Below are 56,221 nucleotides of genomic sequence, written 5' to 3'. Positions count from 1 at the left end.
GGCGGGGCGGGGCACCCAGGTAGGCCCGCTTCGTCGGCACGGTGTCCAGCTCGATCGCGGTGGCACGGGTGCGGAACACCAGCCGTACGCCTGAGGGCTGGGACTCCGCCATGTGCAGTTGCGGGTCGGCGCACTGGGCGCGGGCCCGCGCGGGCAGCCGGTGCGGGAGGAGGCCGCGCTCGGTCCGCTCCAGTTCCAGCGCGCCCCGGACGAGATCGGCGGTGAGGGCGGTGGTGGTCCACTCGTTGGTCATAGGAGGTCCGTAGGCAGTAGGGGCAGGGAGTTCAGGAGGCGGGCCAGTTGCGCAGCAGGGCGTCGAGTGCGTCGAGGACGCGGTCCCAGGACTCCTGCGAACCGGGAGTGCTGTGGTCGAACCCGCCCGCCGACTCCAGGCCGACGTAGCCGCTGAACACACTGCCCAGCAGGCGTACGGCATGGGTCTGGTCGGGCTCGGCGAGGTCGTAGCCGCGCAGGATCGCCCGGGTCATCTGGGAGTGCCGGACGCCCGCGCCGGCCGCCGCGGTCTCCGGGTCCAGCCGGTACCGGGCCGCCTCGAAGCGGCCGGGGTGTGCGCGCGCGTAGTCGCGGTAGGCGTTGGCGAACGCGGTCAGGGCGTCCTTGCCGGCCCGGCCCGCGAGCGCCTCGGCGGCACGGTCGGCCAGCTCCTCCAGGGCGAGCAGCGCGATCCGGGTGCGCAGGTCGTGGGAGTTGCGCAGATGCGAGTACAGGCTCGCGGTCTTGACATCGAACCGCCGGGCCAGCGCCGACACCGTGACCTGCTCGAACCCGGCCTCGTCGGCCAGCTCCGCCCCGGCCCGGACCAGCCGCTCCGTACTCAGTCCCGCACGCACCACGAACTCCGCCTCTCGGTGAACCTGAACGATTATGCATTTGCCTAAAGGGTTTAGGCAAATGCGCGTCACGCGTAGGCGAGAACGCCGGAGGCCGCCGACCGGGGTACGGTCGGCGGCCTCCGTGAGCCGCTACGGGGTCTCTCAGACCTCCGGCGCCGGGTACGTCGGGTACTCCACGCCCGAGACGTGCTGGACGACCCGGACCACCTGGCAGGAGTAGCCGAACTCGTTGTCGTACCAGAGGTAGAGGATCGCGTTGTCGCCGTCGACCTTCAGAGCGCCGCCGTCGACGATCGAGGCGTTGCGGGAGCCGATGAAGTCGCTGGAGACCGCGTCGGGGGCCGTGGTGAAGTCGATCTGGCGCTTCAGCGGGGAGGTCAGCGACACCTCGCGCAGGTAGTCGTGGACCTCCTCGCGGGTGGTCTCGCGGCCGAGCCGCAGGTTGAGGATGGCGATCGAGACGTCCGGCACCGGGACCCGGATCGAGCTGCCGGTGATCGGCGCCTTGAGGTCCGGCAGTGCCTTCGACACGGCGGACGCGGCGCCCGTCTCGGTGATCACCATGTTGAGCGGCGCGGAGCGGCCGCGGCGCTCGGCCTTGTGGTAGTTGTCCAGCAGGTTCTGGTCGTTGGTGAACGAGTGGACCGTCTCGACGTGGCCGCGCAGCACCCCGTACTCGTCGTCCATGGCCTTCAGCGGCGGGACGATGGCGTTGGTGGTGCAGGACGCGCAGGACAGGATCTGCTCGTCGGGCTTGATGGTGTGGTGGTTGACGCCGTGCACGATGTTCGGCACGTCACCCTTGCCGGGCGCGGTCAGCACGACCTTGTCGATACCGGGCCGCAGGTGCTTCGACAGGCCCGCGCGGTCACGCCAGTTGCCGGTGTTGTCGATGAGGATGGCGTCGCGGATGCCGTACTCGGTGTAGTCCACGGACGAGGGGTCGTCGGCGTAGATCACCTTGATCTCGTTGCCGTTGGCGACGATCGTGCTGGCGTCCTCGTCGACCGTGATGGTGCCCTGGAACTGGCCGTGGATCGAGTCGCGGCGCAGCAGCGAGGCCCGCTTGACCAGGTCACCGGCGGCCTTGGCGCCACCGCCGCGGACCACGACGGCGCGCAGGCGCAGGCCGTTGCCCGAACCGGCCTTCTCGATCAGCAGCCGTGCGACCAGCCGGCCGATCCGGCCGAAGCCGTACAGCACGACGTCGCGCGGCGCGCGGCGCTCGATCTTCTCGGCGCCGGTCGCCCCGGCGACCGCCTCGGCGGTGAACTCCGCGACGCTCAGTCCCCGGTCGTCGGCCTTGTACGTCGCGGCCAGCATGCCGAGGTCGATCTGGGAGGGGCCGAGGTCGAGGGCGGTCAGCGCCTTCAGGAACGGCATCGTCTCGGTGACCGACAGCTCCGCTCCCGCGATCTGACGGGCGAAACGGTGGGTCTTGAGGATGCTGACCACCGACTTGTTCACCAGGGAGCGGCTGTGCAGCAGGACGGTCACGTCCCGCTCGCGGTGCAGCTTCCCGATGATCGGGATCATCGACTCCGCGATCTCCTCGCGGTGCTTCCAGTTCGTGAACGAGTCGTCGTTGACAGTCACAGATCTATCTTTCGAGCTAGGCGGCGCTCATATGGTAGACACACCCTACTTTGATCATCACAGCCCCCCGTCACGGGGGGTCGGCCCGGGCGCCGTTCCTGAATCAGGGTGGAAGAACGCGCGACACCCTGGCACCGCGTTGCACCGCCCGTACCCCGTGACCATGGTCGGAGCGTGATCACGTCTTCCGCACCCAGGCCCCGAGCGGCCACCGCCCCCCGCCCGGCCCGCCGCCGCGCACTGCCCCGGATCGTCCACCACCGCGCACCGCACGGCGCCCTCCTCGCCCTCGCGCTGTTCGCCGCCGTCCGCGCGGCGGGCATCGCCACCGTGATCGCCGTCAACGCGCTGACCGGCCGCCCGCTCGTGCGCGGCCTCGCCCACTCCTGGGACTCGCGCTGGTACCTCCACATCGCAGCCCACGGCTACGGCCGGCTCATCTGGATCACCCCCACCGGGGGAGTGCAGAGCGACTGGGCGTTCTTCCCGCTCTATCCGGCCCTGGTCCGGGCGGCCGACACCGTCCTGCCGCTCACCCCGGCGGCGGCGGCCATGCTCGTCTCCTGGACGGCCGCCGTCGTCGCCGCGTACGGCGTCCACCTCATCGGCCACCGCCTGTACGGCCGTGCCACCGCCACCGCCCTCGTCGCGCTGTGGGCCGCGCTGCCGCACGCGGTGGAGCTGACCATCGCCTACACCGAGTCCCTCTTCGCCGCCCTGGCCGCCTGGTCCCTGTACTGCGTGCTCAGGGACCGCTGGCTCTGGGCGGGCACCCTCGCGCTCCTGGCGGGCCTCGCCCGGCCCACCGGCTTCGCCGTGGCGGCCGCCGTCATCACGGCCGGCGCGCGACAGCTCTGGCTGCGGCGCGGGCAGGCCGCCCCTCGGGTGTGGGCGGCCTGCCTGCTCGCCCCCCTCGGCTGGCTCGGCTACGTCCTCTGGGTCGGCCGGCGCACCGGCGACCTGACGGGCGGCTACTTCGCCGTGCAGAGCGCCTGGGGCTCCCGGATCGACTTCGGCGCCGGCGCGGCCCGCTTCGTCGGCGCGCTCCTCGCCCACGGCGGCCAGGTCGTCTACCCCGTCGCCCTCGCCCTCGTCCTGATCAGCCTGGTGCTGTTCGCGCTGCTCTGCCTGGAGCGCGCCCCGCTGGTCCTGGTCACCTTCGCCGGCGTCCTGGTGCTGCTCGTGGTGTTCGGCTCCGGCTCCTTCTCCTCCAAGCCCCGCTTCCTGCTGCCGGCCTTCCCGCTGCTCATCCCGGCCGCCCGCGCCCTCACCCGCGGCTGGCGCACCCGCCCCGCCGCGGCCCTCCTGGTCGGCGGAGCCCTGGCCGCCGTCTCCGTGCTGTACGGCGCCTATGTCACGGTGCTCGTGCACTCACCCCTGTGACCCCGCGCCGGTGCGAAGGACCGGAAAGGGGGTAGGCGGTGGCTTCGAGGAAAGGACGACCATGACGACCTACGTGATCACCGTGCCCGGCACCTTCACCACGGACATCGAGGCCGGCACCCGCGCCCGGCTCGGCCGGGCCCTGCGCCCCGCCGACCCGCACGCCACCGACCTGGGCAGCGCCGAGGACCTCGACACCCTCAACGTGAACGAGGACGGCACCTTCACCCTCCACCTCACCGTCGAGGCCGACAGCAACCGGCACGCCGAGCAGGAGGCCCGCCGTCTCGCCGACGAGGCCCTGCGCACCGCCGGGCTGGACGAGAACACCGCGCCGCTCGGGCCCGCCGTGATCACCGGCATCGACTCCCAGGTGCACTGACGGTCCGAGGCGGGCCGTCCCGGACGCCGAAGGCGCCCAGATGGGTAGAATCCAGACAACGGCCCGCCAGGATCACCGCCCACCGGAAGTGAACGATGTTCCGCAAGCGCCCCACGGACGACGGCGACGAGCTGCTTGCCCGACTCGGCTCGCTCACGGCTCAGGCGCGGGAGCGCGCGGAACAGCAGCGCAGCCAGGTCGAACTGGCCATCGCCCTCCAGCGCGGCATGCTCCCGCGCGACCTCCCCAGCCGCCCCGGTCTCCACCTCGCGGTGCGCTACGCCCCCGCCAACCAGGGCCTCAACGTGGGCGGCGACTGGTACGACGCCTTCGCGATGCCGGACGGCAGGATCGGCCTCACCATCGGCGACGTCCAGGGCCACAACATCGAGGCGGCCGCCTTCATGGGCCAGGTCCGGGCCGCCCTGCGCGCGCTCGCCTCCGTCACCAGTGAGCCCGGCGAACTCCTCGCCCGCACCAACGACCTGCTGGTGACCCTCGGCAGCGATCTCTTCGCCACCTGCACCTTCCTCCGGCTGGACCCCGTCACGGGCGTCCTGGAGAGCGCCCGGGCCGGGCACATACCGTTCGTCTGGGCCACGGCCGACGGCAAGTCCGGCGTCGTCCACGACATGGGTGGCCCGCCCCTCGGCATCCAGCCCGGAATGGACTACCGCGTCACCCGGCACCGGCTCTCCACCGGCGGCGTCTTCGTCCTGCTCACCGACGGCGTGGTGGAGGGGCCCTCACTGCACGTCGAGGACGGCCTCGCCCAGGTCGTGCGCCTCGCGGGCATCGCCGCCGTCGCCGGCCTGAGGGCGCACGCGCTCGCCGCCGCCGTGATCAAGGGCGCCGACCACGTGGGCCACGACGACGACGCGGCCGTACTCGTCGTCGGGCACGACGGCCCCGAACACCCGCCCGCAATGCCCCGCGACGTTACGCCATAGGCGTCGTTCGCCTCGCCGCGCCCGGCTGTCCGGTGTGAGAGTTGCCGGGTGGTGGCATTCCCTGAAGCGCGTCGGCCCGGCGGCCATGCCGCCGTGGTCGTGGCCGTCGCGGTCTGCTACTTCGCGGCCGGGCGCCTCGGCCTGCTCTGCAAGCTCACCGTCGGCGGCGCGGTCGTCACCCCCATCTGGCCGCCGACCGGTGTGGCCGTCGCCGCCCTGCTGATCCTCGGGGTCCGCTACTGGCCCGGCGTCACGATCGGCGCCTTCCTGATCATGCTGTCGCTGGACTCGCCGCTGCTCTACGCGCTCGGCTACATGGTCGGCAACACCCTGGCTCCGGTGGTGGCGGTGGCGCTGCTGCGCCGGGCCGGGCTCCGTACCGACCTCAGGCGGCTGCGGGACGGGGTCGCCCTGGTGTTCTTCGGCGCGCTGGGCGCCATGCTGATCAGCTCGACCGTGGGCGTGGCCCTGCTCCTGGCGACCCACCGGATGCCCGCGCACACCTTCTGGACCGTGTGGCTCGCCTGGTGGGTGGGGGACGCCATGGGTGTCCTGCTGGTCACCCCGCTCCTGCTCCTGTTCAGCCACGCCCGCGGGCTGCGGCCGACACCCCGCAGGTGGGAGGCCGGAACGCTGGCCGTGGCCGCCGGCTGCGTCGTCCCGTTCGCCGTCTACAGCCACCTCAGCCTGCTGTTCCTGGTGTACCCGCTGATCATCTGGATCGCGCTCCGCTTCGAGCTGGTCGGCAGCATGCTCTGCGCGCTGGCCACCTCGGTGCTCGCCGCGCTCGTCGCCGGCGAGAATGTCGGCGCCTTCCGCGGGCTGACCCGCGTCGAGGTCATGACCAAGCTCCAGGGCTTCAACGGCACCATGGCGCTGACCGCGCTGCTGCTGTCGGCAGTGATCGCCGAGCAACGGCACACCCGGCGCTCCGTGGAGCGGGCGTGCGAGGAACTGGTCGAGGTGCTGGAACACCTCACCGCGGGGGAGGCCCCGCCACCCCGCCCGGGCACCGAGGACGCCGACCCCCTGCTCCGGCCCGGCGACGACGCGCGGCCGCCGGGCCAGTAGCCCCCGGAGCCTCTTCGGCCAGGTCCGGACGGGCCCTACGCCAGCGCGACCGACGCCGTGATCCGCTTGCCGCGGCCCAGTGGTACGACCTCGAGGGCGTCGCACAGCAGGCTCACCAGCCGCAGCCCGTGACCGCCCACCCGCTCCGGGTCGGGCGCCCGGTGCCGGGGCGGCCGGGGCGAGGAGTCCGTGACGCTGATCCGGAGCGCCGGCGGGTCCGGCACCACTTCCATGTGCAGGAAGAACGGCCCCGGCGCGTGCTTGAGCGCGTTGGTCACCAGTTCGCTGGTGACGAGCTGTGCGTCCTGCACGGCACGGACCGAGGGCGCCGGGCGGACCCGCGCGAGCAGATCGGCGACCGCGTTCCTGGCCTCCGGCAGGGACGCGGTGCCGGCGTCCCACCGGCGGCTGTAGCGCGGCAGGTCCGGCGCGGTACGCGGCATCGTGTCTGTCGTGAGGGGGAGGTCCATGCGGAATCGCCCTTCTCCCGTGGTGGCTGGTCAAGGCCCCGTCGTGCGATCTCGGAGGATCGTCCCGTCTCCACCCGGCTACCCCGAGCTCCGCCGGTCAAGGGGTATGAGTGCGGAAATGCCCCGGACGCGCGAGAACGGCCGGACCGAAACACCGGACACAAAGCAGCGGGCCCGGAAATCCACGAATGGAATTTCCGGGCCCGCGCCGGGTACGGCTGCGCACCGACTCAGTGCTTGAACACGTCCTTGGCCTTTTCCTTGGCCTCGCGTGCGTCGCCCTTCGCGCCTTCGGCCCGGCCCTCGGCCTCCATGCGCTCGTTCCCGACGGCCTTGCCCATGGTCTCCTTGACCTTGCCCTTGACCTGCTCGGCCTTGGCCTTGCCCTTCTCGTCACCAGCCATGGAATTTCACATCCCAACGTTCTCGGTGCGTGGTCGCCATCCGGATATCCCCACCGCCGAAGGCCAAACCAAGAGGGCCGGAATCCATGGACCGGATTCACCCGGACGGACCCGCCCGCGCCGCACCGGATGCCGGACGGCCGGCGCCGCGGCCAGCGATCCGACCGCGACGAGCACGTCACGGCTTCACCGGACGCTCTCGTCGAACACCGTCGTGGCGTGGACGCCCGCCGGCCACGCCCGCGAGGACCCGCACCCCCACCCGGAGAGCCGCGCCGAGCGCGCCGAAGCCGAGGAAGCGGGGCCGGGCCATCCCCGGTGGTACCCACGACGACCCCGTCGGCCCGGCGCGGGCCCTTCACGGAGCGGGCCACCGTGGTGACCTTGCCGCCGTGCCGCCGGAAGAACGCCTCCGCGGCCTCGAAGCGTTCCGGCGTCAGCAGCAGGTACCTGGCCCGGCGAGGACCGCCCGGCCGCCGGTACGCCCGACCAGGTGGCACATCGTCCCCGGGGACCGCCGCCGGGAACGCCCCGGCGGCCACGGCGACGATGACCGGCTCACCCGCTCCGGCGTGGATCCCGTCCGAGAGCAGGTCCCTCTCGCCGGCGCCGGTACCCGGAGATCCTCCGGGAGGACGGCCGCGCCGACGGGCCCGTGGCCGCAGGGACCGAGCAGCGGGGACGGCTGGCCGACGAGGGGAGCCCGCATGGCGCCACCCTGCGTCGCACCGCGCCCCCCGTGACCTGTGGGAAGGGCCGCACCCGGGACCGTGCTCAGGATCGGCCGACCGCGTCCTGGTCGCGCGCCTGCTCCGGGGCGGACGGTTCCGCGGCCGGCTCGGCGGGGGCCGTGCGGTCCCGGCGCCACTTGGCCGCCGCCAGGGCGATCTGGTCGGTGTAGCGCGCGGTCAGCGGGCCGACCACCACCAGGATCAGCACGTACGCGGTGGCCAGCGGGCCCAGCCGGGAGTCGATCCCCGAGGTGACCGCGAGACCGGCGATGACCACGGAGAACTCGCCGCGCGCCACCAGCGTGCCGCCCGCCCGCCAGCGGCCCCGGACGGAGACACCCGCGCGCCGCGCCGCCCAGTAACCGGTGGCGATCTTGGTGAGGGCGGTGACGACCGCGAGGGCCAGCGCGGGCAGCAGCACCGGCGGGATGCTCGCCGGATCGGTGTGCAGCCCGAAGAACACGAAGAACACGGCCGCGAACAGGTCCCGCAGCGGTGCCAGCAGGTTGTGCGCGCCCTCGGCGACCTCGCCGGACAGTGCGATGCCCACCAGGAAGGCGCCGACCGCCGCCGAGACCTGGAGCTGCTGGGCGAGTCCGGCCACCAGCAGGGTGAGGCCGAGGACCACGAGCAGGAGCTTCTCCGGGTCGTCGCTGGAGACGAAGCGCGAGATGACCCGGCCGAAGCGCACCGCCAGCAGAAGCACCAGACCGGCCACGCCGAGGGCGATGGCGAGCGTGATCCCGCCCGCCACGAAGCCCGTGCCGGCCAGCAGTGCGGTGACCAGCGGGAGGTAGACCGCCATCGACAGGTCCTCCAGCACCAGGATGCTGAGGATCACCGGGGTCTCCCGGTTGCCGATCCGGCCCAGGTCGCCCAGGACCTTGGCGATGACGCCGGAGGACGAGATCCAGGTGATGCCGGCCAGCACCACGGCGGCGATGGGACCCCAGCCCAGCATCAGCGCCATCACCGCGCCCGGAACCGCGTTGAGCGCGAAGTCCACCAGACCGGCCGGGTACTGCGTCTTCAGGTTGGAGACCAGGTCACCGGCGGTGTACTCCAGACCCAGCATGAGCAGCAGCAGGATCACGCCGATCTCGGCCCCGATCGCCACGAACTCCTCGCTGGCGCCCAGCGGCAGCAGCCCGCCCTCGCCGAAGGCCAGCCCGGCGAGCAGGTACAGCGGGATGGGGGAGAAGCTCAGCCGGGCGGCGAGCCGGCCGAGCAGGCCGAGGGCCAGGATGATGGCACCGAACTCGATCAGGAAGACCGCGGAGGAGTGCATCCGGATCACTCCCTGCCGAGGATCTCGGCGGCCGCGTCGGCGCCCTCGCGGGTGCCGATCACGATGAGCGTGTCACCGCCCGCGAGCCGGAAGCTCGGACCGGGGGAGGGGATGGCGTCGGCGCGGCGCAAGACGGCCACGATCGACACGCCGGTCTCGGTGCGCATCCGTGTCTCCCCGAGCAGCCGCCCGTTCCAGTGCGAGACGGAGGACAGCGAGATGCGCTCGGCCACCAGGCCCAGCTCGGTCGTGGAGAGCAGGCTGGGGCTCTGGTGCGACGGCATCAGCGTCTTGGCGACGGCCTCCGCCTCCCCGCCGCTCAACTGCAGCGACAGCGCGCACGCGTCGGGGTCGTCCTCGCGGTAGGCGCTCAGCGTCCGCGCCCCGTCCCGGTGGGCCACCACCGACAGCCGGCGGTGCTCGCGGGTGGTGAGGTCGTACCGGACACCGATCCCCGGCAACGGCGTCCTACTCGTGCGTGCGGTACCCATCGCAACCCCCCTGACGATTTTGACTGTTTCTTTGTGCAACCATTGCCTACACCTTAGCTTGACGGTGCACGGCCACACGGTAGGCGGTCTGTCAGAGGGGTCACGTCACGCTTCGCGCGGCATCAGCCGCCGAGGTTGCCCTGCCGGGCGTCGGCCCACAGGTCGACCCCGCCGTCGGTGGCGTACTTGTCGATCTCGGCCAGCTCCTCGGCGCTGAACTCCAAGTTCTCGAGCGCCGCCACGTTCTGCTCCAGCTGCTCGGTGCGCGAGGCGCCGATCACCAGCGAGGTCACCCGCTCGTCGCGCAGCGCCCAGGCCAGCGCCATCTGGGCCAGGGACTGGCCGCGCCGGGCTGCGATGTCGTTGAGGGCGCGCAGCCGGCCGCGCATGTCCTCCGTCAGCCAGGACTGGTCGAAGGACTTGCCCGCCGCCGCCCGCGAGTCCTCCGGCACACCGTCCAGGTAGCGGCCGGTCAGCAGCCCCTGGGCCAGCGCCGTGAAGCCGATGACACCGAAGCCCTCCTCCTCGGCCACGTCGAGCAGACCCTCGGTCTCGATCCAGCGGTTGAGCATGCTGTACGACGGCTGGTGGATCAGCATCGGCGTGCCCAGTTCGCGCAGGATCGCAGCGGCCTGCCGGGTGCGCTCGGCGTCGTAGGAGGAGATGCCGACGTACAGCGCCTTGCCCTGGCGGACGGCGGTGTCGAGCGCGCCCATCGTCTCCTCCAGCGGCGTGCTGGCGTCCAGCCGGTGGGAGTAGAAGATGTCCACGTAGTCCAGGCCCATACGCTTCAGCGACTGGTCCAGGGAGGCCAGCACGTACTTGCGCGAGCCGCCGCCCTGACCGTAGGGGCCCGGCCACATGTCCCAGCCCGCCTTGGTGGAGACCACCAGCTCGTCCCGGTAGGGCGCGAGGTCCTGCTTCATCAGCCGGCCGAAGTTGATCTCCGCCGAGCCGTAGGGCGGGCCGTAGTTGTTCGCCAGGTCGTGATGGGTGATTCCCAGGTCGAAGGCGCGCAGTGCGATCTCGCGCTGGGTCTCGAAGGGCCGGTCGTCACCGAAGTTGTGCCAGTAGCCCAGCGACAGCAGGGGCAGATCGAGCCCCGAGCGGCCGGTGCGCCGGTAGCGCATGGTGCCGTCGTAGCGAGCGGGGTCCGCGACATGGTTCATCGGGTGGTCTCCGGGTGATGCCGTAGGGGTGCCCCCGGGAAGCGGGGCTGATCCACCCTGCGCCCTCGGCAGCGCGAAGTCCAACCGTCGCACGTCATGGGATTGAGCTGCCTTGTTTCTTAATCACCCCGCCGCTGACCTCGGCGTTCGCCCATGTGTACGTGGCTGGTGTGACGCGTGCTGCCCAGGGCAGCAGGATGAGACGCGGGGCTGTGCCCGGTGCGGCCGGAGACAGCGCGTCCCGGTGACACCGACGGCGAAAGGAGCGGCAGTGAGCGATGCCCTGTCCGACGGAGAGCGGCCCTCAGGCATAAAGAGGAAGACCTCCCAGGCGGTGACGGACCTCCCTCATCAGGTCCGTGAGGAGCTGACCAGCAGACTGCGCCGCAATCGCGGCGCCTTCCGCAAGGACGACGTCCAGGTCGTCGAACCTCCCCTCCTCAAGCGAGCCGTCGGCGCCTCGGCGCTCGGCAACTGCATGGAGTGGTTCGACTTCGGGGTCTACAGCTACCTCGCCGCCACGCTCGGCAAGGTGTTCTTCCCTGGCGCCTCTCCAGGTGCCCAGGTGATCTCCTCCTTCGCCACCTTCGCCGCCGCCTTCGTGGTCCGCCCCCTCGGCGGCCTGGTCTTCGGACCGCTCGGCGACCGGCTCGGCCGGCAGAAGGTTCTGGCCACCACCATGATCATGATGGCCGTCGGCACCTTCGCCATCGGTGTGATCCCCGGCTACTCCACCATCGGCATCGCGGCCCCCGTCCTGCTGCTGATCGCCCGCATGGTGCAGGGCTTCTCCACCGGCGGTGAGTACGGCGGCGCGACCACCTTCGTCGCGGAGTACTCACCCGACCGGCGGCGCGGCTTCCTCTCGAGCTGGCTCGACTTCGGCACCTTCGTCGGCTACGCCCTCGGCTCCGCCCTGGTCACCGTGCTGAACCTGCTGCTGTCGGACGCCGAGATGCTCTCCTGGGGCTGGCGCATCCCGTTCCTGATCGCCGGTCCGCTCGGCGTGATCGGCCTCTACATGCGGATGAAGCTGGAGGAGTCCCCGGCGTTCCAGCAGCAGCTCGACGAACACGAGAAGAGCCTCGCCCAGGAGTCGGCGGGCAGCGAGTTCAAGGACATCATCAAGAGGCACTGGGCGGCGCTGCTCATCTGCATGGGCCTGGTGCTGCTGTACAACGTCACCAACTACATGGTCACCGGCTACCTGCCGACGTACCAGACCGAGACCCTCGGACGGTCCAGCAGTTCGGCCGATGTGCTGGTGCTCATCGGCATGGTGTGGATCGTCATCCTGATCACGTTCCTCGGCCGGCTGAGCGACCGGATCGGCAGGCGCCCGCTGTACGGCTGGGCCGCCGCCGCCATGATCGTCCTGGCGATCCCGGCCTTCCTGCTGATCAGGATGGAGGGCGCCTGGGCGCCGATCCTCGGCGTGCTGATCCTCTCCACCCTGCTGGCCTGCTTCGCCGCACCGAGCGCGGCCACGCTGCCGGCCCTCTTCCCGACGGCCGTCCGCTACGCGGCGATGGGCATCGGCTTCAACTTCTCCGTCGCCGCCTTCGGCGGTACGACCCCGCTGGTCACCGCCGCGCTGGTGAACGCCACCGGTGACGAACTGATGCCCGCGTACTACCTGATGCTGGCCGGCCTCATCGGCCTGGTCACGGTCAAGTTCCTCCCCGAGAGCGCCCAGGTCCCCCTGCGCGGCTCCCAGCCCATGGTCGGCTCCAACGAGGAACGCCGAGAGCTGATCACGACGTCGAAGGAGCTGTACGCCCTGGCGAAGGACCGCCCGGCGGCTGACCGGAGCTGATCCGCCCGGGATCCGGGGGACCCCCGTCGACCCTGTGGCGACGGGGGTCCTGGCGTGCGGGCGGCCAACTCCCACACGGCGCCATACGGCTTCACGCGCACGGTGTCCTGATTCCCGCCCACACGGCTGCTCCCCGCCTCGGCCCGAGGCGGGGAGCAGCCGTGTGTCCCTGGTGGTCAGCGGGGACGGATGTGCGTGGAGCGAGCGCACAGGTACCGTCTCGAAGGTGTGCGTCCAGGACGGCAGCGGCAAGGGCTGCGACTACGGGCGTGACACCGGTACGGGGCGAGAGGGCGCCGGCCCCACGTGCCGCCGTTGAGGTGCTGGAGAAGAAGACCGGTATCGAACTGGCCGACACGGGAACGGACTTCACCCTCGGCGGGGACAGGTGCAGCAGGTGTCGTTCACGAAGTCGTCAGGTGTTCTGTTCCACGCCGTCGGCGTTACCACCCACGAAGCGTCCTTCGTGTACCACCGCACTCCGGCGGACTCGACGCCGATACGCGACACCGTGGTCACCTGGGCGCCCCACATGTACGGCGACCTGGTGCAGTGCGGGACCGACGGGAAACCGGAACCGTCGAGCGCCGAGGCCGCGAGGCTCGTCTGCCCCGGTCCGGGCGGGCGTTCAGCCGGCTCGCCCCGCTGGATCGAGCCGTCCCGGATCGTCCTGATCAGGTGCGCGGCGCGGCTGTGAGCCTGCTGGTTCGGCTGAAGGACTTCGCCCGCTCCTGAACGGCACCCTCTAGCTCACGGGCCGGAAGCAGGCGGTGACCTCCTTGCCGCGCGGGCACGGGTAGGCGCGCCAGCTGTCGGCCAGCGCGTCCACCAGCAGCATGCCCCGGCCGCCGGTCGCCCCGGTGGTCGGCCTGCGCTGCTCCGGAAGCTTCGGCGAGGCGTCGTGCACGGTGACGTGCAGGCACTCGCTGTCCCAGGTCAGCACGAGCTGCGCGGTGGCCTGGGCGTGCACATGGGCGTTGGTGACCAGCTCGGACACGGTCAGCAGCACCGCGTCCACCGTGTCCGGGGCGCTCCGCGCCCAGCCCAGGCTCTCCAGATGGCCGCGCGTCCAGTCCCGCGCCACCTTCACCCCACTGCTGACGGGCAGCGACCGCGCCCACCCCACGGCGCGAAGGGAGGACTCGCTCAAGGAAGATTCATCCACGCTCATGACAACCGCCTTCCCCACGATCGCCCCCGCACCCGCCCAGACCACGGAACGGGCCCCGGTCGAGCGAACCTCCGCTCGTCCAGGGCCCCTCCGGTAGGTTGGATCATGCCGGGCTCGCGGGAGCCGGACGAAGGACCCTAGCGGCGCTTGCGGCGGCTCAGCAGGGTCAGCGCGACCACCGCGACCGCACCGGCGACCAGCAGCTTGCGCTTGTCGCGGACCTGCTCGGGCGCCCGCTCCTGCCAGAGCTGCTCGGCCTGGCCGGCCTTGGCCTTCACCTGGGTCGCCGCGGCGGCGGCCTTCCCCTTGACGGGGTCCGGCACCTTCTCCGCCAGCTTCTGCGCGGTCTCGGTGGTCTGCACCTTCAGCGCGGCCGCCTTCTCCTGGGCACGGGCCTTGACGTCGGCCTTGTCGGTGAGTGCTTCCACGGTCTCCCCGAGCTCATGGCGGGTCCGCTCGACCTGCTCCCGAAGCTCCTGGGGGCTCGCGGAGGAGGACTCCTCGAACGGCTGCTGTGTCATCGCTTCGCACTCTCCTTGATCTCGGCCACATCGGCCTTCACGCTGTCGATGGTCTGCTCCGGAGCGGGCGGGGCGGCCATGCCGAACTCCTTCTTGCCGGTCAGGGCGAGCACCGCGGTGACCACGCCGAGAACGCCGGTGACGATCAGGGCCGCGGCCCACACCGGAAGTGGTACGGCGAGGCCGGCGATCGCCGTGGCCACCAGCGCCTGGAGCGTCAGGAAGCCGACCAGGCCGGCGCCCCCGAAGAACCCGCCGCCCTTGCCGTAGCGCTTGCCCTTCTCCTTCATCTCCGCCTGCGCGAGGCGGAGTTCGCCACGCACCAGTTCGGTGAGCTGCTGCGAGGCGCGCTGCACCAATTCGCCGACCGGCTCCTCACGGGCCATCGCTCGTTCACGGTCGGGTTCGAACATGACCATCACCCCTCCTGCGTCTCCGGCAATCCGGGTGCCCCGGTTACGCCGCAAGACGCCTGTGAGGGCCCTGTTGCACAGGGCCCTCACACGGGCGGCACCGAGATGGACGGGACAGGCGGGGGAACGCGCTACGGCTGTGGCCAGCTGTCCGCCTCGCGGGCAAGCGGCGCGTCCGTCTCGAAGGGGGTGGCGGATCGGCTCGGGTCGAGGATCTCGTCACCGAAGAGATCCTGCAGCCAGTTGGTCTGGTACACGGTGTCGAGATACCGCTCGCCGAGGTCCGGCGCGATGGCCACCGCCGTCAGGTCACGGGTGTCGTGGCGGGCCAGCCAGTGCGCCGCGCCGCTGACCACCGTGCCGGTGGATCCGCCGAAGAGGAAGCCGCGCCGGGCCATCCGGTGGCAGGCCCGGATGGTGTCCGCCTCCTCCACCCGGATCACCTCGTCGACGTAGGACTCGTCCAGCAGCGGCGGCCGCATGCTCATCCCGAGGCCGGGGATCATACGGCGACCTGGTTCCCCGCCGAACGCGACCGAGCCCACGCTGTCCACGGCGACGATGCGCACCGGGCGGTGCCACTGCCGGAAGTACCTCGCGCACCCCATCAGCGTCCCGGCGGTACCCGTACCGACGAACAGCACGTCCAGACCCGGGAACTGACGAGCGATCTGCGGTGCGGTCGTGCGGAAGTGCGCCTGCCAGTTGCCGGGGTTGGTGTACTGGCTGAGCCACACGTACCGGTCGTCGGAGGCGCACAGCGAGCGGACGTACTCGATCCGCGTGCCGAGGAACCCGCCGTTCTCGTCCAGGTCGGCGACGATGTGCACCTTGCTGCCGAGGGACTCCATCATCAGCCGGGTCGACAGGTTGCAGCGCGAGTCGGTCACGCACAGGAACCGGTAGCCCTTGCTCGCGGCGATCATGCTGAGCGCCACGCCGAGGTTGCCGGAGGAGGACTCGACGATGACGGAGTCCGGCTTGAGGATGCCCTCCCTCTCGGCGCCCTCCACCATCTCGTTCGCGGCCTTCAGCTTGATGGAGCCGGCGAAGTTGAAACCCTCGCACTTCAGGTAGAGGGGACATCCGAGGGTCGACTCGAGGTCGACGAAGAGATGGCCTTCGTTGAAGTCATGGGGAGCGGATATGACGGGCACGATGGGCCTCCTGGTACCGGGGAAGGGCAGTGCTCTCAGCCGTACCGGCGCAGGTCGTGGAAGAAGTTGTCGATGAGACCGAGGTTTCCCGCGGCGGCCGTCTCGTCGTAGACGTACTTGCCGACGGCGAGGTCGAGGACGCCGAGCCCGAAGGGCGAGAAGACGATCGGCCGGTCGGGCGGCGGCGCGGCCCGGCCGAGCATCACGTCGTTCAGCGTGCCGTTGAGGAAGTCCCGGTTCCCTGTGCGCTGTTCGACCAGGTGCGGAGAGGTGTCCGCCTTCAGGCAGTGCTCGACGTCGTCGACGAAGTTCGCCGAGGCCAGCAGCACTTCGGGCGCGAGGTCCCGCAACGAGACGTGCAGGACCAGGGGGTTGTGGGCGAACAGCGAGGCGTCGGTGACGTGCGGCTCTCCGGCGACGGTGGCGAAGACCACCAGGTCGCTGGACCGGATCAGGTCCGCCGCGCTGTCGTGGACGGTGACCTCGGCGCCGGTCCCGCCCTGCCGCAGGTAGTCGCAGAACCCGGCGGCGCTGTCGGCGGCCAGGTCGTGCACCCCGACCGCCTCGAACTCCCAGCCGGTGCCCGCGAGGAAGGTGTGGATGTAGCGGGCGATCAGCCCGGTGCCGAAGAACCCGACACGGGTCGGGCGCGGCCGGTCGCGGCTGAACCAGTCGGCGGCCAGCGCGGCGGACGCGGCCGTCCGGGTCGCGCTGATGATGGAGCTCTCCAGGCAGGCGAACGGGTAACCCGTGGTGGGGTCGTTGAGGATCAGCACCGCCGAGGCGCGGGGGAGCCCCGACCGGACGTTGTCCGGGAAGCTGGAGATCCACTTCATCCCGTCCACGCCCACGGAGCCGCCGACCGAGGCCGGCAGCGCGATGATCCGCGAGCTGGGCCGGTCGGGGAACCGCAGGAAGTAGGACGGCGGGTTCACCGAGTCCCCGGCTCCGTGCAACCGGTAGGTCGCCTCGACCAGGTCCGTGATCTCCCGCTCGCGTCCGGTGAGCGCCTTCTGCACCTGCTCACCTGAGATCACCGCGAACGTCGGCGAGGCCGTGCCTGGGTGGGCCGGCTGTACGACGGTGGGCAACAGATCGGTCATCGCTCGCTCGCCTCCCGGTTCGTGGCACCGGCGTCCAGTCGGCGCGGGTCGGCCATCCCGACCAGCACCTGCCTGTCCCCGGTGAAGGGCTCCCTGCTGTGCGCGGTGCGGACGTTGTCGACGAGGAGCAGGTCGCCGGCCTGCCACGGCTCGCGCCGGGTGTGCTTCTCGTACGTCGCGTTGAGCAGTTCGACCACGTCCTCGCCGATCGGCGTGCCGTCCCCGTAACGGGTGTTGAACGGCAGGCCGTCCGCGCCGTAGACGTCCACCAGGTACTCGCGGACCTCCGGGGCGAGCGTCCACTCGTTGAGGAACGCGATCTGGTTGAACCAGCACGCCTCGCCCGTGACCGGATGCCGCACCACGGCCGCACGCCGCTGGGTGGTCCGCAGGGAACCGTCCGGCTGCCAGGCGACGTCGATGCCGTGCGCCCGGCAGTAGCCCTCCACCCCGGCCCGGTCGGCGGTCCCGAACGACTCCTCCAGGGACGCCCCGATCTCGTCGTTGTAGGACCGGGTCAGCAGCCAGCCCTCCCGCTCGAAGCGCGTCCGCACCTCGGCCGGCAGTTCCCCCAGCACCTCCGCCGCGTCCGCCACCGCCGTCGCCCCGCCGTCCTCGGGCGCCGTCAGGCACGCGAACAGCATCAGACCGGGAGGCTCCCGGGTGTAGCTCAGCTCGTGGTGCATGCACATCGGCTGATTGGCCGGCCAGGCCGTGGACGCGTACAGCCCGGAGCCGAAGGTCCCGCGCGGTGCGAAGGACTCCCGCTCCGTCATCAGGCCGCCGGTCAGCCGGGCGAACACGGCACCGACCTGCTCCGGGTCCCGCAGCCCCAGCCCCCGCACCAGCAGCGACCCGTGCTCGGCGACCCGGGCGCGCAGCACGTCGCGGTACTGCGCCGCCCAGCCCGGTACGTCCGGCGGCGAGTCGATACGGGTCACCGGCGGTCTGCCCGGCCGCAGCTCCACGTCGAGCGAAGCTGCCAGGGAAGAGGTCGACATGTCGGATTTCCTTTCGGTCGCCCGCCATTGGGCTGAAGGGAGGAAGGTCAGGAGGAGCCCACCGGCTCCACGGCGGCCAGTACGGCCTTCGCCGTCTCGGTGGGACGAAGGCGTGGGAAGTAGTGGCCCCCGTCTGGGATTTCGTGCAGGTCGACGCGGTCGGCCAGCAGCAGCCAGTCCCGGTGGGCGCCGGTGTACCCGGCCGTGTACGGGTCGTCGGCGGCCACCACCACCGACACCGGCGCCGAGAGCCGCACCGCCGGTGGGTTCTCCAGGACATCGGAGAAGTACCGGTGCGCGGAGAGGCAGTCGTGGCGGTAGGCGGCGCCGACGCGTTCGGCGTGCCGGGCGGTCAGTTCCGCCAGCTCGACATAACCACCTTCCTCGGCCAGCCGCGCGGCGATCTCCGCGTCACTGCGTACCGACAGCGCCTCCGCGGCGGCGTGCCGCTCGGCGGCCGTACCCAGCAGTTGCGCGCCCAGGAACAGCCGCGCCACCTCCACCCCGAGCCCCTGGAGCCGGCGCGCCGTCTCCACCGCCGCAGCGGCGCCGGACGAGTGACCCCACAGCATGACCCTGGTCAGACCGCGCGCGGTGATCTCCGCCGCGACCCGCTCCGCCACCTCCGCCACCGACCCGAACGGCTCCTGCCGTCCCGCCAGGTCGTGCCCCGGCAGTTCCACCGCGAGCACCGGCATCCCGCCGCCCGCCAGCGCGCTGGCCACCGGCTGGAAGTTGACCGCGTTGCCGCCCGCGTAGGGGAAGCAGACCAGCGCGCACTCCGGCGTCCCGTCGGAGTCCGTCAGCGGCTGGAGCAGGTCACCGTCGTGCCCGGCCGCGCCGTCCAGCAGGGCGGCCAGGTCGGCGAGGACCGGGTTGCGGGTGATGTCCTTCAGCGACACCGCGCGCTCCAGCGCGATCGTCAGCTTCACCGCCGTCAGGGAGGTGCCCCCGGAGTCGAAGAAGTGGTCCGTACGGCCGATCCGTTCCTCGGCGACGCCGAGCAACTCCGCCCAGGCGGCGGCCAGCGTACGCTCGGCCGGGGTACGCGGCTGCCGGTCCCCGGCGTCGTCGTGGCCGGCCGGCGTACTCTGCCCGGCCAGCTCGGTGAGCGCCTTGCGGTCGATCTTTCCGTTGGCCGTCAGCGGGAGGGCCTGCCGCCAGTGGAAGGCCGCGGGGACCATGTAGGGGGGCAGCCCCGCGCCCAGCGCGTCCCGCAGCTCGTCCACGGACAGCTCGCGCCCCGCGTAGAAGGCGACCAACTGCTTTCCCTGCCCGGCCCGTTCGGACACGACCACCGCGCCGTCCCGCACCCCCGGAACCCGCAGCAGCGTGTTCTCGATCTCGCCGATCTCGATGCGGAAGCCCCGGATCTTGACCTGGTTGTCCCGGCGCCCCAGAAACTCCAGCTTGCCACCCGGATGCCAGCGCCCCCAGTCACCGCCCAGGTACAACCGCTCGCCCGGCCGGTACGGGTCCTCGCGGTAGGCCTCGCGGGTGCGCTCGGGATCGTTCACGTAGCCTCGGCCCACGCACACGCCGGAGAAGGCGATGAGCCCCGGCGCGCCCAGCGGCACCAGCTCCAGCCGCTCGTCGACGACCAGGACGCGGACGTTGTTCACCGCGCGCCCCAGCAGGACACGGTCGCAGGGCCCGTCGATGATCTCGTGGTTGGTGTCGTCGGACGTCTCGGTCAGACCATAGGCGTTGACCAGCTTGACGCCCGGCTGGACGGCGAACCAGCGCTGCACCAGCTCCGGTTTGAGCGCCTCACCCGTCACCGACACGACACGCAGGTCGGGGAAGCCGCGCGGGTGCTGCTCCAGGTAGGAGACCAGGACCTCCAGATAGGAGGGCACGAGCTGGGTCACCCCCACCCGGTTCTCCACCAGCGTGTCGGCGAACCGCTCCACGTCCATGAGCACGTCCTGCTCCACCAGCAGCGTCCGCCCGCCCACCAGCAGCGCCGAGACGAGCTGCCACAGCGAGATGTCGAAGCACTGCGGAGCCGTCTGCGCCACCACCCCGCCCTCGCCGACCCCCAGGTCGTCGATCTTGGCGAAGAGATGGTTGAGCATCCCCGCGTGCTCGCACATCGCGCCCTTCGGCTCGCCCGTGGAACCGGAGGTGAAGTAGATGTAGGCCAGTTGACCGGGGTCCACCACCACACCGAGGTCGTCCTCGGCGTGCCCCTCCGCGTACGCGTCGGCGACGAGCAGCCGCTCGGCGCCGGGCACGTCGGCCAGCGCTTCGTCGAGGGTGCGCGTGCTGCCCGACTCCGTCAGCACCAGCCGGCACCCGGCACGCGACAGGGTCGCCGCGATGCGGCCGGGCGGGAAGTGCGGCTCGACCGGGAGGTAGGCGCCGCCCGCCTTGAACACGGCCAGCGTCGCGGCCAGCCAGTCGAGGTTCCGCTCGGTGACCACGGCGACCACGTCCTCGCGGCCCAGCCCGCGCGCCATCAGCGCCCGCGCCAGCCGGTTGGCCCGGCGGTTCAGCTCGCCGTACGTCCACCGCGCCCCGGCGTGCACCGCCGCCACGGCGTCCGGGTGCCGCTGTACGCGGCGCTCGAACAGTTCGTGCGCCCGTGCGTCCGGCAGCTCCCGCTCGGGACCGGCCAGCCCCGCCAACTGCTCGTGCCGTTCCCCGGCCGACAGCAGGCTTTGCCGCGTGTGCTCGGCGTCCGGGTCGGCCGCCATCAGCTCCAGCGCCCTCAGGTGGTACCCGGCGATCCGCTCGGCGCTCCGTGCGTCCAGGACATCCGTGCGGTACCGCAGGGCCAGGCGGCCCTCGGCCTCGGACCAGCGCACGTGCAGGACACGGTCGCCGGACAGGGCGATGTCCACGGGGCCGCACGTCACCTCGAACGCCGGTTCCGTGAGGTCCAGTTCCCGGCGCAGGTCCGCCACGGCGAAGCGCCGGTGCGCCAGCATCTCCGACTCCGCGTTCCGGGCCGACGTGGTGAGGGCGCGCCAGGTGCCGGGGGACACGGTGAGGCGGCACGGCAGTGGCTCGCCGCCGGGGCCGGGAGCGTAGCCGGTCACCACGTCCTGCTCGCCGGTCAGGGCGGAGAGCACCTTGGCGTGGGCCGCCAGCAGCAGTGCGCCCACGGGCACGTCGAGCCGGCGCGCCAGGTCGCCCAGGGAACCGGGCAACGGCACGTCGTGTCCGGCCGTACCGGCCACCGGCACCTCGGCCCAGCGCGGTACCGCGCTGAAGCCGCCGGCGGTCAGCACGCCGCTCCAGAACTCCCGGTCCGCCTGCACACGCGTTCCCATCGGATGCTCCCTCAGTTCACGGACGCCGTGGCGGCGCTGTCTACGGACGGTGGGGTGCTGCGGCCGGTGCCGGCGGGCTGTACCGCTGCCTCCCGCATCTCCACCGCGGGGTTGCCGCCCCAGCGCGCGTGAGCGGGGACCTCCTCGCCCTTCATGAGGAAGGAGTCTGGAGCCAGCCGCGCGCCGTCGCCCATGGTCACGCCGTAGTGCACGTGCGAGCCGACGCCCAGGGTGCAGCCCGCACCCAGCGTGCTGACGTCGGACTTGAACGTGCCGTCCTCCTGCGAGTGGCACTGGACCTTGCTGCCGGCGTTCAGAGTGCAGTCGTCGCCGATGACGGCCAGCGTGCGATCCGTCATGTAGCAGCCGTCGTCGAACACCCTGCGGCCGACGCGGACCCCCGTGAGGCGCCAGACGAGGGACTTGAAGGGGGTGCCGTTGTAGATGTTCAGATGCCGGTCCGGCACCTTCCACAGGCGCTCCTGCGCCCAGAAGGCCGGGTCGTAGATCGAGCACAGCATGGGCCGGAGCCGGCGGAAACGGGTGAGGCAGCGTTCCAGCAGCACGTAGTAGAGCGTGGACAGGACGAGCGTCAGCGCCAGATAGGTGGCGATCACCACGTGACCCAGCACGCCGTACAGCTCCACCGTGGCCAGGCCCAGCAGGGTGAGCCCGAAGACGTGCAGCCACCGGACGAGCAGCATGAAGGCCATCGAGCGCACGTTGTAGCGGTTCTTCAGGGCCAGGCTCCGGCGCAGCGCGTCACCGGACCGGAACTTGTCGAACCGGCTGTCGCGCTCCACCGATCGCGGGATCTCGAAGCACGGCGAACCGAGCAGCCCGACCCCTTCGCGGACCTCCCCGTCGAGCGGCACCATCACCTTCGTCGCCAGCAGGCAGTTCTCGCCGGTGCGGCCGCCGATCGGATAGGCGATGTTGTTGCCGAGGAAGTTGTGCGCCCCGATCGTCGTCCGCGACACCCGGAAGGAGGTGGCCGAGTAGTCCGCGTTGATCACGGAGAGCCCGTCGGCCACCATCGTGCCGCTGCCCACAGTGACCAGCAGCGGGTTCTCGTGCTGCAGCTCGGTGCCGAAGTTCGACCCGGTCTGCTCCACGTGCGAGAGGTCGTAGCCGATGCCGCGCAGGTAGTGCACGATGTACGAGCTGTCGCCGAACAGCCAGGCGAAGAACTTGACGTTCGTCATCCGCGCGGTCGCCCGGTGCACCGCGTACCGGAACCCGTAGAGCGGGAACACCCGGTCCGGCGGCACCACCAGATGCAGCAGGCGGGGCAGGGTGCACAGCAGGACGAGGCCCAGGACCACGAAGCCGGCGAACAGCGCCAGGGAGACGACCGCGGCGTCGGTGACCAGCTCGCCCAGGGGAAGCGCCGTCCTGGGATCGAGCCGCCGGCGGACCGCCGGTACCGCGTTGAACAGGATGTACAGGCCGCCCACCCCGAGCGGGATGTACAGCAGGAACAGCTGGAGCAGCGCGGCGAGTCCGAACCAGGCCCGGCGGCCCGTGCCGCACCGGGCGGGGGCGACCCGCAGGTAGTCGACGTCGGTCGGCTGCGCGGGGGAGCCGTGCCGGTGCTCGCCGGCCGGGACCGACTGGCCCCGGTGCAGCGACGAGGAGTGTCCGAGCTGGGCGCCGTCACCCATCGAGGTGTCGATGTCCAGGACGGTCTTCTCCCCGATGTACACGTCCCGGCCGATGCTGATGCCGCCCGTCTGGATGTACCCGGCGTGCGCCCGGTAGCCGAGGAAGAACGAGTCCTTGCGGATGACCGTGCCGGAGCCGATCGTCAGCAGGTCCGTGCAGACCGGCACCGAGTGGGAGAGGATCGTCACGCCCCTGCCGATCCGGGCACCCAGGGCCCGCAGATAGAACACGTACAGCGGGTTCCCGATGAAGAGGATCATCGGATTGGCGTGGAGAAGTGCCTTGACGACCCAGAAGCGCAGGTAGGCGACGCCCCAGAGCGGGAACTCGCCGTGTTTCCAGCGCCCGACGAGCACCCACTTGGCGACGACCGGAAACGCGCACAGGGCCACGAAACCGACACCGCCGAAGACGAGGGACCGCAGGTACACGTCCGCCACGCCCGAACCGGTGGCGACCCATTCGTAACCGCTCGCGGTGGCGAAACCGGCGACCAGTGAGTATCCCAGGAAGATCAGCAGTTGGGCCGCGCCGCAGAGGGTGTGGGAGAGCCCGCTCGCCCTCCGGACAGACTCGGGGGGCAGCGCCGAAACGGCGGGGGAGAGGACGCCGGCGGTAGCCGGGGCCGACTCGGTGAGAGCCTCGGCCAGGGCGTGGATGGTGGGGTGGCGGTAGATGTCCTTCATGGACGGGGAGGGAAGGTCCTCCCGCTTCCGGACCCGGGCGCAGAACTGCGCCATGACCAGTGAATTGGCGCCGAGATCCTCGAAGAAGTGCGCATCGGCCGGAACGTCGTCCAGACCCATGACGTCGGCCAGCGCATCCGCCAGCCGCGTCTCGGTCCCGCTCGGCGCCGGACCGCCGTCGGGCAGCCCCACCAGGGCTCTGTCGTCCGTTCCCTCTATATGGACGTCCGAGGACTGTTCCACCATGTGATCTCCTGCGAGAACGTTTCGATCGCTTACTCGGCCACGTGCTCTTCTCTGATCACGAACTGCTGGATCAGTTTCGGTCCGGCGCGGTGAGGCTGCCACTTCGAATCGATCACCCCAGGGACCGGAAATGCCCCGGCAGGCCCGTGTTCTCTGGGTGTCCGCACATGGCCGGCCCATTTGGGATCACCTGTTTGGCGGACCGTTTCGGCGCCGGTGCCGGTGGCGTACCTCCCACGGGTGGCGGATGCTGGACGGGCCGGACTCCGCCTGCCACCGGAGCGCATGTCCGTCGGGGACCCGCCGCCGCTTCACAGCCGCATCCCCGACTGCTCACGGGCGGTCACCGGTGTCACCAACTTCTGCCCGTCCCGCAATTTCCTCGCCGATCCCGCGGACTGAGCGTCCGGGACCGGACCGCCCGAAGAACACCGACTGAATCCGGTGGGCGGGGACAGTCGCAGGGGGAGGCGACTTTCTGGGAGGAAGCATGACGCTGGTGAAAGCGGGCGTGGTGGTGCTCGACTGTGCCGAGCCGGAGAAACTGGCCGCGTTCTACGAGGAGTTCCTGGACGGCGAACACACCGTCGCCTCCGCCAACCTGGTGCAGATCCGGGGTGCGGACGGCTTCCGCATCGCCTTCCGCCGCGATGTGAACGCCACGCCCCCGAGCTGGCCCCGCCCGGAGAACTCGCTCCAGGCGCACATCGAGTTCATCGTGGACGACCTGGACGCGGCCGAGCGGCGCATCGTCTCGCTGGGCGGCCGGCCTCTGGAGACGCGGGACGCGGTGGGCCCGGACGAGGAGCGCGGCTACGCGGACCCGTCCGGCCACTCCTTCACGGTGCGGCTCGCCCCGCCGACCGCGCCCAAGCAGGGCTGAGCCCGGACGTGGACCGGGGGTGGCGGGCATCGCATCGGCCCGCCACCCCCGTCCACGTGTGATCAGTCCCGGCCGCCCTTGTCGGCCACCGGCCACACACCCGTCGACCGCTCGATGGCCTTGGCCCCCGTACGGTCCACGGCACTGCGCACCACGGCGAAGATCGCGCCCTGCACGGCCGCCGCGAGCAGCACCTCGCCCCAGCCGCGGTCACGGTCCAGCGCGTCGGGCGCGTCCTCCTCGTGCCGTATGGCCATCCACGCCTTGCGGAAGGCCAGTCCGGCCAGCGCACCGCCGGCCCAGCTCATCACGAAGCCGACCGGCTTGTAGGTGAGCGCGAGCTTGTTCTTCGTCTTGTTCTTCGCCATGTCACGCTTCTTCCTCGTCACGCCCTCCTCATGCAGGCAGACCTCGGGGTCCCACCCGCTCGTGCGGTGCCACCGGTCCCGGCGGGGTGCCGTCGCCGAACGGCCGGCCGCCCAGCTCCTCGCGGTGGTGGGGGCTCAGCCAGCCGGTGAGATCCGGGCCGAGCGGCACGATCCCGGTCGGGTTGATGCCGGAGTGGACCTGGTAGTAGTGCCGCTTGATGTGGTCGAAGTCGACCGTGTCCCCGAACCCGGGCGTCTGGAACAGGTCCCGCGCGTAGGCCCACAGCACCGGGTTCTCCGCCAGCTTCCACAGGTTGCACTTGAAGTGCCCGTGGTAGACCGGGTCGAAGCGGACCAGCGTGGTGAACAGCCGGATGTCCGCCTCGGTGATCGTGTCCCCGACCAGATAGCGCTGCCCCGCCAGCCGCTCGGCCAGCGCCTCCAGCCGCCGGAACACGCCCGCGCACGCCTCCTCGTACTCCTGCTGACCGGAGGCGAACCCGGCTCGGTACACCCCGTTGTTGACGTCCTCGTAGACCTCCCCCATCACCTCGTCGATCTCGTCCCGCAGGTGCTCCGGGCAGAGATCCGGGGCACCCTCGCGGTGGAGGCCCGTCCACTCGGTGGCCAGGTCGAGGGTGAGCTGCTGGAAGTCGTTGGTCACCAGGCTGCCGCTGGGCACGTCCACGATGGCCGGCACGCTCACCCCGCCCGGCGCACCCGGCTCCCGCTTCTCGTACGCCTCGGCCAGGTACCGGATGCCGAGCACCGGGTCGCGTCCGCCGGGATCCAGGGTGAACCGCCAGCTCCGGTCGTCCTGAACGGGGTCGGTGACCGCCATGGGCAGCGCGCGCTCCAGCCCGAGCAGACGGCGCGAGATCACCGCCCGGCTCGCCCACGGGCACGCCCGCGAGACCACCAGACGGTACCGACCGGACTCCACCGGCCAGCCGTCCCGCCCGTCGGCGGTGATCCGGTCCGTGAAGTGGCTCCTGGACCGCTTGAACTTCTTGTGGCCGTATGCGCTGTTGCCGTCGCCACTCATGCCGTCTCCTCGCCGCGCGGCTCGTGCCGCACGCTGTCGCCTGCTGGTCCCGCCACCCGCTCCGGCGCGACGGGCCCGTTCCGTTCCGCCTCACGCGTTCCCCGTTTCCGGCCGGGGACCCGCGCCGGGGCGCTCCGCGGTCCTGGGACAGCCGCAGGAGGCCGGCGAACAGTTCGGACCGCGCCGCCGCGCCTCGGAGCCCGCTCGGCCGCGTGGTCGAAGAACGTCCATGCCGCCGAAGTGGAGGCTGGCGTGGAAGACGGCCGTGCCCTCCACGACCGGTTGGGACAGCGCGGAGAGCGTGGTCCGCACCGCGACCACGGCGGTGGCGGCCGCCTCCACCCGGCAGACGACCTCGACCAGGGTGATGGCCGTGGCGGTCGCCGGCCGGGGGGTGGTCCGGCGCTCGGCGTACCGGCCGCGGCCGACGCGGTCCGGGCCGTGGCGCTCGCGCGGACGACGACCAGCGCGGGGAGCGCCACGCGCAGCCGGTCTCCGGTCGCGCCCGAGCCGAACAGCGCGGTCATGGCCCGGGCCGTCGCGGTGAGCAGGACGGCGGCCGACCCTCCGGTCGTCCCGGGCACGCGAGCAGCAGGACGGCACGGCGGTCGATCGCCCACGAGGGGAGTCCGACATCGAACACACGTGTTTCGGTCGCGGCGGAGTCCGCGTGCGCGGGCCTGGTTCCGGGAGCCCCGGAAACACGGCGTGGGACTTCCCGCGCGGAGCCTCCGCACGGCACTGGCCGAGTCACCACGGCCGGCACGCGTGTGACGGACGGGTTCCGCTCAGCCCTTGAGGCGGTCGCGGTCGCCCATCACCACCATGGGATGGTCTGCGGGGTCGAGGGTGCCCAGGAGCGCCTTGACACCGGCCTCAGGAACGGTCACACAGGCCGACGTCCCGTCACCGTGGTCCAGGTGCAGCCAGATGCCGCCGCCCTTCTCCACGCCCTCGGGCCGGCTCCAGTCGTAGGGCGGTGTGCCCTTCAGCCGGTTGTAGTCGATGGCGATGACGTGGTCGAAGTCGTGCGCGTGCGCCTCGTCGTCCGGGTCCGCCACCGACGCCGCGTAGGCGTGGTCGTCGTACCAGTACGGCAGCTTGGAGCCTGGGCTGCGCAGGGTGCCTCCGGCGTCGGTGAGGGAGAACACGCCCACGGGACTGCGCTCGTCGTCGAGCTGATGGTCCGTCGTCCAGCCCCGGCGGCCGTTGTGCGAGGGCCAGCTCGCGGACTGCCTCCATCGGGCGCCCTGCTTCTCGTACAGCACGGCCGTGCCCTCGTCCGAGTCCCGGTCGTCGCCGTAGACGACCACCAGTTGCCGGGTGGTGTCCGGGATCTGCTTGCCCATCCGCTCCCCGACACCGGGGACGCCACCGCTGCTCGCCGGGCGGGGAGAGCCGGACACGGCCGGGTTTCCGTTGCCCGCCGCGCCGCCGGAGCGGGCTTTGGTGCCCGGATCCCCGCAGGCCGCGGTCGCCGCGAGCAGGACGCCGCAGAGGGCTGCCGCGGATATGGCATGCCGGGCACCACCGTGCCGTACGTACCGGGGACAGGACGGGGTGTCAGAGGAGTTCCGCATGATCAGAATCCTGGGGCGCCACCGCCGCGGCGCGCATCCCGGACCGGCATCCGGGCTAAGCGCTACCGTGGCTGCCCATGACAGTCACCGGGACGGACATCACGGCGGACCTGATCCGGGATCTGCTGCGCGAGCAGCATCCCGACCTGGCGGAACGCCCCCTGGAGCTCGGCGCGCTGGGATGGGACAACCAGGTGTGGCGGCTCGGCGACGACCTCGCCGTCCGCCTGCCCTGGGCCACCGAGTCGGCGGACACGTTGCTGCGCAAGGAGCACACCTGGCTGCCGCTCCTCGCCGAGGGCCTGCCCCTGCCGGTCCCCGTCCCGCAGCGCCTCGGCGAACCCTCCGCCCGCTTCCCGAGGCCCTGGCTCGTCACCACGTGGGTACCGGGTGAGCCGGCGGACCGCGCCCCGGCGACCCGCCCCGAGGAGGCCGCCGACGCCCTCGCAGCCTTCCTGACCGCCTTTCACCGCCCCGCCCCGGAAGGGGCACCGGTGGGCCGGGACAGAGGGGGCCGCCTGGCCGACTTCGCCGAATCCTTCACCGTCTCGATCAGCTGGGCCGCCGAACGGGGCCTCGTCCGGGACCCCGACGCCGTCCGCGCCGTCTGGGAGGACGCGATCGCCGCCCCCACGTGGACCGGCCCCCGCCTCTGGCTCCACGGCGACCTGCACCCCGCAAACGTCGTCACCGCCGACGGCACCTTCTCCGGTGTCATCGACTTCGGCGACCTCTTCGCCGGTGACCCCGCCTTCGACCTCGCCTGCGCCTGGATCCTCCTCCCGGACGGCGCCCAGGACCGCTTCCACTCGGGTTACCTCCCGGCCCCGGACCCCGCCACCCTCCGCCGCGCCCGCGGCTGGGCGATCCTGCGAGCCCTGGCCGGCCTCCGCATCGGCCAGGCAGGGGACGAGGGCCGCCCGGGCGGCAAGCCGACCTGGGGGCCGCCTGCTCAGGCGTCCCTGCGGCGGCTCACGGAGTCGGCCCGCTCCTGACCGGCCGGTGGCCGCAGGCCCGTGCGGGGTGTGTGGCCGGGGACGTGGACCTGGTCGGCACCTGTGCGGGCGGCGGCGAGGCGCCGAGCGGGAAACGGCCGGCCGGTTGCGAGCCGGAGACGCACCGGGTCGCGCCCGGCGAGCCCGGCATGATCCGGACGAGAGCCCCTGAAGGCCGGGACCGCGAACGCTGCTGGCCCGGCGGCTCACACGTGCGGCCGGCGGCCGTGCTCCTGACGCGGGAAGGTCTGGTCCGCGCCCGGCAGCGCCGGCTTCGGCAGCGTGGCCACCTCCTCCTTCGCCTTCTCGAGCTGCTCCGCCGTGTCGTCGGGCAGACGCGGCGGGCGCGGGCGGCCGGAACGGAAGCGGAAGGCGCTGGTGAGGTCGCCGAAGGCGGAACGGCGCCAGTCGCTGATGTTGGGCTCCTCCACCCCGGTGAAGTGCTCCAGGAACCGCAGGGACGAGGTGTGGTCGAAGGCTTCCGTGGCCACCCAACCGCCCACCGTCCAGGGCGAGATCACGATCGCCGGCACCCGGAAGCCGCCCCCGACGGGCAGCCCCTGGACGAACTCGTCCGGCGTCCCGGCGGGCGGAACCGGCGGCGGAACGTGGTCGAACAGACCGTCGTTCTCGTCGTAGTTGAGGATGAACGCGGTCTTGCGCCACACCTTGGGGTTGGAGGCGATCGCCTCGATCTTCGAGGCCACGAAGTCCGCGCCTGCCGCCGGGAGATAGTCCGGGTGCTCCGACTGGAAGCTGGTCGGCATGATCCAGGACACCGCCGGGAGACGGTCGTTGCGGGCGTCGTCCTCGAAGGTGCCCTCGGGCTGCGGACGCACCCCGCGCTCGTACAGCTCGGAGCCGGGGGCGGAGTTCCTGAACGTGGCGAACTGCTCCAGCATGTTGCAGCCGTAGTCGTCGTCCTGCTGATACACCTTCCAGCTCACCCCGGCCGCCTGGAGCCGCTCGGCGTAGGTGGTCCACCGGTACGGCTCGGGCGCCGAGTTCCTGAGGACCGGGCCGCCCTTCGTGCCGCCCGGGTCGATCGAACCGGTCATCCACATCAGCCGGTTGGGCCAGGTAGGCCCGAACACCGAGCAGAAGTAGTTGTCGCAGATGGTGAAGGTCTCGGCGAGCGCGAACTGGAACGGGATGTCCTCGCGCGTGTAATAGCCCATCACATAGGTGCCGTTGACGCCGTCGGCCGCGCGGTGGGCGGGCAGCCACTGGTCCATCCTGCCGTTGTTCCACGCCTGGTGCTGCACCGACCAGGCATGGCTGGTGGACGGGATGGCCTGGGCGCTGGAGGAGTGGGTGTCGAGGTGGAACGGCAGCAGGTAGCCCTTGGGGTTGACCGCGTCGGGCTGGTAGAACACGCTGCGCCCGTTGTCCAGCCTGAGGGCGTGCGGGTCGGCGAAGCCCCGTACCCCGGACAGGGTGCCGAAGTAGTGGTCGAACGACCGGTTCTCCTGCATCAGCAGGACCACGTGCTCGATGTCGCGCAGCGAACCGCCCCTGGGCGGCCCGGCGGCGACGGCCTTCTGGACGCTCGGCGGCAGCATGGATAACGCCGCGGCGCCACCCAGCGCGCCCGCGGCCGACCCCAGGACTCTACGGCGGGTCAACTCGGCCATGGTCGTCCCTTCTTGAGCGCGGTGGGCGCTCCGGCGGAGTGTCGGTCGGCCCGGCCGGTGAGCCGTGCCGCCGAACACTCTCCGCCCATCATGACGGGACGCGTCAGTGGACGGCGGTGAACATGTGCCCAACGCGCGGGAACGGGTTGACCCGGCCATGAACCTCAGCGCCTGGGCTTCGCAGGGGAGTCGCCGGGCGTTCAGAGAGGCGGTCCCGTGGACGGGAAGGGCCCCACCGCCGAAGCGGCCCTCCCGGTGGCCGCCCTCACCGCGTCATGCGGTGGACCGAGCGGTCCATGCGGTCCGGCCGCCGCCCCGCCGCCCCGCCGCCCCGCCGCCCCGGCGGGAGGTCGGCGGCCTCCTCGTTCCTGCAACCGGGCACCTCCGCGCCCTCCGGCCCGCTGCCGCCGGACTCGCCGGGCCTCTCGCGCGGACTCGCTCCGGCGGGAGCGTGGAGCCTCCCGCCGGAGCGAGTCCGCGTCGTGCGTCGCGTTGCCGCGGATCAGCGGGTGTAGGTGACCCGCTTCTCCTTCAGGGACGCGCAGTTGGAGCCGGAGATCTGCACGTACACGTTCTTGATCTGGCCACCCCAGTCGACGCAGTGCCCCTTGCCGTAGACGTAGGTCGGGCCGGCGTACGAGGTGAAGCTGCCGTAGTCGTCGTCGCCCTGGTCGGTGTCGGCGACGTAGAGCCACGCCGACATGTCGACCGCGGTGCCGGGGCTGTTGCGGATGGTGGTCACACAGTTCTTGCCGTTGGACGCGTTGTAGGTCAGGTAGACGGTCCCGAGCGAGCCGACGGCCGCGGAGTTGACGGTGCGGTAGCTGCTCCCGCAGACCTTCTGCGGAGTGGTGTTGGGCGCTGCGGACGCCGGCGCGGCCAACGCGGTGCCGGCGCCGAGCGAGAGCGCGGCCAGAGCACCGACAGTGAGGGCAGTACGGTTGAATCGCATATTTCCCCCTTGTGGCTTTAGGAGCTCGTTGCTCCCGACTGGTCTGACTGGCGACGCATCCGGATGGTTGTACCGGTCTTCCAGGGAAGTCCGATCGGCGGACAGCATGGCCGCTCGCGTGGGGGTTCGACCCCTGGGGGCCCCGGTGGTGGTTCGCCGTTCGGCGCCGGGTGGGGGAGCGGAGCGTCACGGTTCTCATAGGCGGCAGCTCACGTCCTACCGCAGGTCGTACGGGAAGCTCTCCACTCCGAGCGGCATCGCAGGCGACACACCGGCACATTCCGGGTGTTTCTGCGGATGGAGGTGGTGGGCGGGGTGGTTGCCGGGGTTTTGCCCGCCGCTGACCACATGTGTCGTCGCCGGGAGCGGTGGGCCGGACCGGCAACACCGGGTACGCGCTCGTTCGCCTTCCGCAGTCGCCCGGGCTGCCCACCTGATGACGCTGCCGGCTCCGTTCCCATGGTGCGCCGCACAGCGGTGCAAGCGACGCAGCAACGACGCGGGAGGCGCCGTGCCGGGTGGCGGTTGCAAGATGGCCTCATGCCCGATCACTCGCTGCCCCGGACCGAGTCGGTGTGGGACTACCCCCGTCCTCCCGCGATCCGCTCAGACAGCCGTCGCGTCCGTGTCGTGTGCGCCGGCACCGAAGTCGCCGACACGCGGCGGGCCCTGCGCGTGCTGGAGACCTCGCACCCACCCGTCTTCTACCTCCCTCCCGAGGACGTACGCACCGATCTCCTGCGCGCTTCGCGCGGAAGTACGTGGTGCGAGTGGAAGGGACGGGCGGTGTACTGGGACCTGGTCATCGGCCCCGACATCCGCAGACGCGCCGCCTGGAGCTACCCCGTTCCCACGGGCGGCTACGAACGGCTCACCGACCACCTCGCCTTCTATCCCACGCACGTCGACCTGTGCACGGTGGACGGCGAGGTCGTGCGCGCGCAGGAGGGTGACTTCTACGGTGGCTGGATCACCGCCGAGATCGAAGGCCCGTTCAAGGGCGGCCCCGGCACGGCGCGGTGGTGAGTGGCTCGGCTCGAGATCCGTGTGCCGGGATGGGCCCCCGACGTCCGTGTCAGGCAAGCGGGACGCGGATGTCGGAACGCCATGGCCAGGCCCGCCTGGCACAGCCGACGCGTTGCCGTCTGTCCGGGATCGGGCGGCCGGCCGTCTGCAGGTATTGCTGACGTGTCAGGGCCCCCGGCAAGCCTGCTGCCAAAGGCTGTTGCCCTTACCGATGGTCGTGCCGGTCCGTGAAGCGGCCTGTCACTCGTAGGCATCGACCCGGCGCCGCACTTCGCACTGCGCGATCCGGGACACGTCTCCCACGCGGCCTCCGAACACGCGGTGGGTTGCCGTGCCCTTCGCCGGCACCTGGTCGCGTGCTCGGTGGTGTGGGGTTGGTGGTGTGTGGTGTCTGGTGGGGGTGGTTTGTGTGTTGCTGGTGTGCGGGTGCGGGTGCGGGTGCGGGTGTGGGTGTGGGTGTGGGGTTTTTTGGGGGGTGTGGGGGGTGTGAGTTTTGGTGGGTGGGGGTGTTTTTCCTGTGGTGTGATGTGTCGTCAAGTATGTGTTTGACGTGCTTACTTGTGTGGTCTCTGGTGTTTTTCGCTGTGGTTGTCGCACGGTTGTGCGGTGGTAGCATTCCTCCGTCTCTGGTCTTGATCCACTTTGTTTCGAGTATGGGTGTCGTGGTGGTGCCTTCCCTTTTTTGAGGGCTGGTGGTCGGGGGTCGTGGAGCGATCGTTCCGGCCCTCTGGCCTCCGGCCTCCCGGCCTTTGGCCTTAGGTCTCTGGCCTTCGGCCTCCCGGTCTTTGGCCTCCTGGCCCCAGGCCCCAGGCCTCTGGCCTCCCGGCCTCCCGGCCTCTGGCTTTCGGCTCTCTGGCCTTCGGCCTCCAGGCCTCCCGGCCTTTGGCCTCCAGGCCCCCAGGCCTCCCGGCTTTCGGCCTCCCGGCCTCCCGGTCTCCTGGCGCCCTGGCGCCCTGGTGTCCTGGCGCCCTGGCTGTCTGGTGTCTGGTTGTGTCTGGTTTGTTGATCGGTTGGGTGGAGCCGGTCGTTGTCTGTAGCCCCGCACCGAGAAGGGTTTCCATGAGTCAGGACGTGCCGGTGTGGTGGCTGGGTGTGACCGCGGTAGCGGTTCTCGCTGTCATCGCGCTTGTCTTTCGTGTCAGAGCTTTGGCGGTGAGTAAGCGTCGTGGTGAGGCGGTGCTGTCCCGGCAGGCGGGTGATCTGCGGCGTCTGCTGGACGATTCGCGTGCGGAGATCCAGGCGTTGAAGGACGGGCAGAGCGCTGTCATCGGTGAGGCCGAGCGTGCGTCGGAGGAGAGCACCAAGGCTGTTTTGAAGGGTGCCGCCCGTTTCCTGCAGAGTCTGGCGGCGGAGCAGACGGCTCTGCTGGACGGGATCCAGCGTACGTACGGTGGGCATCCGGTGCTGTCCGATCTGCTGGAAGTGCATCACGCCAACGCGCAGATGGCCCGTAAGGCGCAGGGTATCGCCGTGATGTGCGGTGCTCCGGTGGGCCGCCGCAACAAGCCCGCCAGCGTCTACGACGTGGTGCGCAGCGCGCAGGGTCAGATCCGTAACTTCCAGCGGATCGAGATCATGCAGCAGAGTGGTCTGGCGCTGAAGGCGACCGCGGTCGCGCCCGTCGCGCTGGCCGTCGCGGAGCTTCTCGACAACGCCGCCAGTTTCTCGCAGTACGACGCGCCGATCGAGGTCACCTTCCAGCGGGTGCAGAACAACTTGTGCATCGTCATCGACGACGCCGGTGTCGGTATGAACGACGAGGACCGGCACAAGGCGACCGCGCTGCTGTCCGGGGACGCCGTCCCGCGGTTGTCGAGGCTGGGCAACCAGCCGAAGTTCGGTTTCCCCGTCATCGGGCTGATCGCGCGGCAGCACGGGTTCCGAGTGGATGTCACCGGTGTCTCCCGCTACGGCGGTGTACGCGCTGTCGTTCTGCTGCCCGAGGAGTTGTGGACCGTGGAAGAGGCGCCGCCGGCCGAGGAGAGCGAGCCGCCCATCAGTATCCGCCGTGGGGAGGGCCAGGCCCGTGCCTCCTCGCGCACCACCCACGGCCTGCCCAAGCGTGCCTCCCGTCAGGCGCCGGTCTCCGGGAGCGCGCCGTCCGCGGACGGGGCGGGCGCTTCCGGGGCCCCTGCGGCGCCCCGGAGCTTCAGGCGGTCCTCCAGCGGAAGCCTGGGCGCGCTCCAGCGCGGCACCCTGTCCGGACGTGACCTGCAGGCCCCCTCGCCCGAAGGGACTGAGGACGTATGAGCACGGATCTGTCGTGGATGCTCAAGGATATCGTTGTCAACGTCCCCAGGGCGCTGCACGCCGTTCTGCTCTCGGCCGATGGCATCCCCCGCGGAGCGACCGACGGTCTCACCGACCACAGCGCGCGTACGATCTCCGTGGCCATGGCCGGTATGCAGTCGCTGAGCCGGGCCACCGCCCATTTCGCCGGGTCCGCCGAGGACCGGCAGTGGAGCCAGACGATCATCGAGTTCGAGCAGGGCTGGGTGTTCCTGATCGGCGCCGGTCAGGGGGCCTACCTCGCCGCTGCCGCCGAGCCCGATGTGGACATGCAGCAGATCTCCTTCCGCATGCACCGGCTCGTGGCCCGGCTGGGTGACAATCTCACGTCGTTGCCCCGGGTCGGTCCCGCCGCCGCAGCCGCGGGCAGTGACGGCCGCGGTGCGCCGGCCCCGGCCGGCCGGGCGTTCGCCCTGCCCGCCCTGGACCGGGTGATCACCGAGGTGGCGGGTGCCCGGCACGCGCTTTTGCTGGGTGCCGAGGGCCTGCCCCGGGGGGCGAGTTCGGGCATCGGGCGGGACATGGCGGACACGATCTCCGCCGCCATGACGGGCATCCACGCCTACAGCCGGGCCACGGCGCAGTTCATGGGCGCCACCGGGCCCGCGCGGTGGCGGCAGACGGTCATCGAGTACCAGCACGGCTGGATCTTCCTGATCGCGGCCGGTGAGGGGGCCTTGCTGGCCGCCGCGGCCGAACACGACTGCGACATCGAGGAGTTCACCGCCCGCCTGCACGACGCGGTGCCTTCGCTGGTCCCCGACGGGGTCTTTGGAGGACAGGGAGCCGGCGATGCGTGACGAGGCGGACCACGACGTGGAGCTCACCGGCGACTTAGTCCCCCTGTTCGTGATCACCCGGGGACGGGCGCTGCCGCCGGAGCACCAGTACTCGCACACCACCCTCGTGACCGCCGGGCGGGAGGCGCACCCCACCCGTTCCCTCGGCCCGGAGGCGAGCTCCGTCTTGGACCTGGTCGCCGACGGCTACCTGTCCGTGGCGGAGGTGGCGGGCCACACCCACCTGCCCCTGGGGGTCGTGCGCATCCTCCTGGCACAGATGGAGGAGGCCGGCCTGCTCGTCGTCCGGAACGCGGTGCCCAGCGCCGAACCGCCCAACCGCGAGCTGCTGAGCGCGGTGCTCGACGGCCTGAAGACCCGATTCGGAGCGTAGCCGTGTACCTGGACCCAGATGTCTCCCACGCAGTGAAGATCCTCATAGTGGGGCACTTTGGAGTCGGCAAGACCACCTGTATCAGCAGTATCTCCGAGATCGAGCCGCTGCAGACCGAGGAGGAGATCACCGAGGCCAGCGAGGGCTTCGACGACCTCTCCCGCACCCCCGGCAAAGCGACCACCACCGTGGCGATGGACTTCGGCCGGCTGACCCTCAGCGGGAGCCTGGTCCTGTACCTCTTCGGGACACCCGGCCAGGAGCGCTTCAAGGAGATGTGGGAGGGGCTGTCCCGCGGAGCGCTCGGGGCGCTGGTCCTCGTCGACCCCGAGCGGCTCGAGGAGAGCTTCTCGATCCTGGATCTGGTCGAAAGCTTCGGGCTGACGTACACCGTCGGCGTCAACCGCTTCGAAGGGACCACCGACTATCCCCTCGACGAAGTGCGCGAGGCGCTGAACCTGGCCCCCCAGACCCCTGTCGTGCACTGCGACGTGCGCGAGCAGCAGTCCGCGGCGCAGGCCCTCATCACGCTCGTCCAGCACCTCATGAACACCCTCGGCTAGGAGCCACGGCATGAAGCACCCTCTCGACACCGCCGACATCCCGGCAGCCTGCCCCGCGCACGGCAACGTCCGGCTGTACGGAACCGAGTTCGGCTCCGACCCCGAAGCCCACTACGCGCACCTGCGTGCCCAGGGGCCCAGCGCCGCGGTCGACATCGCACCGGGCGTCGAGGTCGAACTGGTCACCGGCTACGACGCGGGCCTGCACATCCTGCAGAACCCCGCCACGTTCGTGCGGGACGCCAGGCGCTGGAACGCCCTCAACGAGGGCCGCGTCCCCGAGGACAGCCCCGCCCTGCCCATGATGAGCTACCGCCCCAACGCCCTCTTCAGCGACGGCGCCGCCCACGCCCGCCTGCGGCAGGTCGTCACCGACAGCCTGGCCACCGTCGACGAGCGGCAACTCGTGCGGCAGGCCCAGCAGTCCGCCGACTACCTGATCAGCCGGTTCAGCTCCGACGTGCGCGGCCAGGCCGAGCTGATGGCCGAGTACGCCCAGCCCCTGCCCCTGCTGGTGTTCAACGACCTCTTCGGCTGCCCGCCGGACATCGGCGACCAGGTCATCACCGGAATCAGCGGCATCTTCGAGGGGACCCCCGGCGCCGACGTCACACTCGCCGGCGCGCTCAGCGAACTCATCGCGCTCAAGCACCGCCGGCCGGGCGACGACCTGACGACACGCCTGATGCAGCACTCCGCGAACCTCACCGACGAGGAGGTGCTGCACCAGCTGGTGACCCTGCTGTCGGGAGGCACCGCTCCCCTCGCCGCCACGATCGGCACCAGCGTCGCCCTCTACCTGGGCGGCGACTGGCCCACCGACCTCCCGGTCGAGGACGCCGTCGCGCAGACGCTCTGGAACTACGCGCCGATCGCCAACTACGCCGCCCACTACCCGACTCACGACGTCGAGCTCGGCGGCAGGATCCTGCGGGCGGGCGACCCCGTGCTCATCTCCTTCGCCGCCGCCAACACCGACCCCAGGCTGTCGGAGCACCGCGAACTGCTCAGCTCCAAGGCGCACCTGGCCTTCGGCGCCGGACCGCACGCCTGCCCCGCCAAGGACCCGGCGTTCATGATCGCGGTGGCCGCGGTGGAGGCCCTGCTCAACCGGCTGCCCGACATCGACATGCGCGTCGCCTTCCGCGACCTGGCCTGGGTCCCCACTCCGTGGAGCCGCTCCCTGGTCACCGTGCCGGTGCGCTTCACCCCGCGCGCGGTGAATCCCACGCTCCCGCGGTCCGGCGCCCCGGCAGCGCACACCTCCTACGCGCCGGCGCCGGCCGCCGGCGCCACCCCCCAGCCCGGCACCCCCCAGCCCAAGCGGCAGCCCAAGGGCGGCCTCTTCAGCCGCTTCCTGGCATGGACCAGAGGCGAGTGACGCACACAACTTCCCACGGGCATGTGCTAATGGATGGTTCAACCATCCAGTGGGTACGGATGACGGCTGTGCCCGGAAAGGAGCCGCCATCATGGAACAAGTAGTCAGCCCGTCCACCGACCGCCGTGCCGCTCTCTCCCTCTTTTCCCGTCTGCGCACGGCACAGGGACAGAGCGACCCCTTCCCGCTCTACACGCAGCTGCGCTCGCACGGCGAGGTCCTCCCGGCACCGTGGGGCGGCTTCCTCCTGACGGGCTACGACATGTGCGACCGCGTGCTGCGGAGCGCGGACTGGCTGGAGCCCGATGCCCGCTGGCGGGAGAAACAGGGCGTGAGCACCCGTTGGAGCGCACCCTCGGCCCGGGAGATCAGCAGGACACTGCCCGCTCTCAACCCGCCCGACCACACCAGCGTCCGCAGAGCCGCGGGCAGCTTCGACCGCTCCACCATCCGGCGGATGGGACGGACGGTGGAGCAGATAACCGAGCGGCTCCTCACCTCGGCGCAGGAGCGTCTGCACGACGGCGAGGTGGACTTCGCCGCCGTGGTCGGCGAGGAACTGCCCGTCGCCACCATCGGCGAATGGCTCGGCCTGCCGAGCGCGGACTGGCCGCGACTGCGTGAACTGACCCATGATCAGGTCTTCACGCAGGAACTGCTGCCCACGGCCAGCCAGCTGGCATGCTCCGACGCCGCCATGGCCGAACTGCGCGACTACTTCACTGAACTGGTGCGCGAACGCCGAAAACACCTTCGCGAAGACCCCGTCTCCCAGTGGATCACCACCTGGGACGCCATGGAACCCGATCAGGACAAGGCCGACGAAGCCGTCTACTTCCTGGCCCTGTTCGTCCTGCTGGCCGCCCTGGAGACCACGGCGACACTGCTGTCCACCATGACGCTGCACCTCGTCGACCACCCCGGTCACCACACTCTGCTCGCCGAGCAACCCGAACTCGTACCCGCGTTCGTGGAGGAGTCCTTGCGGTTCGACCCCCCCTCCCATGTCATCAGCCGCGTGGCCGCGAACGACTGCACCCTGGGCGGCCTGGACATCCGAAGGGACGAGATGGTCCACCTCATGATCGGCGCCGCACACCGCGACCCCGCCAAACACCCCGACCCCGACCGCTTCGACCTCCACCGCAAGGCCGCCCACCTCGCCTTCAGCGGAGGCATCCACTACTGCCTGGGCGCCCCCCTCGCCCGCCTCGAAGCCCAGACCCTGCTGCGCCAACTCGTCCGCCGCCTGCCCCCGCTCACCCTCGTGCGCCGGCCCGCCATGGCCCCCCGGGTGGCGTTCAGGCGCCTGCTGAACCTGGACCTCGCCCTCGCATGAACCCCTGCGCACCCTGTCCGCCCGGCACCCCGCACGACGCCCTGCGCGCCGAGCAGGACGGGCCCGTCCTCCACATCCACCTCAACCCGGCCCGCCAGGAGCCGGCACTGAGCGTCGCCGCCATCGACGCCCTGCTCGCCCTGCTGGACGGCCTCCACGACCGGCCCGACATCCGCGTCATCGTCCTGTCCGCCGCGGGGGACGACTTCTGTCTGGGAGCGGACCGCAGCGAATACCAGGCGGCCCTGGCGGCAGACCCCACCGGAGCCGCTCTGCGCCGCCTGATCGACAAGGCCCAGCGCCTGTGCCACGCACTGGAGACCACCCACGCCGTCACCATCGCACGCCTGCACGGCAGCGTGATCGGCGCGGGTCTGGCCCTGGCCGCCTACTGCGACCTGCGCGCGGGCGCCGACACCTGCCGCTTCCGGATGCCCGAGGTCGGCCTCGGCCTCCCGCCCGCCTGGGGCGGCGCCATGGGCCGGCTCCTCTTCGAAGCGGGAGCCGCGCGCATACGGGAACTGATGCTCACCTGCGACGTCTTCGACGCCGCCACCGCCCACCGGCTCGGCATCCTCCACAAGGTCGTACCGCTCGACCAGCTGGACCGCGCTGTCGCCGCATGGACCAGGCCACTGCTGCGCCGCTCACCGGAGGCACTGGTGCTGACCAAACGCATGCTCGCCGGCCACGCCCGCGCCGGCCGCGCCTCGGACGCCTCCCTGCTGGACTCGCACCTCCTGACAGCCCGGCTCCTGCCCGCGGCCCGCCCCGGCACCCCTCCCACCGCGTAGCGCTCACCGGTCGCCCGGTCCGGTCCGCGAGTGGGGGAGAGAGGCGGTCCCTCACCCGTTCGCGGGCGGGCCGGCCGCCGGGACGACCATCCGGGCCACCGCTCCACGGCGTCCGCCGGCGGGCACGCAACCGCAGGTGGGAGGGTCGCTACCGGGGAGAGAGGGGGGCGCGGACACCCGGTGCCGCTCGCCCGGCGTCCGGCACCGGCGGGGCCGTGGGGGAGGCGCCCGCCCCGCGGATGGGACAGACTGGGACCCCGGCCCGATTCCGGCGGGCCGGGGCTCCACGGTGGCCGCGGGGTCGCGGACTAGTACTCGTCGTGCTGACGCTTGATCACCCGGAAGCTCGCCACCACGCCCTCGTCGATGTCGATGCCCTCGGCGCAGCCCGGGCGCACGCCGTAGCTGGAGCTGTGCGGGCCGACGGTGGCGACGGGGGCGCCGCTGTCGCAGACGGCCCCGCGGAAGACCTCGACGGCCTTGCGGCTCTCGTTGCGGATGTTCAGCGACTTCGCGCCCAGGCCGCTGACCACGGTGATGCAGTCACCGGGGCGGGAGGAGTAGGACCGCTCGTTGATCTGGATCCGGCCCTCGTCCTCGTCCCAGCCCCCCTTGTCCCTGCCTCCGTTGTCCCTGCCCTCGTTGCCCTTGCCCTCGTTGCCCTTGCCGACGTTGCCTTCGTTGCCCTTGCTGTTGCCGTTGTTGTTCTGCCCGTTGCCACCGGCCGCGGTGGCGACGGCGGCCGGGACCTCCTGGGGCGCAGAAGCGGAGGCTGCCGAGGCGTAGGTGATGCCGGTGGCGGCCATGGCCGCCACAGCCGACACCGCGGCCGTGATCACGGTCGAACTAAGCTTCATCTCACGATCTCCTGTCATGCAGAGAGGCACCGACCCCTCGGATCGGCTCGTGGATGAACTTACCCAAAACTGACATGACCGGCTTATATGAACATAAGGCGATTAGCTCCGAACAGGGTATTTTCCAGCCCCACCCGCTGCCTGACGAAGCATCAAATCGGCCTGAGAAAAGGCGGATTAACCTATGATTAGGCTTTCCGGGTGTCTTTCTGACGATTCCTCACCCCGTGGTCCGGTGTGCCGCTGCGGACTCACCGGACCCGGCCGTGCTAGGGACGGGCGACGCGGAGCCTGCCGGTGAGGCGTACGGCCCGGCAGCAGAGCCCAGAGCACCCCGCTCGCACCGGGCCCGCGACGCCGTACGTGGACGGGGGGAGCGGGGCCGGACGGAACGCCCCTGCCGCATCCGTGCGGCGGGCCGGGAGGTCTGCCGCGGGGTGACGGCCCGGCACCTGACGCGGGAGCGGACCGGGCCCCCTCGGCCGCGGCGCCCGCCCCGGCTCCGGGCGCCACCCGGTCCCCGGCCGTCACGAAATCCCGCTCGCCGGCGTCCTCACCGGCCGGCGATCTCCCGGTTCGCTATGCGGCGAGGGCCTCGTCGTCCTGGGTGATGCCGCCGCGCTCGGCCCGGTACTGCTCCAGCAGCGCGTCGGCGGCGCGCAGGGCGTCCTTGATGGTGTGGGTGCCGGTCATGACGCACAGCGTGTAGCTGGAGTCCTGCAGCATCCGGCTGGTGTCGGGGGTGGGCAGCAGGTCATGGTCGATGCGCGCGGCGGCGAAGCGCGCCATGACCGCGCGCAGGTTCTTCTCGGCCGGCAGCAACATGGCAGTTTCCTCCACAGGTAAAACGGCACGACGCGCCGATGACATCGGCAGCCGCCTCTGCTCCCGGCTGCCCCGCGGGAGCGGGCCCACACTCTTCGGCCGGGGGATCGCCGGACCAGGGGGGCGATGCGACCGGATCGCTCAGGCCGGCGGATGCGCACGGCGTCGCGTCCTCGAACGCGACGCGGGGCCTTTTCTTCGTGCTCGCGCGGCGAAGAAAAGGCCCCCCGCAACGGCGAACGGCTCCGTCCCCGGGTGAGGGAGGAGCCGTTCGGCGCGCCTGCTGTGTACGCAGCGGTCAGGCGTGGCGCCGGTTGCCCGTGATGACGCGGTAGAGGACCAGCAGGATCAGCGAGCCGACGACGGCCGCGATCCAGGTGGAGAGCTCGAAGAAACCATCGATGGAGTCGACACCGAAGATGACCTTGCCGAGGAAGCCGCCCAGCAGGCCGCCCGCTATACCGATCAGGATCGTGATGATGACCCCGCCCGGGTCCTTCCCCGGCATGATCGCCTTGGCGATGAACCCGGCGATCAGGCCGATGAGAATCCACGCGATGATGCCCATGACGTCTCCCAGTTGCTCAGATAAAGCTTTTGTCAACACGACGTATGCGCGCCGAGGCGACAGCCAAACCTTGCGGACGGCCAGAACTTTCACCGCCCCCACGCAGGGCCGCCGCCGGCACGGGGCGCGGTCACGCGCAGGTCGGGGCCGGGCAGTTGGCGGTGCGTCGTACCCGGTGGCCGCGTCGTCGCCGAAAGCGGCCTCGGGCCCGTCCGCGGCGCGGCACGCGCCCGTCCGGCCCGGCGGGGACCGGACGGGGAGCGCCGGCGGGGGCGGAGCGCCGGTGGTGGGCGGCGGGGGGGTCAGAGGGTGAGTACGATCTTTCCGCGGGTGTGGCCGCTCTGGCTCAGGCGCCATGCCTGGGCGGCGTCGGCCAGGGGGAGGACGTGCTGGACGGGCACGAGGAGTTTGCCCGCGTCCGCGAGGCCGGCCAGGTCGGCCAGGTCGGCTGCGTGCGGACGGACCCATACGTGGTGGCCGCCCTTCGCCTCCACCTCGCCCTCGGTGATGGACGCGACCCGCTCGCGCCTCTTGAGCAGCTGCTGTGACACGTCGACCGCGCCGTGGCCCACGAAGTCCAGGGCCGCGTCCACGCCGTCGGGCGCCAGTCGCCGTACCCGGTCGGTGAGCCCTTCCCCGTAGGTGACGGGTTCCGCGCCGAGTTCGCGCAGGAAGCCGTGGTTGGCCTCGCTCGCGGTGCCGATCACCCGGGCACCGAGGGCGAGGGCGATCTGCACGCCGAACGAGCCGACTCCGCCTGCCGCGGCGTGGACCAGCACCGTCTCGCCCCTGACGAGGCCGACGCGTTTGATGCTCTGGTAGGCGGTGAGGCCTGCGAGGGGCACGCCGGCGGCCTGCTCCCAGGTGAGCGAGGCGGGCTTCTTCGCCAGCGTACGGACGGGAGCGGACACGAGTTCGGCGTATGCGCCGTTCTGCGCCCAGTCCTTGCGTATGTACCCGAAGACCTCGTCTCCCACGGCGAACTCCGTGGCGTCCAGGCCGACCTGTTCCACGACGCCGGAGACGTCCCAGCCGGGGATCAGCGGGAAGCGGACTTCCATGATCGGATCCAGGTGTCCGGCGGCCAGTTTCCAGTCGACGGGATTGACCCCGGCCGCCTTCACCCGGATCAGGACCTCGCCGGGAGCCACCTTGGGGTCGGGTGTCTCGACCAGCCGCAGGTCATCGGCCGAGCCGTATTCCTGGAGCGTGATTGCTTTCATGGTGTGTGAAGTTCCTTTCCGGCTGGTTGCCGTGTTCTTGAACGGCGGGCGCATGCCCGGATGCCCGGAGGGCTGTCCCGTGGTCCCCGGCGGGCGCGTGACGACGGCTACGGCGCCTCGCCGCGTTGCCGGACCGCCCGCACACGCCCGCTGCGAGGACGGCCCTGACGCCTTGCGGCGCACCGCGTCCGGTGCCGCGCGCCGATCCACCGGGGATGACGGGGCAGCGCTCAGCGGACCGTTGTGACGACGACGTCCCGGGAGGCGAGCCGCGGGACGATGCGTTCCAGCGCGATCCGCCGGAAGTGCTCACTGTCGCGATGCGCCTGGAGTGCCTGGGGGTGGGCGTAGCGCTCCAGCAGCACCATGTCGCCGTTCTCGGGCCGCAGGACCTGGTATCCCAGGCAGCCCGGTTCGTCCAGGGAGGCCCGCACGAGTTCGGGCAGGGCGGCTTCGATGTGCTCGTGGCTGCCGTCGGCCGGGGTCCAGCGGGCGACCACGACGATCTCGCCGGGCCGGGCGCCGGCCAGCGGCCACGGGTGGTGAGCCGATTCTGGCATGAGGGGTCCTCTCGATGGGTACGGGTCCGAACCTCGGGGCGCAGGACGGTCAGCTGCCGCCAAGGCTGTCGAGTACCCCCGCCAGGGCCTGGCCGACGCCGGTGGCCGAGGCGGGGTTCTGGCCGGTGACGAGGCGGCCGTCGACGACGACATGGGCCTGGAAGTCGTCGGCGCCGCTGTGCTTGGCACCGCGCTCCTCGAGCGCGCTCTGCAGGGCGAAGGGCACGACGTCGCTGAGGCCGACGGCGTCTTCCTCGGAATTGGTGAAGGCGGCGACGTTCCTGCCGTCGACGAGGTGGGCGCCGTCGGCGAGGGTGACGTCCAGCAGTCCGGCCGGTCCGTGACAGACGGCGGCGACGGCCCCTCCGGCCTCCCAGATGTCGCCGGCGATGCCGGCGAGCCGGGCGTTGCCGGGGAAGTCCCACATGGTTCCGTGGCCGCCGACGTAGAGGATCGCGTCGTAGCCGGCCGGGTCGATGTCCTGCGGGCGTCGCGTGCCGGCGAGCTGGGCGGCCATGCGGGGATCGTCGAGGAAGGCCTGCTGGACGGGGTCGGAGAGGTCCTGGCCGTCCACCGGCGGCCTGCCGCCCCGGACCGACATCAGGTCGACCCGGTAGCCGGCGTCGGTGAGCACCCGCCAGGGGTGCGCGGCCTCGGGAAGGTAGAAGCCGGTTCGGCGACCGGTGTCTGCGAGTGCTTCGTGGCTGGTCAGAGCGAAAAGGACGGCGCGCGTACGCGGCATGGCGCTACTCCTGGGAATGGTCCGGGAAAGGGGGGCGGCTGGACGGATCGACCGGTGAGGGCTCCTCGGCGGGCCCTGCCGCCGTGTCCGGCATCCCCGACAGTAGGATCGCCACCCATCGATATCCAATGGGGCGGACGGCACCTGGGTATCGGGATTCCTATGACCGGATGCGCCGGTGACCGCCGGTGGCGCTGACGGCTCTGTGGCCCGGGCCGTGCCGACCCCCGTGGCCGGACGGCCGGTGACTGAGATAGAGAGGATGCCGTGGACCTCTCCCTGCTCCGTACCTTCGTCGCCGCTTACCGGTCGGGCTCCCTGACCGCCGCGGCCCGCCAGCTCGGACTCTCCCAGCCGACGGTCACGGCCCAGGTCCGTGCCCTGGAGGAGCAGCTCGGTCTCCAGCTCTTTCGCCGCCTGCCCCGCGGGATCGCGCCGACCTCCGTCGCGGACGAGCTCGCGGCCGAGACCGCGCCCCATGTCGACGCCCTCAACGCGATCGCCGAACGCGGCCTGTCCCGGCACGCGGCCTTCTCCCGGCCGCTGCACCTGGGCGGGCCGGCGGAACTCACCGGCGCGCGCGTACTTCCCGCACTGGCACCTCTGGTCGAGGACGGACTGCGGCTGCGGATCACGCTGGGCCTGGCCGAGGACCTGCTCGCGGGGCTTTCACAAGGCCGCTTCGACCTGGTGATCTCCACCGTCCGCCCGCGCGGGCGCAACATCGCCGCAGTCCCCCTCACCGACGAGGAGTTCGTCCTGGTCGCCGCCCCCTCCTGGGCCGGGCGCGTCGGCACCGCGCGACTCGCCACGGAAGGAGCCGCCCGCCTGCGGGGTGTTCCACTGATCAGCTACGCCGAGGACATGCCGCTGATCCGCCGCTACTGGCGGACCGTCTTCCAAGCCCGTCCCGCCGGCCATCCCGCGGTGGTCGTCCCGGACCTGCGGGCCGTCCTCGCCGCTGCCGTGGCCGGGGCGGGCGTGACCGTACTGCCGACGTACCTGTGCGCGGCCGAACTCGCCTCCGGCCACCTCGTCAAGCTGCTGGACGTGGAGGTCCCGCCCCTGAACACCCTGTTCGTCGCGGTTCGCCCGGGAACGGAGGAGAACCCGGGAGTGGGAACGGTCCGCAGCCGTCTGCTCATGCAGGCCCGCCTGTGGTGAGAGCCGAGCGCCCTCCGCGATCACCTTCAGTCCCAAGGGCCCTCCCACCTCACGCACGCAAAGCGCCAGCTCAGAGCGGAATGGTCGGCGCAGGGCCGCCGTGGTCGCCGCCGCTGCGCCCGGGCGGTGCACGGCCCGCACCACGGCGACGGCCCCCGACCGGTGGGGTCGGGGGCCGTCGCGGCAGTGCGTGCGGGGTGCGCCGGATCAGTACGCGGAGTTGACGTTGTCGATGGAGCCGTAGCGGTCGGCGGCGTAGTTGGCGGCCGCGGTGATGTTGGCGACGGGGTCGGTCACGCTGTGGGCGGTGCCGGCCACGTGGTAGGCCTTGAACGTGGGGTCGATCACCTGCAGAAGGCCCTTGGAGGGGGTGCCCTTCTGCGCGTTGACGTCCCAGTTGTTCTGCGCGTCGGGGTCACCGCCGGACTCGCGCATGATGTTGCGCTTCAGGCCGTCGTAGCTGCCCGGGATGTGCTTGGCCTTCATGATGGCCAGCGACTGCCTGATCCAGCCGTCCAGGCTGCCGGAAGCCTTCGTGCCCGTGGTGGCGTGCGACACGGCGGCGGTGTGGGTGACGTGCGCGTCGGCGGCGGACGCCGAGGCCGGCATCAGGGCCACACCGGCCACCGCGGCACCCGCGGTGGTCAGACCGGCAAGGGCCAGGGTGCGCAGACGGGCAGGACGGCGGGAGGCGAAGATCTTGTTCAAGAGGGGGTCTCTCCAAAGGACGTCGTTGAGGCGCCGGCCCGGAACACGGTCACGGCGTCTGTAAGGCGTCGGGGCGAGGCCCCGGTACCGCCGGGCAGAGAACGAACCGGCACCAGGCGATCACCCGGTCCGGCCCACTGCTCTGGCAACGGGAAAAATTCTTAAACGCGGACGAAACGCCACGCAAGCATGTGACCTACTACCTCGATACGCACGAAACACCCGAACGACCCGATCCGACGCGTGTGGTGCCGCTCGACGAATGACCCCGCCTCCTACGCGCGATAGGACGTGACCTGCTTCCTATGGGCACCGTCACGCCCCACCCGCCGACCGAACCGGCCCCGGTCACCACGAGCGACCAGCCGGCCACCCCCGAAGCACCACGGAACACGATCAGGAGCACCCCACACAGCGTGCGCGCACCGGACCGGCGGGACTGTGCCCGGCAGAGCCGCAGCCACGAGAACCCGGGCATCCACGAAGCCGGCGAACCCGGACCGGAACACGACGCCGTCACGGAAGCCACCGCCGGTACCGCCGGCGTCTCCCGGCGCAACGACATGAACGAATCACCCGACACCATCAAGTGGAGCAGCAACCACCACCGCCGCCCGGAAAAGCGGCACCCCGCCGCGCCCCCGGATCGCCCGCACACGACCCCCGCCAGGACCGCCCAGACGACAGCTCGCCGTACCGGAACTTCACCTCCAGCCGCTCCCCGACGCAGGCGGCCGTCGACAGGCCGTGCCTGCGCAACAGCCCGACCAGCCGCACACGCACCTGGACGCGCCAAAGCACACAGCCCCCGGCATCCAGAACAACCGAGTCCTCTTCACCCTCCGCACCGTCCGGCCCCTTCACCGCGTCCGCCACACTCCGCAAAGAACTCTTCGCCAAGAACTCTTCACGATCCAGAGGGCGGGAGAACCCCTCACACCCCCCGCCCACGACGAGGACGCCGCGTCACATCCGGGCACCGAAGTCCTGCGTCCACCACGGGCCGCCGGACCCCTCGTGGACCCCCACCCCCAGGTTCCTGAACGAGCAGTTCAGAATGTTGGCCCGGTGGCCCGGGCTGTTCATCCATGCCGCCATCACCGACTCCGCAGTCCGCTGCCCCTGGGCGATGTTCTCCCCGTAGGCCGACCAGCGGTAGCCGGCGGCGGTGATGCGCGCATCCGGACCGGCCCCGTCAGGATTGGTGTGATCGAAGAAGCGGCGGGTGCCCATGTCCTCGGAGTGGCCCTGCGCGGCCGCGTCCAGCAGCCGGTCCTCCGAGACCGGACCGCAGCCGGCCTTCGCACGCTCGTCGTTCACCAGGGCGATGACCCGCGCCACCGTGCCCGACGGAGCGGACCGCGCAAGCGGCGTACGGGACGCCGGGCGCGCCGGACGCAGTGGAGCCTTCACAGCCGCCGAGACCGTCGGCCTGATCGCACGGGGGCTGCGCGAGGGGCTTGAACTCGCAGAAGCGGATCGTGACGGGGACGCCGAGACAGAGGACGACGCGGACACGGACGCCGCCCCACCCGTGACCGCAGGGGTCGCCAGCAGCCCCGCCGTGGTGCGCGCAGCCGTGTCCGTCTCCCGCCCGGAGCCGGTACCGACCTCGGCGCGCCACAACCCGCCTCCGGCCACACAAACCACACAGACCGCACAGACCGCACCACCCGCCACGCGCCGTCGTGAGCGCCTGCGCCGCCGCACCGACGCGGCGACACGACCACCCGCAGCTCCATCCCGTTGTGCCGGGGCACGATGCCGGGCCACCCCGCGGGAGCCCTCCCCGAGCCCCGCGGCTTCCAGCGAGGACAGCGCTGCCGTGGGCGCGAGTGCCGTGACGGACGAACGCAGCGCGGCCAGCAACCCCGCCGACACCGGGACGAGCGCCAGCCCGGCCAGCAGCCCCTCCGCCGGCATCAGACCGCTCCACAGGCCCGCGCAGCGCAGACAGTCGCGGGCATGCCGGGCTATTCGCTTGCGCCACAGCGCCGAGGGCCGCCCGTCCCAGCTTTCCAACACCGCCCCCAACTCCGCGCAAGGCGGCCGCGCGTCCAACGCCCTCACCACCACCCGGGCCGACTCCAACCGCGCCTTCATCCGCTGCACCCGCACCGCCGTATGCTGCGGCGACAACTCCAGCGCCGTCGCCACCTCGGCGCGAGTCAGTTCGCCCGCGCACTCCAACCACCACAGCGACAGCAGCCCCCGGTCGTCCGGCTCCAGCCAGCGGGTCCCCCGCGCGGTCTCCTGCCGCTGCCCGGACAACTGCAGCCGCACCAGAGTCAGATCCACGAAGTCGGCGCCCGGATCGACGAGTTCGGGAGCCTCCTCCACAGACACCGGCGCCCCCTGAACGTCCTGCCAGTAGCTCCGGACACGGTTCATGGCGATCGCCACCAGCCAGGAGCGGAAGATGAGGGGATCACGCAGACCGCCGAGACCGTCCAGGGCACGCAACATGGTGTCCTGCACCACGTCGTCCACGTCCACAGAACCGTTCAGCGCCCGGCCCACGATGTTGTAGACCAGCGGCAGATAGGCGCTGACCAGGGCGTCCTGCGCATCCGGATCACCACGCCGGGCTGCTTCCACCAGTGCCACTGGTCGGATCGTCTGCTGTGCACTCATCACAAAATCCCTGTCCTTGACGGGTGTCGGCTCGGCCTGACACCTGGGAGACCGCAGGGACTCTCGGGCATAACAGTTCTTGCGACATCAGTTCCACACACCGCGAACACCAGCCCCACACCGTACCCGGACCCCAGCGCACGACCGACGAGCAACCGGCGCCCGCTGACACCCCCCCGAACGCCCGCCGGAACACGCACCGACACCGCAACTGGATGACGAGACGGCCCCGGCCATCAGGTGACTACGCTGCACGCACGCCGGAACGAGGCGGATCACGGGAGCCCCCCAGCACCCGACATACGGCGCACCGACAAAATGACAGGAGCGAGAACACCGGCCCCCGCCGCGGACACGATGGACCCGAGCAGGCACCGGACGGCCGAACCTGAGCAGCATCCGGTCAACGAGGTCCCGCAGCCGCCACGCCGCCTACCCGCGCGAGACCCGGCGGCCACAGAGAAGGACCCCCGCCCGCTGCACCCCTGCCTGCCCCCCCGGAAAGCGGACAACCGACGGCCACGCACACCGGACCAGCGCACGAGGCCATCAAGAACGCCGAACACGCGAAACGGCCGGCGGCCATCCCCCTGAGAGCGATCACCGGCAATCCGGGTGCCACCCCGGCCGCGCCGGAGCACGTCGCCGCACACTTCACCGCGGACGACGACCGCTACGCCGACCTGGCCGAGGCACTCCACGGATTTGTGCACACCGGCACGGCCACACCGACCGCACGGCGCACACCGCACCTCACCGGCGCCCGCGATCTACGGCTTTCCACCCACCGGGACCACCGGACCGTCCTCAGCGACCAGGAACTCCGCACCGCCGTCACCGCGCTGCCCGCCCCTCCCCGACCCGCGATGACGTCCGCCCGGCCGCCGGGCGGACACCACCCCAGATCCCCGCACCGCTGAAACAGCGGTCGCCCGGCCAGAGCCGAACCGCCGCCGGGATGCCGGCCACCCCCCAAAGACCGCCGCACCGCCTCATGCGCGCCGAAGCCGCTCGCAGTGAGACAAGCCCCGAATGCCCACAGGGCTCGCGCACGGTGGACCGGCTATCGATCCACCACGTCCAAGGCCACGCGATCCGGCACCTCGTCCTCGCGGTCCAGAAGGGCTGCACAGGCCGCGTCCGCACTGTCGAATATCCCGCAGGTCATGCCGACCCCGGTCAGATCGAGCACCCGCCGCACCACCTGGCTGGGCGCGGCCAAGGACACGGATCCGTCGACGCTCCGTATCTCGTTGACGGTCCGTATGATCACACGCAGCCCGGAGGAGTCCATGAACGGCACATCCGCCAGATCCAGCACCAGATGACGTCGTCCGTGCACCACCTGGCTGGCCAAGTGATGCTGGAGGGGAAGGCCGGTGTCGGCGTCGAGCTGTCCAGAGACAGTGATGATCGCAGCATCGGAGCTGATCACGGACACCTCGACACCCAGACCTACTGGTTCACTCACAAGTTCTCCTCAGACGAGGTCTACACGGCCGCAGCCCGGCTACCCCGTTTCACGACGTTCACCCGAACACGAAGCGACACAGTCCACCGGCCGGAACGCGCACACGATGACCGGAGACCTCCCCGAGGCCGACGACACGGACGCCGGTGACGCGACATCCCGACCCGCACTGCCTCAAGCCGGGCCGGACGGAGCACGCAACGACCCTCCTGCCGGCATCGAAGGCCCCCCGCAGCAGTTCACCAACGCCTTCACCCGCACCGGCGACGCCAACGCCAACGCCAACGCCCGGTACCGCGTCCCGCAGCACACGCACACCCACCAACCCCCCGACGCCGTCCACGGACCGGGACAGACCTCGCACGACTGCGGCCTGAAGGAACACAAGGCCGGGACCTGCGACACCACCCCCCACCAGCCCCCCACAACCGGTCACAGGCACCCCAGCCCGAAGCCCATCCGGGAAGAACCACAGAGGCCGCCCAAACACACCGCCCACTCCGGTACCGCCCGCCCACTCCCATGCCGGATTGCCCTGGAGCACGCTCCAGCCAGCACACTGATCGCCACACCACGCACACGGCACAGAACGGTGGCCATACATGACGAACACGAATCGGGCGGAACACCCCCTGCCATACGACACCTACCGGGAGGCGATCGAGCGGGAGACCCGACGACTCGCCGACGCGCTACGAGATGCCGACCCGGCCACTGCCGTACCGTCCTGCCCGCACTGGACACTCACCGACCTCACCCTGCACGTCGGAGCACTGCAGCGCTGGTTCTGCACCCTGCTGTCCCAGCGGGTACAGGAAGCTCCCCGCAGCCGAGACGTCCAGTTGGGACTGCCCGAGGACGCACGGAACTACGCCGACTGGCTGAAAGCAGGCGTACCCGGAGTTGCGGCAGTCCTGCGCGACACCGACCCCGCCGCGACGATGTGGACCTGGGGCGCCGATCCCCACGCGCGGTTCTGGGCCCGACGGATGCTGTTCGAAACCCTGGTGCATCGGGTGGACGCGGAGCGCACCGTCGGCCGCGACTTCGACGTCGACCCCACGCTGGCCGCGGACGGCATCGACGAGTTCCTGGTCAATCTGCCGTACGCGGGTCTCTTCGCTCCTGGAGTGACCGAATTGCGCGGCGACGGCGACATCCTCGTGTTCGGATGCACGGACGTCGGCGGCGCGACCGGCGAGGAATGGCGGGTCAGACTCGAACCGGACGGCTTCCAGCTACTGTCCGACCCCGCAGACAGCGCCCAGACGCCCTCCGCGACAGTCCGCACAACAGCCGCCGACCTCCTGTTGCTGCTGTACGGCCGCCGGTCCCGCCGGGAGCCGGTCTTCGACATGTCAGGAGACACAGCACTCCTGGACCGCTGGTTCACGCACACGGCGTTCTGACGAAGCAACTCGCACGCCCTTGACGGCCATGGCCATCAAGGGCCGACACCGTGCAACCCCCCGGACCCGGCGCCCTGGAGCACCGCCAGTGGACGCGGAGACCACGCGACTCAGGAACCCGCCTCCTCACCGGCCGCCGCTCGGCGACGGCGTCGGCTCACCAGCGTGCATCCCACCATCACCAGACCGATGGCGATGAGCCTGCCGGCCCCGCGATAGCCGGACGCAGGCTCCCACGGAGCGCCGGGCAGCCCGAGAAAGACCCATGCTGCCGCGACGCCCCCGAAAACGATCAGCGCGACAGCCCCCCACGTTCCCAGGCCCGCCCACCACGGTCTCACGACGTGGTGGGGCTCGCCGGTCCGCTCAACAACCTTGCCGTCCATGGTCCGATACTCCTGCGCGTGAGGGGGCGGTCGCACAGGAAGACGTGGACCCGACCCGGAAGGTTCACCGCCACCCACCTCGCCGACCTGCCCGATCAGAGATCAAGAAGATCGACCCCGCGATCGGCCGCGGGACAAGCACACCCACCCTCAACACCACAGCCGGCGAGATGGGAGGAGGGAGCGACATGACGGCCGAGGTCCCCACTGACGGCCAGGTCGCCCAGCTCGAACCCGCCGCCGCCACCCTGGCCGGGCGACGCGACCCCTGATCGAGTGACGGCCGGGGCCGAAGCCCGCTGGTTGCCACACAGGCGGACCTACTGCCGATGTGGCACGGGGCCGCATACGTTGGACCTGACCAGCCGAACACCGCAATCATCGAGGCTGGTTGAGGCGGCCAAGGGGTTGTCAGCGGCTGGTGACAGGATCACCGGCATGGCTTTCGTACGTACGACCCCGCCGCGGCCCGTGGACGTGACCGCCGTCTTCCCCGAACTGACGCCGCTGGCACGTCCCGCGATTCGCCTCCACCCCCGCCCCGGGTCGCCTTCGCCAGGGCAGAGCTCGGTCGGCGGGCCGTTGCTGTGGCCGGCGAAGGAGCCATGGCCGCACTGCGAAGCCTCGCACCTGCACGTGGACAGCGGATTCCGCGAGTCGCCGGCCGAAGTACGTCTCACAAGGCGCATGCGGGCCCGGTGGCACGGTGATCACAGTCGCGGTGGCATGACGCCCCAGGAGGCGGCGGCCAAGGAACGGAACACCGCGATGCTCGCGGAGCGACTCGCCGCCGATCCGCCGCCCGCGGACTGCCCGGTCCCCATGCTGCCCGTGGCCCAGCTGTACCTGCGGGACATACCCCTGCTGCGACCGCCCGGACAGGCCGATCTGCTCCAGGTTCTGTGGTGCCCCTACGACCACGATCCGGATCACAAGCCGTCGACCGCACTGTTCTGGCGGTCCGCCGCCGAAGTCGTCGACATCCTCCCCGCACCGCCCGAACCGTACGAGGTGAACAATGACGGCTATCTGCCGGAGCCGTGCGTGCTGGCACCGGAAGCGATCACCGAGTACCCCAACAGCCTCGATCTGAGCCCGCAGATGCTGCGGATGGTGGAGGACCGGAGCAGATGGCAGGCGGCCGACGCCGACATGGACAGCTCCGAGCACGCGGACTGTCCGCGGGACTTCTATGACGTCCATCTGGCTGACGCGCCCGGCTGGAAGGTCGGCGGCTGGCCTCCGTGGGGCCGCACCGACCCCAACCCCCGATACTGCACTGTCTGTGATGTGCAGATGGTCCCGCTGCTGACCATCGCCTCCTACGAATGGGACGGCGGTGAGGGACACAGCTGGGCGCCGTGCGAAGAACAGGCCGCCGCCCATGCCGCCAGCACCGTCGGTAGCTGCTGCGGCCAGAGCCCCTCGCAGCCGACCAAGGTCGAAGTCGGCAGCACCGACAACATGCAGATCTACGTCTGCCCGACCTCCCCCGAGCATCCGCACACCGACCTGATCCAATGAGCTGCCAGACTCGTCACACACCCTCCACCCTCGCCGCCCCGGACAACAGCCGACGTGTGACACGACAAGCCGATACCCACCTGAACCCAATGCCCCCGAAGCGATGCGCGCCCGGCCGGAGACCGGCTACCGCATCGCCCAACCCGAGGACGACCGCACCACCACCCCCGCCGCCCCGTCCATCAGCCCAGCCCTGCGCAGGACAACCGACGCCACCCTCGACGACAACACACCCAAAGCCCTGAGCCACTTCCCGGAAGTCGACAGACACCAGATCGCCTGACCCGCACAGCACCGCACTACAGCGCGTCGCCCGAGCGGCACCCCCTGCCGCACGCACAGCGGCTGGAACACCGCGAATCCGGACGGGGCCACCTGCACCTCCGCGCGCAGACCACCCCGCCCGGCAGACCCTGTACCGGCTCCCCCCGCATGTTGCCCGGCGTTGAAAATGCCGACGAGCGCGGCGTTCACGATGCCGAACTCTGACGACGGCGCCCCGCCGGTTGGTGTTCCGGCGGGGCCGTCGTCGGTGAGGTGTCGTTTTCTTCGGCAAGGTGCCGGTAGATCAGCCTCAGCATTCAAACGCTGACCAGCAGATGTCGTTGCGCACTCGCTGGTCGTCAAGTACGAGCTCGCGAATCGCCTCCGGGAGCTGGTCGCGCTGCCACTGGCACTCGAGTCGTCCTGCGGCCTCACTCTCGCCTCTTGGCACGGCAGCGCGTGCGGCCTTGATCGCATAAGCAGCCGCACCGAGCTCGTGCGCGGCGACGTGTGCGACGACTGCGGCTTGGCCGGCGGCGTAAGCGGCATGCCGTGCTGCGCCACGCAGGTCTCGAGCCGCGCCCATTGCATGGCCGCCTGCCGCGCGGGCCTGCACCATCCTGACCTCGCCACGCACCCAGGCGCGGGCATGCTCGATCGCCTGGCGCGGTCTTGGGTCCTCAGGCTGAGCCGACTCGAAGAGTTCAAGGACGTGCTCCGCGCAGGCTGCCGCCCAAAGGGCGAGGAGATGGTGATCGGAATCAGTAAGGGTCCCACCGCGGCGGATCGTCACGAAGCGAGGGTCTCTGACCTTCGGGAGGATCATGGTTGGCCTTCCTTCCTGCTGGCATCCGCCCCACATCCGAGCATGCGCACCCGCGACCGTGCGCACCCGGAGCGAAGCCTGCAAACCCCGTGGCTGGTCCGTAGGCTCGGCTACCGATTCCCGGCCAGACGAGATGAGTTCTCAGTCGCCGACCACCTCGCCCACGGCAGCGCGGGCGGCGGCCTCGTCGACGAGGGCCTGCAAGGAGAGGTTGTTGACCGCTCGCGGGTAGCCGCGCGGGGTCGTGTGGATCAGCGTGAGGGCGTCCTCGGTGAACAGCTGGTCGGGACGCCCGGCGATCGGATAGCCGGATGTCTTCCTGCTTACGGGAGCACACTGTCGGCTGACGCCATCGGGGCTCTGGCACCACCGGCCAAGACCCGCCACGAGTGACCCGCAGCCGTAGGCGGCGTGCCGCCAGGTGCCACCCGGCCGCGCCACCGAGCTGAACCTCTTGAATCAGCCACAGCCACCCGAGCCCGATATCTGATCCAGAAACACAGGGACCGGCATCGTCTACCCGTCTGCACGCACCCCTCGAAGGTGAGCGGAAGGCTCGGTGTACCCGGTGACAACCATGGTGCCGAGCTCACCGCCGGCGACAAGAAGCCTGCCGATTCGGTGACCACCACGGCGCCATACATTTCCATTCAGGGAAGGGTACCAATCTGTTCGTGATTTTACCCGATGCGTCACCTCGGCAAGCCGGTTTGCTGCATCGACAGTCCGGCTCAACTAATGCCCGCCTCTGACATGACCTGGCGCACTAGAGCGTAATCGGTCAGCCACTCCAGATTAGCCGTCAGAAAGCTGAGTCACATGCATGACTGACAGACAGTCAAGATAAATTTCAATCAGTTCGATGCCGTGTTCCCAGAGCTGCTTGCCATGAGGTCGGCTCTCCGGGGGTGATGAGACACCAGCTCGTGATCCTACCCGATGAAGAATTTGATGCAACGACCCCTCCCCCTCCAGCTGCCCGGCGCAAGCCGGTTCAGGGTGGGAGCGAAGCGGACACCCTCGGCGGGCCGCGCGCGGCCCGCAGCATTGAAGCGAAGCGGAAATGCAAATTCCCGCGAAGCGGGAATTGCCATAAAACGCGTCAGCGTTTTATGGCTCTTTTGAATTCCGCTTGCGGAATTCTTGCATTCCAGGCGCTCGCGCCTGGAAACCCGCGGAGCGGGTTTCCAGG

The 56,221-nt window shown here is 70.9% G+C and carries 54 protein-coding genes (1 of these 54 cut by a window edge); 20 read left to right on the top strand and 34 right to left on the bottom strand.

What is annotated here, in order from left to right; all coding sequences use genetic code 11:
* The 3 genes from ACWCV3_RS22460 to ACWCV3_RS22450 all read right to left on the bottom strand — a co-directional run.
* Positions 1-253: the 5' portion of a GDSL-type esterase/lipase family protein gene (locus ACWCV3_RS22460; protein ID WP_451226934.1), read on the bottom strand. The gene continues 926 nt to the left of window position 1, outside the view; 253 of the gene's 1,179 nt are visible here — the first part of the coding sequence; it begins with the start codon at positions 251-253; its stop codon lies beyond the left edge, outside the window.
* A 31-nt stretch (positions 254-284) separates the two neighbouring features.
* Positions 285-854 (bottom strand): TetR/AcrR family transcriptional regulator, encoded by a 570-nt coding sequence (locus ACWCV3_RS22455; RefSeq protein WP_451226932.1) that lies wholly within the window; start codon positions 852-854, stop codon positions 285-287.
* A gap of 141 nt (positions 855-995) precedes the next feature.
* A complete protein-coding gene (locus tag ACWCV3_RS22450; RefSeq protein WP_451226930.1) occupies positions 996-2,450 on the bottom strand; it encodes a glyceraldehyde-3-phosphate dehydrogenase in 1,455 nt (484 codons plus the stop codon).
* A gap of 174 nt (positions 2,451-2,624) precedes the next feature.
* Here ACWCV3_RS22450 and ACWCV3_RS22445 point away from each other — a divergent pair, with 174 nt between their 5' ends.
* From ACWCV3_RS22445 to ACWCV3_RS22430, 4 genes are all read left to right on the top strand, one after another.
* The gene (locus ACWCV3_RS22445) at positions 2,625-3,833 is read left to right on the top strand and encodes a hypothetical protein (RefSeq protein WP_451226928.1); all 1,209 of its coding nucleotides are present in this window, start codon (positions 2,625-2,627) and stop codon (positions 3,831-3,833) included.
* 61 nt (positions 3,834-3,894) lie between these two features.
* Entirely contained in the window at positions 3,895-4,215 is a 321-nt protein-coding gene (locus ACWCV3_RS22440; RefSeq protein ID WP_451226926.1) for a hypothetical protein, read from the top strand.
* Positions 4,216-4,310: 95 nt separating this feature from the next.
* Positions 4,311-5,165 carry a PP2C family protein-serine/threonine phosphatase gene (locus ACWCV3_RS22435; protein WP_451226924.1) on the top strand — a complete coding sequence of 285 codons (855 nt, stop codon included), beginning with the start codon at positions 4,311-4,313 and terminating at the stop codon, positions 5,163-5,165.
* Positions 5,166-5,213: 48 nt separating this feature from the next.
* Positions 5,214-6,236 (top strand): MASE1 domain-containing protein, encoded by a 1,023-nt coding sequence (locus ACWCV3_RS22430; protein ID WP_451226921.1) that lies wholly within the window; start codon positions 5,214-5,216, stop codon positions 6,234-6,236.
* Positions 6,237-6,271: 35 nt separating this feature from the next.
* On the opposite strand, the gene ACWCV3_RS22425 is transcribed toward ACWCV3_RS22430, so the two are convergent.
* The 5 genes from ACWCV3_RS22425 to mgrA all read right to left on the bottom strand — a co-directional run bounded on the left by ACWCV3_RS22425 (position 6,272) and on the right by mgrA (position 10,789).
* Positions 6,272-6,706 (bottom strand): ATP-binding protein, encoded by a 435-nt coding sequence (locus ACWCV3_RS22425; RefSeq protein WP_451226918.1) that lies wholly within the window; start codon positions 6,704-6,706, stop codon positions 6,272-6,274.
* 230 nt (positions 6,707-6,936) lie between these two features.
* Positions 6,937-7,110: a CsbD family protein gene (locus tag ACWCV3_RS22420; protein ID WP_451226915.1), complete on the bottom strand. Its 174-nt coding sequence runs from the start codon at positions 7,108-7,110 to the stop codon at positions 6,937-6,939.
* Between the two features lie 774 nt (positions 7,111-7,884).
* Positions 7,885-9,129 (bottom strand): cation:proton antiporter, encoded by a 1,245-nt coding sequence (locus ACWCV3_RS22415; RefSeq protein ID WP_451226912.1) that lies wholly within the window; start codon positions 9,127-9,129, stop codon positions 7,885-7,887.
* A 5-nt stretch (positions 9,130-9,134) separates the two neighbouring features.
* Positions 9,135-9,620, bottom strand: a complete 486-nt coding sequence (locus ACWCV3_RS22410; RefSeq protein WP_451226909.1) for a cation:proton antiporter regulatory subunit — start codon at positions 9,618-9,620, stop codon at positions 9,135-9,137.
* Positions 9,621-9,742: 122 nt separating this feature from the next.
* Positions 9,743-10,789, bottom strand: coding sequence for an L-glyceraldehyde 3-phosphate reductase (gene mgrA, locus ACWCV3_RS22405; protein ID WP_451226906.1), 1,047 nt, complete (start codon positions 10,787-10,789; stop codon positions 9,743-9,745).
* A gap of 310 nt (positions 10,790-11,099) precedes the next feature.
* Between mgrA and ACWCV3_RS22400 the strand changes: the two genes are divergently transcribed.
* Positions 11,100-12,605 carry an MFS transporter gene (locus tag ACWCV3_RS22400; RefSeq protein ID WP_451227013.1) on the top strand — a complete coding sequence of 502 codons (1,506 nt, stop codon included), beginning with the start codon at positions 11,100-11,102 and terminating at the stop codon, positions 12,603-12,605.
* Positions 12,606-13,002: 397 nt separating this feature from the next.
* Positions 13,003-13,302 carry a hypothetical protein gene (locus ACWCV3_RS22395; protein ID WP_451226903.1) on the top strand — a complete coding sequence of 100 codons (300 nt, stop codon included), beginning with the start codon at positions 13,003-13,005 and terminating at the stop codon, positions 13,300-13,302.
* A gap of 48 nt (positions 13,303-13,350) precedes the next feature.
* Here the strand turns inward: ACWCV3_RS22395 and ACWCV3_RS22390 are convergent, their stop codons facing one another.
* The 8 genes from ACWCV3_RS22390 to ACWCV3_RS22355 form a co-directional block, all read right to left on the bottom strand.
* Complete coding sequence (locus ACWCV3_RS22390; protein ID WP_451226900.1) at positions 13,351-13,755, bottom strand: ATP-binding protein; 405 nt, start codon at positions 13,753-13,755, stop codon at positions 13,351-13,353.
* Between the two features lie 158 nt (positions 13,756-13,913).
* Positions 13,914-14,297: a DUF3618 domain-containing protein gene (locus ACWCV3_RS22385; RefSeq protein ID WP_451226897.1), complete on the bottom strand. Its 384-nt coding sequence runs from the start codon at positions 14,295-14,297 to the stop codon at positions 13,914-13,916.
* Positions 14,294-14,710: a phage holin family protein gene (locus ACWCV3_RS22380; protein WP_451226894.1), complete on the bottom strand. Its 417-nt coding sequence runs from the start codon at positions 14,708-14,710 to the stop codon at positions 14,294-14,296. The genes ACWCV3_RS22385 and ACWCV3_RS22380 overlap by 4 nt, the downstream gene beginning before the upstream one ends.
* Before the next feature lie 131 nt (positions 14,711-14,841).
* Entirely contained in the window at positions 14,842-15,867 is a 1,026-nt protein-coding gene (sbnA, locus tag ACWCV3_RS22375) for a 2,3-diaminopropionate biosynthesis protein SbnA (RefSeq protein ID WP_451226891.1), read from the bottom strand.
* A 35-nt stretch (positions 15,868-15,902) separates the two neighbouring features.
* Positions 15,903-16,970, bottom strand: coding sequence for a 2,3-diaminopropionate biosynthesis protein SbnB (sbnB, locus tag ACWCV3_RS22370; RefSeq protein WP_451226888.1), 1,068 nt, complete (start codon positions 16,968-16,970; stop codon positions 15,903-15,905).
* Entirely contained in the window at positions 16,967-17,971 is a 1,005-nt protein-coding gene (locus ACWCV3_RS22365; protein WP_451226885.1) for a TauD/TfdA family dioxygenase, read from the bottom strand. The genes sbnB and ACWCV3_RS22365 overlap by 4 nt, the downstream gene beginning before the upstream one ends.
* A 47-nt stretch (positions 17,972-18,018) precedes the next feature.
* Positions 18,019-21,249 (bottom strand): non-ribosomal peptide synthetase, encoded by a 3,231-nt coding sequence (locus ACWCV3_RS22360; RefSeq protein ID WP_451226882.1) that lies wholly within the window; start codon positions 21,247-21,249, stop codon positions 18,019-18,021.
* Between the two features lie 11 nt (positions 21,250-21,260).
* Positions 21,261-23,846 carry a Pls/PosA family non-ribosomal peptide synthetase gene (locus ACWCV3_RS22355; RefSeq protein ID WP_451226879.1) on the bottom strand — a complete coding sequence of 862 codons (2,586 nt, stop codon included), beginning with the start codon at positions 23,844-23,846 and terminating at the stop codon, positions 21,261-21,263.
* 490 nt (positions 23,847-24,336) lie between these two features.
* Between ACWCV3_RS22355 and ACWCV3_RS22350 the strand changes: the two genes are divergently transcribed.
* Positions 24,337-24,729 carry a VOC family protein gene (locus ACWCV3_RS22350; RefSeq protein WP_451226876.1) on the top strand — a complete coding sequence of 131 codons (393 nt, stop codon included), beginning with the start codon at positions 24,337-24,339 and terminating at the stop codon, positions 24,727-24,729.
* 62 nt (positions 24,730-24,791) lie between these two features.
* Here the strand turns inward: ACWCV3_RS22350 and ACWCV3_RS22345 are convergent, their stop codons facing one another.
* From ACWCV3_RS22345 to ACWCV3_RS22335, 3 genes are all read right to left on the bottom strand, one after another.
* Positions 24,792-25,097, bottom strand: coding sequence for a DUF4235 domain-containing protein (locus ACWCV3_RS22345; protein ID WP_451227010.1), 306 nt, complete (start codon positions 25,095-25,097; stop codon positions 24,792-24,794).
* A 28-nt stretch (positions 25,098-25,125) separates the two neighbouring features.
* Positions 25,126-26,142 carry a glutathione S-transferase family protein gene (locus ACWCV3_RS22340; protein ID WP_451226873.1) on the bottom strand — a complete coding sequence of 339 codons (1,017 nt, stop codon included), beginning with the start codon at positions 26,140-26,142 and terminating at the stop codon, positions 25,126-25,128.
* A gap of 788 nt (positions 26,143-26,930) precedes the next feature.
* Positions 26,931-27,722, bottom strand: coding sequence for a hypothetical protein (locus ACWCV3_RS22335; protein ID WP_451226870.1), 792 nt, complete (start codon positions 27,720-27,722; stop codon positions 26,931-26,933).
* A gap of 77 nt (positions 27,723-27,799) precedes the next feature.
* On the opposite strand from ACWCV3_RS22335, the gene ACWCV3_RS22330 reads away from it, so the two are divergent.
* A complete protein-coding gene (locus tag ACWCV3_RS22330) occupies positions 27,800-28,717 on the top strand; it encodes an aminoglycoside phosphotransferase family protein (RefSeq protein WP_451226867.1) in 918 nt (305 codons plus the stop codon).
* 206 nt (positions 28,718-28,923) lie between these two features.
* Here the strand turns inward: ACWCV3_RS22330 and ACWCV3_RS22325 are convergent, their stop codons facing one another.
* Together ACWCV3_RS22325 and ACWCV3_RS22320 are read right to left on the bottom strand one after the other, a co-directional pair.
* Positions 28,924-30,351 carry an alkaline phosphatase family protein gene (locus ACWCV3_RS22325; protein ID WP_451226864.1) on the bottom strand — a complete coding sequence of 476 codons (1,428 nt, stop codon included), beginning with the start codon at positions 30,349-30,351 and terminating at the stop codon, positions 28,924-28,926.
* A 502-nt stretch (positions 30,352-30,853) separates the two neighbouring features.
* A complete protein-coding gene (locus ACWCV3_RS22320) occupies positions 30,854-31,303 on the bottom strand; it encodes a spore-associated protein (protein ID WP_451226861.1) in 450 nt (149 codons plus the stop codon).
* A gap of 540 nt (positions 31,304-31,843) precedes the next feature.
* On the opposite strand from ACWCV3_RS22320, the gene ACWCV3_RS22315 reads away from it, so the two are divergent.
* The 8 genes from ACWCV3_RS22315 (at position 31,844) to ACWCV3_RS22280 (ending at position 39,868) form a co-directional block, all read left to right on the top strand.
* Positions 31,844-32,329, top strand: coding sequence for a DUF427 domain-containing protein (locus tag ACWCV3_RS22315; RefSeq protein WP_451226858.1), 486 nt, complete (start codon positions 31,844-31,846; stop codon positions 32,327-32,329).
* 1,059 nt (positions 32,330-33,388) lie between these two features.
* The gene (locus ACWCV3_RS22310; protein WP_451226855.1) at positions 33,389-34,579 is read left to right on the top strand and encodes an ATP-binding protein; all 1,191 of its coding nucleotides are present in this window, start codon (positions 33,389-33,391) and stop codon (positions 34,577-34,579) included.
* Positions 34,576-35,418, top strand: a complete 843-nt coding sequence (locus ACWCV3_RS22305) for a roadblock/LC7 domain-containing protein (RefSeq protein ID WP_451226852.1) — start codon at positions 34,576-34,578, stop codon at positions 35,416-35,418. Before ACWCV3_RS22310 ends, ACWCV3_RS22305 begins: the two co-directional genes overlap by 4 nt.
* On the top strand, positions 35,411-35,791 hold the full coding sequence (locus ACWCV3_RS22300) for a DUF742 domain-containing protein (protein ID WP_451226849.1): 381 nt from the start codon (positions 35,411-35,413) through the stop codon (positions 35,789-35,791). The genes ACWCV3_RS22305 and ACWCV3_RS22300 overlap by 8 nt, the downstream gene beginning before the upstream one ends.
* Before the next feature lie 2 nt (positions 35,792-35,793).
* Positions 35,794-36,354 carry a GTP-binding protein gene (locus tag ACWCV3_RS22295; protein WP_451226846.1) on the top strand — a complete coding sequence of 187 codons (561 nt, stop codon included), beginning with the start codon at positions 35,794-35,796 and terminating at the stop codon, positions 36,352-36,354.
* A 10-nt stretch (positions 36,355-36,364) separates the two neighbouring features.
* The gene (locus tag ACWCV3_RS22290; RefSeq protein WP_451226843.1) at positions 36,365-37,735 is read left to right on the top strand and encodes a cytochrome P450; all 1,371 of its coding nucleotides are present in this window, start codon (positions 36,365-36,367) and stop codon (positions 37,733-37,735) included.
* Positions 37,736-37,826: 91 nt separating this feature from the next.
* Positions 37,827-39,074, top strand: coding sequence for a cytochrome P450 (locus ACWCV3_RS22285; RefSeq protein WP_451226840.1), 1,248 nt, complete (start codon positions 37,827-37,829; stop codon positions 39,072-39,074).
* Entirely contained in the window at positions 39,071-39,868 is a 798-nt protein-coding gene (locus ACWCV3_RS22280) for an enoyl-CoA hydratase/isomerase family protein (protein ID WP_451226837.1), read from the top strand. The genes ACWCV3_RS22285 and ACWCV3_RS22280 overlap by 4 nt, the downstream gene beginning before the upstream one ends.
* Before the next feature lie 308 nt (positions 39,869-40,176).
* Here the strand turns inward: ACWCV3_RS22280 and ACWCV3_RS22275 are convergent, their stop codons facing one another.
* The 6 genes from ACWCV3_RS22275 to ACWCV3_RS22250 all read right to left on the bottom strand — a co-directional run bounded on the left by ACWCV3_RS22275 (position 40,177) and on the right by ACWCV3_RS22250 (position 44,643).
* Entirely contained in the window at positions 40,177-40,725 is a 549-nt protein-coding gene (locus ACWCV3_RS22275; RefSeq protein ID WP_451226834.1) for a hypothetical protein, read from the bottom strand.
* 579 nt (positions 40,726-41,304) lie between these two features.
* A complete protein-coding gene (locus ACWCV3_RS22270; protein ID WP_451226831.1) occupies positions 41,305-41,550 on the bottom strand; it encodes a DUF5133 domain-containing protein in 246 nt (81 codons plus the stop codon).
* Between the two features lie 298 nt (positions 41,551-41,848).
* Entirely contained in the window at positions 41,849-42,118 is a 270-nt protein-coding gene (locus ACWCV3_RS22265) for a GlsB/YeaQ/YmgE family stress response membrane protein (RefSeq protein WP_451226828.1), read from the bottom strand.
* A 302-nt stretch (positions 42,119-42,420) separates the two neighbouring features.
* Positions 42,421-43,341 carry an NADP-dependent oxidoreductase gene (locus tag ACWCV3_RS22260; protein WP_451226825.1) on the bottom strand — a complete coding sequence of 307 codons (921 nt, stop codon included), beginning with the start codon at positions 43,339-43,341 and terminating at the stop codon, positions 42,421-42,423.
* A 230-nt stretch (positions 43,342-43,571) separates the two neighbouring features.
* Positions 43,572-43,901, bottom strand: a complete 330-nt coding sequence (locus tag ACWCV3_RS22255; RefSeq protein ID WP_451226822.1) for an antibiotic biosynthesis monooxygenase family protein — start codon at positions 43,899-43,901, stop codon at positions 43,572-43,574.
* A 49-nt stretch (positions 43,902-43,950) separates the two neighbouring features.
* Positions 43,951-44,643, bottom strand: coding sequence for a type 1 glutamine amidotransferase domain-containing protein (locus ACWCV3_RS22250; protein ID WP_451226819.1), 693 nt, complete (start codon positions 44,641-44,643; stop codon positions 43,951-43,953).
* A 267-nt stretch (positions 44,644-44,910) separates the two neighbouring features.
* Between ACWCV3_RS22250 and ACWCV3_RS22245 the strand changes: the two genes are divergently transcribed.
* A complete protein-coding gene (locus tag ACWCV3_RS22245; RefSeq protein ID WP_451226816.1) occupies positions 44,911-45,807 on the top strand; it encodes a LysR substrate-binding domain-containing protein in 897 nt (298 codons plus the stop codon).
* 207 nt (positions 45,808-46,014) lie between these two features.
* On the opposite strand, the gene ACWCV3_RS22240 is transcribed toward ACWCV3_RS22245, so the two are convergent.
* The 3 genes from ACWCV3_RS22240 to ACWCV3_RS22230 all read right to left on the bottom strand — a co-directional run bounded on the left by ACWCV3_RS22240 (position 46,015) and on the right by ACWCV3_RS22230 (position 50,620).
* Entirely contained in the window at positions 46,015-46,515 is a 501-nt protein-coding gene (locus ACWCV3_RS22240) for a transglycosylase SLT domain-containing protein (protein WP_451226813.1), read from the bottom strand.
* A 966-nt stretch (positions 46,516-47,481) separates the two neighbouring features.
* A complete protein-coding gene (locus ACWCV3_RS22235; protein WP_451226810.1) occupies positions 47,482-49,149 on the bottom strand; it encodes a sigma-70 family RNA polymerase sigma factor in 1,668 nt (555 codons plus the stop codon).
* A gap of 1,063 nt (positions 49,150-50,212) precedes the next feature.
* Positions 50,213-50,620 carry an STAS domain-containing protein gene (locus ACWCV3_RS22230; RefSeq protein WP_451226807.1) on the bottom strand — a complete coding sequence of 136 codons (408 nt, stop codon included), beginning with the start codon at positions 50,618-50,620 and terminating at the stop codon, positions 50,213-50,215.
* A gap of 602 nt (positions 50,621-51,222) precedes the next feature.
* Here ACWCV3_RS22230 and ACWCV3_RS22225 point away from each other — a divergent pair.
* Positions 51,223-52,029, top strand: coding sequence for a maleylpyruvate isomerase family mycothiol-dependent enzyme (locus tag ACWCV3_RS22225; RefSeq protein WP_451226804.1), 807 nt, complete (start codon positions 51,223-51,225; stop codon positions 52,027-52,029).
* A 110-nt stretch (positions 52,030-52,139) separates the two neighbouring features.
* Here ACWCV3_RS22225 and ACWCV3_RS22220 read toward each other — a convergent pair whose 3' ends face one another.
* Complete coding sequence (locus ACWCV3_RS22220; protein ID WP_451226801.1) at positions 52,140-52,415, bottom strand: hypothetical protein; 276 nt, start codon at positions 52,413-52,415, stop codon at positions 52,140-52,142.
* Between the two features lie 438 nt (positions 52,416-52,853).
* Here ACWCV3_RS22220 and ACWCV3_RS22215 point away from each other — a divergent pair, with 438 nt between their 5' ends.
* Both ACWCV3_RS22215 and ACWCV3_RS22210 read left to right on the top strand, forming a co-directional pair.
* On the top strand, positions 52,854-53,939 hold the full coding sequence (locus ACWCV3_RS22215; RefSeq protein ID WP_451227007.1) for a hypothetical protein: 1,086 nt from the start codon (positions 52,854-52,856) through the stop codon (positions 53,937-53,939).
* 103 nt (positions 53,940-54,042) lie between these two features.
* A complete protein-coding gene (locus ACWCV3_RS22210) occupies positions 54,043-54,222 on the top strand; it encodes a hypothetical protein (protein ID WP_451226799.1) in 180 nt (59 codons plus the stop codon).
* A 291-nt stretch (positions 54,223-54,513) separates the two neighbouring features.
* Here ACWCV3_RS22210 and ACWCV3_RS22205 read toward each other — a convergent pair whose 3' ends face one another.
* The 3 genes from ACWCV3_RS22205 to ACWCV3_RS22195 form a co-directional block, all read right to left on the bottom strand.
* Positions 54,514-55,029, bottom strand: a complete 516-nt coding sequence (locus ACWCV3_RS22205; RefSeq protein WP_451226796.1) for a putative immunity protein — start codon at positions 55,027-55,029, stop codon at positions 54,514-54,516.
* A gap of 141 nt (positions 55,030-55,170) precedes the next feature.
* Positions 55,171-55,470 (bottom strand): hypothetical protein, encoded by a 300-nt coding sequence (locus ACWCV3_RS22200; RefSeq protein ID WP_451226793.1) that lies wholly within the window; start codon positions 55,468-55,470, stop codon positions 55,171-55,173.
* Positions 55,471-55,961: 491 nt separating this feature from the next.
* Positions 55,962-56,221, bottom strand: a 260-nt coding sequence (locus ACWCV3_RS22195; protein WP_451226790.1) for a hypothetical protein, incomplete at its 5' end; no start/stop codon positions are given.

This window comes from Streptomyces sp. NPDC001781, from assembly GCF_053596035.1.
Note: the sequence above shows the minus strand (reverse complement) of the source record. Positions and strands in the feature narration are given on the sequence as shown.

Bases quoted from the DNA above. Each gene is read 5' to 3' on its own strand.
- ACWCV3_RS22320 (WP_451226861.1), bottom strand. From the start codon at position 31,303: ATGCGATTCAACCGTACTGCCCTCACTGTCGGTGCTCTGGCCGCGCTC.
- ACWCV3_RS22305 (WP_451226852.1), top strand. From the start codon at position 34,576: ATGAGCACGGATCTGTCGTGGATGCTCAAGGATATCGTTGTCAACGTC.
- ACWCV3_RS22300 (WP_451226849.1), top strand. From the start codon at position 35,411: ATGCGTGACGAGGCGGACCACGACGTGGAGCTCACCGGCGACTTAGTC.
- ACWCV3_RS22425 (WP_451226918.1), bottom strand. From the start codon at position 6,706: ATGGACCTCCCCCTCACGACAGACACGATGCCGCGTACCGCGCCGGAC.
- ACWCV3_RS22335 (WP_451226870.1), bottom strand. From the start codon at position 27,722: ATGCGGAACTCCTCTGACACCCCGTCCTGTCCCCGGTACGTACGGCAC.
- ACWCV3_RS22250 (WP_451226819.1), bottom strand. From the start codon at position 44,643: ATGCCGCGTACGCGCGCCGTCCTTTTCGCTCTGACCAGCCACGAAGCA.
- ACWCV3_RS22365 (WP_451226885.1), bottom strand. From the start codon at position 17,971: ATGTCGACCTCTTCCCTGGCAGCTTCGCTCGACGTGGAGCTGCGGCCG.
- ACWCV3_RS22315 (WP_451226858.1), top strand. From the start codon at position 31,844: ATGCCCGATCACTCGCTGCCCCGGACCGAGTCGGTGTGGGACTACCCC.
- ACWCV3_RS22410 (WP_451226909.1), bottom strand. From the start codon at position 9,620: ATGGGTACCGCACGCACGAGTAGGACGCCGTTGCCGGGGATCGGTGTC.
- ACWCV3_RS22340 (WP_451226873.1), bottom strand. From the start codon at position 26,142: ATGAGTGGCGACGGCAACAGCGCATACGGCCACAAGAAGTTCAAGCGG.
- ACWCV3_RS22420 (WP_451226915.1), bottom strand. From the start codon at position 7,110: ATGGCTGGTGACGAGAAGGGCAAGGCCAAGGCCGAGCAGGTCAAGGGC.
- ACWCV3_RS22440 (WP_451226926.1), top strand. From the start codon at position 3,895: ATGACGACCTACGTGATCACCGTGCCCGGCACCTTCACCACGGACATC.
- ACWCV3_RS22385 (WP_451226897.1), bottom strand. From the start codon at position 14,297: ATGACACAGCAGCCGTTCGAGGAGTCCTCCTCCGCGAGCCCCCAGGAG.
- ACWCV3_RS22330 (WP_451226867.1), top strand. From the start codon at position 27,800: ATGACAGTCACCGGGACGGACATCACGGCGGACCTGATCCGGGATCTG.
- ACWCV3_RS22225 (WP_451226804.1), top strand. From the start codon at position 51,223: ATGACGAACACGAATCGGGCGGAACACCCCCTGCCATACGACACCTAC.
- ACWCV3_RS22270 (WP_451226831.1), bottom strand. From the start codon at position 41,550: ATGTTGCTGCCGGCCGAGAAGAACCTGCGCGCGGTCATGGCGCGCTTC.
- ACWCV3_RS22220 (WP_451226801.1), bottom strand. From the start codon at position 52,415: ATGGACGGCAAGGTTGTTGAGCGGACCGGCGAGCCCCACCACGTCGTG.
- ACWCV3_RS22345 (WP_451227010.1), bottom strand. From the start codon at position 25,097: ATGGCGAAGAACAAGACGAAGAACAAGCTCGCGCTCACCTACAAGCCG.
- ACWCV3_RS22350 (WP_451226876.1), top strand. From the start codon at position 24,337: ATGACGCTGGTGAAAGCGGGCGTGGTGGTGCTCGACTGTGCCGAGCCG.
- ACWCV3_RS22210 (WP_451226799.1), top strand. From the start codon at position 54,043: ATGCGCGCCCGGCCGGAGACCGGCTACCGCATCGCCCAACCCGAGGAC.
- ACWCV3_RS22255 (WP_451226822.1), bottom strand. From the start codon at position 43,901: ATGCCAGAATCGGCTCACCACCCGTGGCCGCTGGCCGGCGCCCGGCCC.
- ACWCV3_RS22280 (WP_451226837.1), top strand. From the start codon at position 39,071: ATGAACCCCTGCGCACCCTGTCCGCCCGGCACCCCGCACGACGCCCTG.
- ACWCV3_RS22265 (WP_451226828.1), bottom strand. From the start codon at position 42,118: ATGGGCATCATCGCGTGGATTCTCATCGGCCTGATCGCCGGGTTCATC.
- ACWCV3_RS22215 (WP_451227007.1), top strand. From the start codon at position 52,854: ATGGCTTTCGTACGTACGACCCCGCCGCGGCCCGTGGACGTGACCGCC.
- ACWCV3_RS22325 (WP_451226864.1), bottom strand. From the start codon at position 30,351: ATGGCCGAGTTGACCCGCCGTAGAGTCCTGGGGTCGGCCGCGGGCGCG.
- ACWCV3_RS22415 (WP_451226912.1), bottom strand. From the start codon at position 9,129: ATGCACTCCTCCGCGGTCTTCCTGATCGAGTTCGGTGCCATCATCCTG.
- ACWCV3_RS22235 (WP_451226810.1), bottom strand. From the start codon at position 49,149: ATGAGTGCACAGCAGACGATCCGACCAGTGGCACTGGTGGAAGCAGCC.
- ACWCV3_RS22285 (WP_451226840.1), top strand. From the start codon at position 37,827: ATGGAACAAGTAGTCAGCCCGTCCACCGACCGCCGTGCCGCTCTCTCC.
- ACWCV3_RS22310 (WP_451226855.1), top strand. From the start codon at position 33,389: ATGAGTCAGGACGTGCCGGTGTGGTGGCTGGGTGTGACCGCGGTAGCG.
- ACWCV3_RS22360 (WP_451226882.1), bottom strand. From the start codon at position 21,249: ATGGGAACGCGTGTGCAGGCGGACCGGGAGTTCTGGAGCGGCGTGCTG.
- sbnB (WP_451226888.1), bottom strand. From the start codon at position 16,970: ATGACCGATCTGTTGCCCACCGTCGTACAGCCGGCCCACCCAGGCACG.
- ACWCV3_RS22380 (WP_451226894.1), bottom strand. From the start codon at position 14,710: ATGTTCGAACCCGACCGTGAACGAGCGATGGCCCGTGAGGAGCCGGTC.
- ACWCV3_RS22435 (WP_451226924.1), top strand. From the start codon at position 4,311: ATGTTCCGCAAGCGCCCCACGGACGACGGCGACGAGCTGCTTGCCCGA.
- ACWCV3_RS22205 (WP_451226796.1), bottom strand. From the start codon at position 55,029: ATGATCCTCCCGAAGGTCAGAGACCCTCGCTTCGTGACGATCCGCCGC.
- mgrA (WP_451226906.1), bottom strand. From the start codon at position 10,789: ATGAACCATGTCGCGGACCCCGCTCGCTACGACGGCACCATGCGCTAC.
- ACWCV3_RS22290 (WP_451226843.1), top strand. From the start codon at position 36,365: ATGAAGCACCCTCTCGACACCGCCGACATCCCGGCAGCCTGCCCCGCG.
- ACWCV3_RS22275 (WP_451226834.1), bottom strand. From the start codon at position 40,725: ATGAAGCTTAGTTCGACCGTGATCACGGCCGCGGTGTCGGCTGTGGCG.
- ACWCV3_RS22260 (WP_451226825.1), bottom strand. From the start codon at position 43,341: ATGAAAGCAATCACGCTCCAGGAATACGGCTCGGCCGATGACCTGCGG.
- ACWCV3_RS22355 (WP_451226879.1), bottom strand. From the start codon at position 23,846: ATGGTGGAACAGTCCTCGGACGTCCATATAGAGGGAACGGACGACAGA.